The organism is Kitasatospora nipponensis (assembly GCF_039528135.1).
Taxonomy (GTDB): Bacteria; Actinomycetota; Actinomycetes; order Streptomycetales; family Streptomycetaceae; genus Kitasatospora; species Kitasatospora nipponensis.
On sequence record NZ_BAAALF010000035.1, the window covers coordinates 1 to 43,989 of the forward strand.

General features: G+C 72.8%; 36 protein-coding genes and 1 riboswitch. Of the genes, 21 read left to right on the forward strand and 15 right to left on the reverse strand.

The window, feature by feature from the left end:
- Positions 1 to 287 precede the first annotated feature (287 nt).
- Positions 288 to 1,325 carry a substrate-binding domain-containing protein gene (locus ABD323_RS12880; RefSeq protein WP_344441555.1) on the reverse strand — a complete coding sequence of 346 codons (1,038 nt, stop codon included), beginning with the start codon at positions 1,323 to 1,325 and terminating at the stop codon, positions 288 to 290.
- Between the two features lie 532 nt (positions 1,326 to 1,857).
- On the opposite strand from ABD323_RS12880, the gene ABD323_RS12885 reads away from it, so the two are divergent.
- Both ABD323_RS12885 and ABD323_RS12890 read left to right on the forward strand, forming a co-directional pair.
- A complete protein-coding gene (locus ABD323_RS12885; protein ID WP_344441557.1) occupies positions 1,858 to 3,612 on the forward strand; it encodes an alpha-galactosidase in 1,755 nt (584 codons plus the stop codon).
- Positions 3,613 to 3,791: 179 nt separating this feature from the next.
- Positions 3,792 to 6,620 carry an ATP-binding protein gene (locus tag ABD323_RS12890; RefSeq protein WP_344441559.1) on the forward strand — a complete coding sequence of 943 codons (2,829 nt, stop codon included), beginning with the start codon at positions 3,792 to 3,794 and terminating at the stop codon, positions 6,618 to 6,620.
- A gap of 53 nt (positions 6,621 to 6,673) precedes the next feature.
- On the opposite strand, the gene ABD323_RS12895 is transcribed toward ABD323_RS12890, so the two are convergent.
- The 5 genes from ABD323_RS12895 to ABD323_RS12915 all read right to left on the reverse strand — a co-directional run bounded on the left by ABD323_RS12895 (position 6,674) and on the right by ABD323_RS12915 (position 15,965).
- Entirely contained in the window at positions 6,674 to 8,743 is a 2,070-nt protein-coding gene (locus ABD323_RS12895; protein ID WP_425555976.1) for an NPCBM/NEW2 domain-containing protein, read from the reverse strand.
- A 499-nt stretch (positions 8,744 to 9,242) separates the two neighbouring features.
- Positions 9,243 to 13,493 carry a bifunctional nitrate reductase/sulfite reductase flavoprotein subunit alpha gene (locus ABD323_RS12900; RefSeq protein ID WP_344441561.1) on the reverse strand — a complete coding sequence of 1,417 codons (4,251 nt, stop codon included), beginning with the start codon at positions 13,491 to 13,493 and terminating at the stop codon, positions 9,243 to 9,245.
- A 161-nt stretch (positions 13,494 to 13,654) separates the two neighbouring features.
- Positions 13,655 to 14,875: an MAB_1171c family putative transporter gene (locus ABD323_RS12905; protein WP_344441562.1), complete on the reverse strand. Its 1,221-nt coding sequence runs from the start codon at positions 14,873 to 14,875 to the stop codon at positions 13,655 to 13,657.
- The gene (locus ABD323_RS12910; protein ID WP_344441564.1) at positions 14,872 to 15,459 is read right to left on the reverse strand and encodes a ParH-like protein; all 588 of its coding nucleotides are present in this window, start codon (positions 15,457 to 15,459) and stop codon (positions 14,872 to 14,874) included. The genes ABD323_RS12905 and ABD323_RS12910 overlap by 4 nt, the downstream gene beginning before the upstream one ends.
- Positions 15,456 to 15,965 (reverse strand): XRE family transcriptional regulator, encoded by a 510-nt coding sequence (locus tag ABD323_RS12915; RefSeq protein ID WP_344441565.1) that lies wholly within the window; start codon positions 15,963 to 15,965, stop codon positions 15,456 to 15,458. The genes ABD323_RS12910 and ABD323_RS12915 overlap by 4 nt, the downstream gene beginning before the upstream one ends.
- A gap of 227 nt (positions 15,966 to 16,192) precedes the next feature.
- Between ABD323_RS12915 and ABD323_RS12920 the strand changes: the two genes are divergently transcribed.
- The 4 genes from ABD323_RS12920 (at position 16,193) to ABD323_RS12935 (ending at position 20,041) form a co-directional block, all read left to right on the forward strand.
- Positions 16,193 to 17,083: a polysaccharide deacetylase family protein gene (locus ABD323_RS12920; protein WP_344441566.1), complete on the forward strand. Its 891-nt coding sequence runs from the start codon at positions 16,193 to 16,195 to the stop codon at positions 17,081 to 17,083.
- Between the two features lie 136 nt (positions 17,084 to 17,219).
- Positions 17,220 to 17,720 carry a universal stress protein gene (locus tag ABD323_RS12925; RefSeq protein WP_344441567.1) on the forward strand — a complete coding sequence of 167 codons (501 nt, stop codon included), beginning with the start codon at positions 17,220 to 17,222 and terminating at the stop codon, positions 17,718 to 17,720.
- Between the two features lie 147 nt (positions 17,721 to 17,867).
- A complete protein-coding gene (locus ABD323_RS12930; protein ID WP_344441568.1) occupies positions 17,868 to 19,052 on the forward strand; it encodes a S8 family peptidase in 1,185 nt (394 codons plus the stop codon).
- A 266-nt stretch (positions 19,053 to 19,318) separates the two neighbouring features.
- Positions 19,319 to 20,041: a hypothetical protein gene (locus ABD323_RS12935; RefSeq protein ID WP_344441571.1), complete on the forward strand. Its 723-nt coding sequence runs from the start codon at positions 19,319 to 19,321 to the stop codon at positions 20,039 to 20,041.
- A gap of 117 nt (positions 20,042 to 20,158) precedes the next feature.
- Here ABD323_RS12935 and ABD323_RS12940 read toward each other — a convergent pair whose 3' ends face one another.
- The 4 genes from ABD323_RS12940 to ABD323_RS12955 form a co-directional block, all read right to left on the reverse strand.
- Entirely contained in the window at positions 20,159 to 20,872 is a 714-nt protein-coding gene (locus tag ABD323_RS12940; RefSeq protein WP_344441608.1) for an amino acid ABC transporter ATP-binding protein, read from the reverse strand.
- Between the two features lie 88 nt (positions 20,873 to 20,960).
- On the reverse strand, positions 20,961 to 21,782 hold the full coding sequence (locus tag ABD323_RS12945; protein WP_344441572.1) for an amino acid ABC transporter permease: 822 nt from the start codon (positions 21,780 to 21,782) through the stop codon (positions 20,961 to 20,963).
- 40 nt (positions 21,783 to 21,822) lie between these two features.
- A complete protein-coding gene (locus ABD323_RS12950) occupies positions 21,823 to 22,686 on the reverse strand; it encodes an ABC transporter substrate-binding protein (protein WP_344441574.1) in 864 nt (287 codons plus the stop codon).
- Positions 22,687 to 23,067: 381 nt separating this feature from the next.
- Positions 23,068 to 23,793, reverse strand: a complete 726-nt coding sequence (locus ABD323_RS12955) for a GNAT family N-acetyltransferase (protein WP_344441575.1) — start codon at positions 23,791 to 23,793, stop codon at positions 23,068 to 23,070.
- A 482-nt stretch (positions 23,794 to 24,275) separates the two neighbouring features.
- Positions 24,276 to 24,390: riboswitch (SAM riboswitch) on the forward strand.
- Between the two features lie 36 nt (positions 24,391 to 24,426).
- Here ABD323_RS12955 and ABD323_RS12960 point away from each other — a divergent pair.
- From ABD323_RS12960 to ABD323_RS12995, 8 genes are all read left to right on the forward strand, one after another.
- The gene (locus ABD323_RS12960) at positions 24,427 to 24,549 is read left to right on the forward strand and encodes a putative leader peptide (protein ID WP_344441578.1); all 123 of its coding nucleotides are present in this window, start codon (positions 24,427 to 24,429) and stop codon (positions 24,547 to 24,549) included.
- A gap of 273 nt (positions 24,550 to 24,822) precedes the next feature.
- Positions 24,823 to 26,028 (forward strand): LLM class flavin-dependent oxidoreductase, encoded by a 1,206-nt coding sequence (locus tag ABD323_RS12965; RefSeq protein ID WP_344441579.1) that lies wholly within the window; start codon positions 24,823 to 24,825, stop codon positions 26,026 to 26,028.
- A gap of 21 nt (positions 26,029 to 26,049) precedes the next feature.
- Complete coding sequence (locus ABD323_RS12970; protein ID WP_344441580.1) at positions 26,050 to 27,450, forward strand: NtaA/DmoA family FMN-dependent monooxygenase; 1,401 nt, start codon at positions 26,050 to 26,052, stop codon at positions 27,448 to 27,450.
- 13 nt (positions 27,451 to 27,463) lie between these two features.
- Entirely contained in the window at positions 27,464 to 28,654 is a 1,191-nt protein-coding gene (locus ABD323_RS12975) for an LLM class flavin-dependent oxidoreductase (protein WP_344441581.1), read from the forward strand.
- Positions 28,655 to 28,748: 94 nt separating this feature from the next.
- Positions 28,749 to 29,546, forward strand: coding sequence for a class I SAM-dependent methyltransferase (locus tag ABD323_RS12980; RefSeq protein ID WP_344441582.1), 798 nt, complete (start codon positions 28,749 to 28,751; stop codon positions 29,544 to 29,546).
- 89 nt (positions 29,547 to 29,635) lie between these two features.
- Positions 29,636 to 30,862 (forward strand): serine hydrolase domain-containing protein, encoded by a 1,227-nt coding sequence (locus ABD323_RS12985; protein ID WP_344441583.1) that lies wholly within the window; start codon positions 29,636 to 29,638, stop codon positions 30,860 to 30,862.
- Between the two features lie 116 nt (positions 30,863 to 30,978).
- Complete coding sequence (locus ABD323_RS12990; RefSeq protein WP_344441584.1) at positions 30,979 to 31,476, forward strand: NUDIX domain-containing protein; 498 nt, start codon at positions 30,979 to 30,981, stop codon at positions 31,474 to 31,476.
- A 66-nt stretch (positions 31,477 to 31,542) separates the two neighbouring features.
- Complete coding sequence (locus ABD323_RS12995) at positions 31,543 to 32,643, forward strand: TetR family transcriptional regulator (RefSeq protein ID WP_344441585.1); 1,101 nt, start codon at positions 31,543 to 31,545, stop codon at positions 32,641 to 32,643.
- A gap of 15 nt (positions 32,644 to 32,658) precedes the next feature.
- On the opposite strand, the gene ABD323_RS13000 is transcribed toward ABD323_RS12995, so the two are convergent.
- Positions 32,659 to 34,362: a S1 RNA-binding domain-containing protein gene (locus ABD323_RS13000; RefSeq protein ID WP_344441586.1), complete on the reverse strand. Its 1,704-nt coding sequence runs from the start codon at positions 34,360 to 34,362 to the stop codon at positions 32,659 to 32,661.
- A 252-nt stretch (positions 34,363 to 34,614) separates the two neighbouring features.
- Between ABD323_RS13000 and ABD323_RS13005 the strand changes: the two genes are divergently transcribed.
- The 5 genes from ABD323_RS13005 to ABD323_RS13025 all read left to right on the forward strand — a co-directional run bounded on the left by ABD323_RS13005 (position 34,615) and on the right by ABD323_RS13025 (position 38,895).
- Complete coding sequence (locus ABD323_RS13005; RefSeq protein WP_344441587.1) at positions 34,615 to 36,087, forward strand: hypothetical protein; 1,473 nt, start codon at positions 34,615 to 34,617, stop codon at positions 36,085 to 36,087.
- Positions 36,088 to 36,278: 191 nt separating this feature from the next.
- On the forward strand, positions 36,279 to 36,719 hold the full coding sequence (locus tag ABD323_RS13010) for a DUF7144 family membrane protein (protein WP_344441588.1): 441 nt from the start codon (positions 36,279 to 36,281) through the stop codon (positions 36,717 to 36,719).
- Between the two features lie 18 nt (positions 36,720 to 36,737).
- On the forward strand, positions 36,738 to 37,067 hold the full coding sequence (locus ABD323_RS13015; protein WP_344441589.1) for a hypothetical protein: 330 nt from the start codon (positions 36,738 to 36,740) through the stop codon (positions 37,065 to 37,067).
- 389 nt (positions 37,068 to 37,456) lie between these two features.
- Complete coding sequence (locus ABD323_RS13020) at positions 37,457 to 38,005, forward strand: RICIN domain-containing protein (RefSeq protein ID WP_344441590.1); 549 nt, start codon at positions 37,457 to 37,459, stop codon at positions 38,003 to 38,005.
- Between the two features lie 75 nt (positions 38,006 to 38,080).
- Positions 38,081 to 38,895 (forward strand): IS5 family transposase gene (locus ABD323_RS13025; RefSeq protein WP_344441591.1). Its coding sequence is split into 2 segments (ribosomal slippage): positions 38,081 to 38,423 and positions 38,423 to 38,895, totalling 816 coding nucleotides; the frame shifts between segments, so codons are not numbered across the junction.
- On the opposite strand, the gene ABD323_RS13030 is transcribed toward ABD323_RS13025, so the two are convergent.
- A complete protein-coding gene (locus ABD323_RS13030) occupies positions 38,884 to 39,315 on the reverse strand; it encodes a DUF5959 family protein (RefSeq protein WP_344441592.1) in 432 nt (143 codons plus the stop codon). The genes ABD323_RS13025 and ABD323_RS13030 overlap by 12 nt on opposite strands.
- A 194-nt stretch (positions 39,316 to 39,509) precedes the next feature.
- Between ABD323_RS13030 and ABD323_RS13035 the strand changes: the two genes are divergently transcribed.
- Complete coding sequence (locus ABD323_RS13035) at positions 39,510 to 39,923, forward strand: hypothetical protein (RefSeq protein WP_344441593.1); 414 nt, start codon at positions 39,510 to 39,512, stop codon at positions 39,921 to 39,923.
- 212 nt (positions 39,924 to 40,135) lie between these two features.
- Here ABD323_RS13035 and ABD323_RS13040 read toward each other — a convergent pair whose 3' ends face one another.
- From ABD323_RS13040 to ABD323_RS13050, 3 genes are all read right to left on the reverse strand, one after another.
- Positions 40,136 to 40,684, reverse strand: coding sequence for an RICIN domain-containing protein (locus tag ABD323_RS13040; RefSeq protein WP_344441594.1), 549 nt, complete (start codon positions 40,682 to 40,684; stop codon positions 40,136 to 40,138).
- Positions 40,685 to 40,944: 260 nt separating this feature from the next.
- On the reverse strand, positions 40,945 to 41,208 hold the full coding sequence (locus tag ABD323_RS13045) for a hypothetical protein (protein WP_344441595.1): 264 nt from the start codon (positions 41,206 to 41,208) through the stop codon (positions 40,945 to 40,947).
- Positions 41,209 to 42,233: 1,025 nt separating this feature from the next.
- On the reverse strand, positions 42,234 to 43,220 hold the full coding sequence (locus ABD323_RS13050; protein WP_344441596.1) for a LuxR C-terminal-related transcriptional regulator: 987 nt from the start codon (positions 43,218 to 43,220) through the stop codon (positions 42,234 to 42,236).
- Positions 43,221 to 43,766: 546 nt separating this feature from the next.
- Between ABD323_RS13050 and ABD323_RS13055 the strand changes: the two genes are divergently transcribed.
- On the forward strand, positions 43,767 to 43,989 hold a 223-nt coding region (locus ABD323_RS13055), incomplete at its 3' end, for a helix-turn-helix domain-containing protein (RefSeq protein WP_344441597.1).

Below are 43,989 nucleotides of genomic sequence, written 5' to 3' on the forward strand. Positions count from 1 at the left end.
GGCCCGCCCCCGGGCGCCCGCCCCGGCGCTCGGCGAGCGGGGGTCCGGGTCCGAAGCGGCCCGCAAGAAGCGCGCATGGAACCGCCGGTGGCGTCCTGTCCTGGGGACGCCCCCGGCGGGGGGTGACGAGCGGCCGACCCTCAGCGGTCGCTCGCCGGTCTGTCAGGCGGTGCCCGGCCTGCGGGTCGCCTCGATGGGGTGCGCCGTCCCCGGCCCCGTCAGGGCAGGGGGCCGGGGACGGCGCCGGCCGGCTCGCTGCGGGCGGCGCGCCGACCGGCTCGGGTGCGTCAGCTGCAGCTGACGCCGGCCGACTTCCACGTGGTCGGGTCGACCATCGTGGTGGGCGCGAAGGCCTCCTTGGGGAAGTCCTTGCTGTTCTTGAGCTTGTCGTACATGGTCTGCACGGCCAGGGCGCCGACGTCCTTGCCGTTGATGAACAGGGCGGCCTTCATGCCCGACGGCTTGTCACCGCTCCAGTCCTTGCAGGCGAGGTAGGCACCGAGGCCGACGCCGATGACGTTGTCGGCGCTGATCCCGGCGTTCTGCATCGCGGTCACCCCGCCCTGGACGTTCTCGTCGTTGCAGCCCCAGATGACCCAGTGCTTGACGCCGGCGTTGGCGGTGATGGTCGCGGCGATCTTGTCCTGGGCGCCGGTGGGGGTGTTGTCGGTCGCCACGTCGATGTTCTGCACGCCGGGGACGGCGGCACCGAAGGTGTCCTTGGCGGCCTTCACCCGGTCACCGCAGACGGTGACGTCCTGCTTCCAGGCGGAGATGGTGCGCGTCTCGGCGGGGTTCCAGTTCACCTTCTGGTACTCCGCGGCGGCGCGCTTGCCGACCTCGGTCCCCATCTGCTGGCCGGAGAAGCCGATCCGGGCGACCAGGTCGTCCTTGCCGCAGGAGGCCGGGCTCGGTCCGGTGGCGCAGATCTGGTCGTCGGAGGTGAGCAGGGCCACCTTGGCGTCCCGGGCGGTCTGCACGACCTGCGGGCCCACGGCCGGGTCCGGCACCACGATGATGAGGCCCTGGCTCTTCTGCGCGATCGCGGACTGCACGTCGCTGATCGTCTGATTGGCGTCGTTGCCCAGGTTCACGACCTTGAGGTCGACACCGAGTTCGGCCGCCTTCGCCTTGGCGCCGGCCGCCTCGCCGACGAAGTACTCCTGGTCGCCCTGCTTCTGAAGGTACGTCATCGAGATCTTGCCGCTGACCGGGGCGACCGAGGCGTCGGCGGCCGGCTTCGAGCCGGTCGAACAGGCGGTGGTCAGACCCAGGGTGAGCAGCAGGCCCGTCGCGGCGACGACACGGCTGGTGGGACGGAACATGGACAGCTCCTTCGAGCGGGCACCGACAACGGCGCACGGCAAATTGGTCGCCTCGGGTCCCGACGGCCGACCGTGTGGGGAACGGGGAGAGGGATGGGGGAACGCTCGGCCCGCCGGCCGATCGACCACCCCAAGCCCTCTCAAGAACCAACATGTTCAAACGGTATGCAACATATGACATCCCTGTTGCGAACTGTCGTCAAGGGGCCGAAAGAGACGAGATCAGCTTGTGACCATCGTCAACGTCCAGGTCACGGCGGTGCCCCAACCGTTTCAACGGCCGGGTTCCGCCCACTGTCGCTGCCCGGGGAACGGACACAACCCGGCCGTTAAAACGGGTTGGGAAGCCCCTTGACCTGGGGACCTCGTGATGGGTCTCATGAGGTGCCCACAGGGGGCACCCCACCTGAACGTCGATCGAACAGCCGGCGCCGCAGGAGCGACCACGCCCAGCGCGACGTCAACCACCGGCGTCCCAACGTTCATTCCTCCCCCTGTAGTTGGCCCCCTCCACCCCCACCCGGGAGTCCTGATGAGCCGCCACCCGCTCCACCCGCATGCCCTCGCAGGCCGCGGACGCGTCACCGCCGTCGCCGCCACGGCCGCGCTGCTCTGCTCCGCGGCCGCCGTCCAGCTCGGCGCCGCCCCCACGGCCCACGCCCTGGCCAACACGGTGGCCCTCACCCCGCCGATGGGCTGGAACACCTGGAACTCCTTCGGGTGCAACCCGAGCGAGGCGCTGATCGAGAGCAGCGCGGACCGCATCGTCTCCTCGGGGATGAAGGCGGCCGGCTACCAGTACGTCACCGTCGACGACTGCTGGATGAGCCCCGACCGCGACGCGAACGGCAACCTCCAGGCCGACCCGGCGAAGTTCCCCCACGGCATGAAGGCGGTGGCCGACTACGTCCACACCCTGGGCCTCAAGTTCGGCATCTACGAGGTCCCCACCGACCGGACCTGCGCGCAGCGCAACAACGTCCTGCCCCTCGGCAAGAACGGCCTGGGCACCGGCAGCCTGGGCCACGAGCAGCAGGACGCCACCACCTTCGCCGCCTGGGGCGTGGACCTCCTCAAGTACGACTGGTGCAGCGCGGACGGCGACCTCGCCTACCAGCAGCAGCAGTTCAGCCTCATGCGCGACGCCCTGGCCGCCACCGGGCGACCCATCGTCTACAGCATCAACCCCAACTCCTTCCACGCGGACAAGACCGGCGCCACCTTCGACTGGAGCGGCATCGCCAACATGTGGCGCACCACGGAGGACATCACCACCTCGTGGAACACCGGCCACACCAACAGCTACGCCATGGGCATCAGCAACATCCTCAACATCAACGGCACCGCCACGATCGCCGACCAGTCCGGGCCGGGACACTGGAACGACCCCGACATGCTGGAGGTCGGCAACGGCGGCCTGAGCGCCGACGAGCAGCGCTCCCACCTGGCCATGTGGGCCCTGATGTCCGCCCCGCTGATGGCCGGCAACAAGCTCGCCTCCGCGACCCCCGCGGACTTCGCGCTGCTGTCCAACCCCGACGTCATCGCGGTCGACCAGGACCCGCAGGGGGCGGGCGGGCGCCTGATCAACGACACGAACGGCCTGCAGACCTGGAGCAAGCGGCTCGGTGACGGCTCACTGGCCGTCGTCCTGCTCAACCAGAGCTCCGCCACGGCGACCGTCTCGACCACCACCGGCCGGCTGGGCCTGCCGTCCACCGCGTCCTACGCGCTCAAGGACCTCTGGACGGGCCAGAGCGGCACGATCACCACGGACCTCTCGGCCTCGCTCGCCCCGCACGCGAGCGCGATGTACCGGATCACCCCGACCGGCCCGGCCGCCACCCCGGCCCCGCCCGCCGACGGGACGTACGAACTCGCCTCCACCGGCAGCAGCCAGGTCATGGACGACCCCGGCTCCAGCACCGTCGCCAACACCCAGCTGATCGGCTACGGCCGCAAGAACGTCACCAACCAGCACTGGATCCTGACCGCCAACGGCGACGGCACCTACAGCGTGCGGAACCAGGCCTCCAACCTGTGCGTCGACATCCGCGGCGCCTCCACCAGCGCCGGCGCGGCCGTCATCCAGTACGGCTGCTCCGGCAGCGCCAACCAGCGCTTCACCCCCCAGCCGCTGCCGGCCGGCGGCTTCGCGCTGGTCGCCAGGAACAGCGGCCTGGCCATCACCGCCGCCGGCACCACCAACGGTTCCGGCCTCACCCAGCAGCCCATCGGCGCCAGCCGGGCCGACACCCAGTCCTGGGCGCTGAACCCGACCGGCTGACCAGGGCCCCGCGCACCGGGGGGCCGACCGGCAGCCGCCTTGGGCGCACTGCTGGTCGGCCCCCGGGCATGGTGGAACAATGAGGTGCGTGGCTGTCTGACCAGCCCGTTTGGAGATGCTCCATGCCAGGTGCGCGATCTGGTAGACCCGGGGCCGGTCGCCGTGCCGGCTTCGCGTTCGTGGGGCGGGAGAACGAACTCCGCTCGCTGCTGGCGGCGCTGCGCGAGGGACCGTCCGTCGTCTTCGTGGAGGGCGAGGCGGGGATCGGCAAGTCCCGGCTGCTCCGTGAGGCCGAGGACCGGCTGCGGGCCGGCGGCACGCCGGTCCTGCGGGGCGCCTGCCATCCACTGCGCGAGCCACTCCCGTTCGGGCCGGCCGTCGACGCGCTGCGCGGCGGCTGGACGCTCTTCGCGAGCAGCGCGCGGTTCGGCCCCGCGACGGCCGTCCTCGCCCCCTACCTGCCCGAGCTCGCCGACCGGCTCCCGCCCGTGCCGACGGAGCCCGTGGACGGCACCCGCGGCCAGCGGCTGATGCGCGCGGTGCACGAGGCGCTGGGGGCGCTGGGCCCGGCCGTGCTGCTGGTGGAGGACCTGCACTGGGCGGACGCCGCGTCCCGCGACCTGCTGCTCCTGCTGGCCCGCAACCCTCCCCCGCGACTGCGGCTGGTGCTCACCTACCGCTCCCGCGACCTGCCCGGTAGCGGGAACGTCCTCGGCTCGCCCTACCGGCGGCCGGTCGGTGTCGGCGGCACCGAGATCGCGCTGGGCCCCCTCACCGAGGCACAGGTCCGGGAGCTGGCCGTCTCGGTCATCGGCCCCGCGGCGACCCGGCCGCTCTGCCGGGAGCTGTTCGAACGCAGCGGCGGTCTTCCGCTCGTCGCGGAGGAGGACCTGCTCGTGCTGGCCGACCGCATCGCCCGGTCCCGGGACGGCGGCCCGCCGGTGGCACTCGACGGCGCGGGCGTACCGCGCGCGCTCCAGGAGGCGGTGGACAGCCGGCTCGCGCCGCTCGGCGAGGACGCCGCGGCCGTGGTGCAGGCCGCCGCCGTCCTGGCGGTGCCGGTCAGCGAGGAGCTGCTGGCCGAGGTGGCGGCGCTGGGCGAGGATCGGGCCGAGGCCGCGCTGACCGCGGTGCTCGAGGCCGACGTGCTGGCCGAGAAGGGTCCCGGGCGCTACGGCTTCCGCCACGTGCTGGCCCGCCGCGCCGTGTACGACAAGATCCCCGGTCCGCGCCGCCGCCGGTTGCACGCCCAGGCCGTCGAGGTCCTCTCCGGGCAGGACGTGCCCGCCCTGGTGCAGATCGCCCACCACACCCGTCGGCTCGGCGACGTGGCGGCCTGGCTGCCCAGGGCGCTGGCCGCCGCCGACCACGCGATCGCCATCGTCGACGACGGCGACCCCGCCGAGCTCCTCCAGCAGCTGCTGGCCGAACCCGCGCTCTCCCCCGACGACCGCGCCCGCACCGCGCTCGCCCTCAGCACCATCGCCGTCTTCCGCGCCGATCCCGCGGCCAGCGTGGCGATCCTGCGCCGGATCGTCGCCGACCCGGCCCTGACCACCCCGGTCCGCGGCGAGATCCGCTTCAACCTCGGCCGGACGCTGGCGAACACCGATCCCCACCAGGACAACCTGGAGGAGCTGGAACAGGCGATCGTCGAGCTGGCGAGCAGGCCCGGGCCGGCGGCGGCCGCCACCGCGTGCCTCAGCTTCTGCTCCGGCGTCAGTGCGCGCGGCGGTACCGTCGCCGAGAACCTGGCGCTGATGGAACGGGCGACCGAGCTGGCCGCCCGCAGCCACGACCCGCTCACGCAGGCGGACGTCCTCGCCAACCGGATCACCCTGCTGGAACACGTCGGTGACCCGCGTGGGCGCGAACTGCTGGCGGAGCTGCCGCTGGCGACCACGGACCGCCGCATCCTGCGCCAGTGCGCCCGCGCCGTGCACAACGCGGCCTGCCACGAGCTGGACCGCGGCTGCGACGACCAGGCGCGCGCCCTGGTCGCCGAGGCCGAGGAGCTCTGCCACCGCACCGGCTCGCAGATCCTCCAGGACGGCTGCCAGCTGATCCGGCTGCAACTCGACCTCGCCGACGGGCAGTGGGCGGAGCTGGACCAGCGGATCGAGGCGATGCTGCAGGAGCGCGCCGACGGCAGCCCGCACCGCTTCGAACTCGCGCTGGCGCGGGCCACGCTGGACACCGCGCGCGGCCACTGGGCCCGGGCCCGCGAGAGCCTGGTGCCGCTCGCCACCGGCTTCAACGAGAACTTCGGGCGGGAGGCGGTCACCCTGTTGGCCCGCCTCGACCTGCTGGAGGACGACGCGCCCGCGGCCTGGCAGCGGATGGAGCAGCCGGTGGCGGCGATCCGCCGCAAGGGCCTGTGGGCGCGGCCCGTGGACCTGGTGCCCACCGCCGTGCAGGCCGCGCTGGCCTGCGGACGGCCCGACGAGGCCCGCCGGCTGACCGACGACGCCGAGCGCGGGATCGAGGGTCTGCACGCACCCGGGGTCGCGGCGGGCGTGCGGTGGTGCCGCGGCCTGCTCGCCGCCGACAGCGACCCCGAAGCCGCCCTCGGCCACCTGGCGGACGCCCACGCCCGGTACGAGGCCATCGGCCGCGTCCACACCTCGGCGCGGGTGACCGAACAGATCGGGCGCCTGCGGCTCGCCCACAGCCCCGAGCGACCCGCCGAAGCCGCCCGCGACCTCCAGCACGCCTTCGACGTCTTCACCCGCCTGGGCGCCACCGCCGACGCCGCACGGTGCCAGCAGGTCCTGCGCGACAGCGGCCAGCTGCGCCCCGGGCCGCGCGGGCGCCGCAGCTACGGCGGCGACCTGTCCCCCCGTGAGCAGCAGGTCGCCGAGCTCCTGGCTACCGGCTCGACCAACCAGGACATCGCCCGCGCGCTGGCGCTCTCCCCGCGCACGGCCGAGCACCACGTCGCCAACACGCTGCGCAAGCTCGGCGTCACCCGTGACCGGGTGGCGGAGGCCCTGCCCGCCGGCACCTGAAGCGGCCCTGCGGCCCGGTGGGGCCGCCGGGCCGGTCCGCGGGGCTCGGTGAATCAGACGCAGGTCAGCTGGGGTGCGGCCCAGTCGGCGTGGTCGTAGGAGGTGCCGTCGCCGCCGTCGGTGACCTGGAGGGTGAGCTCGTAGGCGCCGGCGAGGGCGGCGCTCAGGTGGGCGGGACCGTCGTTGCCGGTGCGCAGGCCGCTGTCGGCGACCTTCCTGCCGTCGGCGTAGAGCTGGAAGTCGACCGAGCCCTTGGCGCCGACCTCGTCGTCGACGCCGACGTCCGTGGTCAGCGCGGTGCAGGTGCCGCCGAGGTAGTAGCTGACGGTCGACGACGCGTTGACGCCCAGGCCCTTGGCGTAGCCGGTGCCGCCGATGGTCAGCGGGTGGCCGTCGCCGCTGCCCTTCTCGCCGTTGCTCCCGTCGCGCTCGACCGGGCCCCAGCCGCTGGCGGCGGAGGTCCAGGTCAGGTCGCTCAGGGCGTGGGTGCCGGCGGCCGGTCCGTCGCCGCAGGCGAGTCGGGGGTTGCCCCAGTCGCCGTGGTCGTTGCCGTCCTCGCCGGTGGCGGAGGTCGTCACGATCCGCAGGTCGTCGCCGCCGGTCAGGTCGGCGGACAGGTGCAGTGCGGGTTGGGCGGCGGTGCGCACGCCGCTGTCGGCGACCAGGGTCTCGTCGCGGTAGATGCGGAAGATCACCGATCCGGTGGCCACCTCGTCGTCGACGCCGACGTCGACGGTGAGGTTCTTGCAGGTGCCGCCGAGGTGGTAGTAGATGTCGGAGTCCGCTCGCACGCCCAGGCCCTTGCGGTAGACGACGCCGTTGACGGTCAGCGGGCGGCCGTCGCCGGCGGCCTTGCCGCCGTTGCTGTGGTCGCGCTCGACCGGGCCCCGGCCGTTGTCGGCGTCCGTCCAGGCCAGGTCGCCGAGCGGGAAGACGCCGGTGGGCATCGCGGTGGGCGAGTCGGGGGTGAGGCGGTACATCGCGGTGCCGTGCGCGGGCACCACCGCGCTGATCGTCCCGTGGATGCGGCTGGTCTGCCCGGACCAGAGGTCCTTGAGCCGGTAGGAGTCGGCGCCACCGATGCCGGCGGCAGCGGCGGTGGTGGAGATGGTCTGGGTGGTGGCGCTCTCGTTGGTGAGGGTCAGGGCGCGACCGCCGTCGGCGAGCGGCTTGCTCATCACCACCAGGCCGCCGGTGTCGGCGATGACCGTGCCCTGGCGACCCAGCGGGTCCTGGTCGACCGCGATGACGTCGGTGTTCTTGATGATGTCCATGGTGGCCGGGGTCGCCACCCGCAGGTCGCTGCCGATCAGCAGCGGGGCGGCCATCTCGGACCAGAGGCTGAAGTGGGTGCGGTACTCGGTGTCGGTCATGCCGCCGTTGCCGACCTCCAGCATGTCCGGGTCGTTGAAGGCGCCCGGCGACGCGTACGGGGCCAGGGCCTGGTTGGCGTGCGCGATGGAGATCATGCTCGACCAGGTGTCGCTGATGTCCCCGGTGGTGCGCCAGGAGTTGCCGACCTCCTGGGCCCAGGTCCAGGGCTGGCTGGAGCCCCACTCGCAGATGCTGTAGAGGATCGGACGGCCGGTCAGGGCGTCGCCCATCGCCGTGTACCGCTTCTGGGCGTCGACGCCCTGGTTGTTGCAGTTGTCGTACTTGAGGTAGTCCACGCCCCAGGAGGCCCACAGGTTGGCGTCCTGCTGCTCGTGACCCAGGCCGCCCGGGAAGCCCTGCCGGTCGCAGGTTCTGCTGCCGGCGCTGGAGTAGAGCCCGAACTTGAGGCCCTTGGCGTGCACGTAGTCGGCCACGGCCTTGATGCCGTGCGGGAAGCGCACCGGGTCGGCGACGAGGTCGCCGTTCGCGTCGCGGTCGGGCAGCGCCCAGCAGTCGTCGAGGTTGACGTAGGTGTAGCCGGCGGCTTTCAGGCCCTGCGCGACGAACAGGTCCGCGATGCCTTCCACCATGGACTCGTTGAACTCCGCCCGGCAGTGCGTGGAGTTCCAGTTGTTGAAGCCCATCTGCGGGACGCGGCCCTGGGAGTTCTGTAACGCGGCGGCGGGGGTGGCGGCCGCCAGGTCCAGACCGACGACGGCGGTGGCGCTCAGGGCGCCGCCGCCGGCCATCAGAGCCAGGGCGGACACGAAGCCCAGGGCTCTGGTGCGACGCGTGCGACTCGTGCGGGGGATCCGAGTCAAGGGGAACCTCCAAGAGGTGATCGGCACAGAAAGGCACCGAATCAAACGAAACCAACCAGATGAGAGCGTCGGGCCACCCGGAGCGGTTGTCAAGGGAGCCGACGGTTCCCCAGCCCCGCTCCGCCGGCATAACAAGATCGGCCATGTACCCGCACCCGCGCTATTATTGACGCATCGTCACAGGTCAGTCCAGTCGCGCCAGGCAACCACTGTGCCCCTTCGGCCGCGACCAGGGCGGAACCAAGTTCCCTTCACCCGGAATCGCGACTACCGCCGACCCTGCACGAGGTCTTGACGGGGCATCAGTCGGCGCGGTCTCATGGCTCCCACGCCGTTTGCATCTGTTTGATTCTGGTGTTTATCGCCCGACGGTTCGGCCTGCCGCGGACCGTACCCGCCCCGCCCGCAGCAGCGAGGGAGGAGCAGCTCAGTAGACGTCCCGCAGGTAGCGCCCCTCGCTCGCCAGCTGCCGCACGTAGCCGGCCGCGGCCTCCTCGTCCATCGCGCCGTGGGTGGCGACGATCTCCCGCAGGGCCTGGTCGACGTCCTTGGCCATCCGCCCGGCGTCGCCGCAGACGTAGAAGTGGGCGCCGTCCTGGAGCCACCGCCACAGGCGCGGGCCGTGCTCGCGCATCCGGTCCTGGACGTAGACCTTGTTGCGCTGGTCGCGCGAGAAGGCGACGTCGAGGCGGGCCAGGTGGCCGCCGGCGAGGAAGGCCTCCAGCTCCTGGCGGTAGTAGAAGTCGGTGGCCTCGCGCTGCTCACCGAAGAACAGCCAGTTGGGTCCGGTGTGGCCGCGTGCCTGCCGGTCCTCCAGGAAGCCGATGAACGGCGCGACACCGGTGCCGGGACCCACCATGATCATCGGCGTGGCGGAGCCGGCCGGCGGCCGGAAGTGCGCGGTGCGCTGGACGAAGACGGGCACCGGGCCGTCGTCCGCGCAGTCCGCGAGGTAGGTGGAGCAGACGCCCTTGCGGTCCCGGCCGAGGTCGTTGGAGTAGCGCACGACGGAGACGGTCAGGCGCACCTCGCCGGGGTGCGCCAGCGGGCTGGAGGAGATGGAGTACAGGCGCGGCTGGAGCCGCCTGAGCACCCCCGCCCACTCGGCGGCCGAGGCCCGCACCGGGAAGGCGCCGACCACGTCGGTCGCCTGCCGGCCCCAACTCCACTTCGCCAGCTCACCCTTGTTGTCCGGCCGCAGCAGCCGTCGCAGATCGCGGTCACCGGTGCGCGCGGCGACGAACTTCAGCAACTCCGGGGTGACGCGCGCGATGTCCAGGCGGGTCCGCAGGGCCTCCCCGAGGGCGAGCTCGCCGCCTCCGGGCAGGGCGATGCCCTCCTCGGGGTCCAGGCCCGTCAGGGCCAGCCATTCGGCGACCAGTTCGGAGCCGTTGGCCGGCCGGACGCCGAGGGCGTCGCCCGCCTGGTAGGCCAGTTCACCCTCGCGGGTGTCGAAGGCGAACTGCCGCACCTCCTTCTGCGATCCGGGCAGGCTGAGCAGCCGGTTGCCGACCAGCAGGGTCGGGAAGGGGGACGCCTTCGAGGAGCCCGCCGGCGCGGTGGGGCGGGGCGCGGGAGCGGCGCTCGCGGGGGCTGGAGCAAGGGCGGCGGCAGCGGCGGGGGCGGGCTTCGGGTCGGCGGCCCGATGCTCTGCGGCCTGCTGCCCGGCGGCCTCGGTGAGGGTGGTGAGCAGCCGGTCCAGCCACCGCTCGGCGGCCTCGTCGTAGTCGGGTTCGCACTCGGTGCGCGGCTGCAGGCGGGTGGCACCGAGCTCGGCCAGGCGCTCGTCCAGCCGGCGGCCGTGACCGCAGAAGTCCGCGTAGTTCGAGTCCCCGAAGGCGAGCACGGCGTACCGCACGCCGTCCAGCCGGGCGGCGCCGTCGCCGGACAGTGCCTGCCAGAAACCTGCGCCGTTGTCGGGCGCCTCCCCGTCACCGAACGTGCTGGTGACGATCAGCAGGTCGGTGTCGGCGGTGAGCCGCTCGGGGGTGGTGTCGGCCATCGCGAGCAGGGTCGGGGGATGGCCGGCCTCGGCGAGGCGGGCCACGACGCCGGCTGCGAACTCCTCGGCGTTGCCGGTCTGCGAGGCCCACAGGACGAGCAGTTCCCGGGCTGGGGCCCCCTGCGGATCGGCGGGGACGGGAGCGGGGGTGGGAGCGGGAGCGGCGGCGGTCCCGGGGGCGGTGGGCGTGGCCGTCCGGGAGAACATGCCGGCCAGCACGCCGTCGACCCACAGCGCCGTCCCGGCGTCGAAGGGCGCGTCGCCGGGGAGCACCGTCAGCCCGCCGGGCGGCGCCAGCGCGAGGCCCGAGAGGTATCCGGCCAGGTAGCGCCGCTCCGGCTCGGCGAGCACCGGCGGCGTGAGGTCGGCGACGCCGAACAGCGCGGCCAGCGCCGGGAAGCCGCCGGGGACGGCGAGCGGAGCGGGGACGGCGGGGACGGCCGTGGGAACGGTGGCGGACACGGACGCGGCCTCCTTCGGCGGCGGGGCCGGCACCACGCGCAGCGCCACCGCGCAGGCCTTGAACTCGGGCTGGAACGAGATCGGGTCGATCGCGTCGTTGGTGACGGCGTTGATGCTGAGGTACTCGCCGAAGAGGTCGTTCCAGTGGAACGGCGCGAAGCAGTTCCCCGGGCGGACCCGGTCGGTGACGACGGCGGGCAGCACCGCGCGCCCGCGGCGGGACGCCACCTCGATGTGGTCACCGTCCTCGGCGGCCAGGGCGGCGGCGTCCTCGGGGTGCAGTTCGACGAACGGGCCCGGGTTGAGCCGGTTGAGCTTGGCGACCGTACCGGTCTTGGTCAGGGTGTGCCACTGGTGTTGCAGGCGGCCGGTGTTGAGGACGAAGGGGTAGTCGTCGTCGGGCAGTTCGGCGGCCGGCAGGTGGGGCCGGGCGAAGAACCGGGCACGGCCGGTGGCGGTGGGGAACGCCAGCCGGGGTCTGCTGCCGTCCGCGCGCTCCAGCAGGGTCTGGCTGACGCCGTCGTTGAGGTAGCGGATCGGGTTGCGGTCGCTGCCGTCCGTGGTCGGGGCCGGCCACTGCACCGGCGTCTCGCGCAGCCGTTGGTAGCTGACGCCGCGCAGGTCCCAGCCGGTCGCCGGGTTCCAGGCCCGCTTGAGTTCCTCGAAGACGTCCTCGGCGCCGGCGTAGTCGAAGGCGTCGGCGAAGCCCATCGCGCGGGCGACGCGGGCGATCAACTGCCAGTCCGGCAGGGCCTGCCCGGGCGGGTCGACGACGCCCTGGACGAGCGAGAGGTTCCGCTCCGAGTTGACCATGACGCCCTCGGACTCGGCCCACAGCGTGGCGGGCAGCAGCACGTCGGCGTACGCGTTGGTCTCGGTGTCCGCGAACACGTCCTGGACGATGACCAGTTCGGCGGCCTCCAGGGCGGCGATGACGGTCCTGCGGTTGGCGACGGAGGCGACCGGGTTGGTGCAGATGATCCAGCACGCCTTGATGTCGCCCGCGGCCATCCGCTCGAACATCTCCACCGTGCCGCGCCCGACCTCGGTACGCAGCGTGCCCGCCTCGACGCCCCAGAGTTCCTCGACGAAGGCGCGGTCCGCGTCCACGAGGACCGACCGCTGCCCGGGCAGGCCCGGACCCATGTAGCCCATCTCGCGCCCGCCCATCGCGTTGGGCTGGCCGGTCAGCGAGAACGGTCCGGAGCCGGGGCGGCAGATCGCCCCGGTGGCGAGGTGCAGGTTGACCAGGGCGTTGGTGTTCCAGGTGCCGTGGGTGGACTGGTTGAGCCCCATCGTCCAGCAGCTCATCCACTCGCCGGCCTCGCCGATCCACTGCGCGGCGGTGCGGATGTCGGCCTCCGGTATCCCGGTGGTCTCGGCGACCTTCGCGGGCGGGTAGTCCGCGAGGAAGTCGGGCATCTCCTGCCAGCCGTCGGTGAACTCCGCGATGAACGCCTCGTCGGTGTGGCCGTTCTCGACCAGCAGGTGCAGCAGGCCGTTCAGCAGGGCCAGGTCGGTGCCGGGCCTGATCTGCAGGAAGAGGTCGGCCTTGTCCGCGGTGGCGGTGCGCCGCGGGTCGACGACGATGAGCTTCGCGCCGGCCGTCCTGATCCGGTCCGTCATCCGCAGGAAGAGGATCGGGTGGCAGTCGGCCATGTTGGCGCCGATGACGAGGAACGCGTCCGCGTGGTCGAAGTCCCGGTAGGAGCCGGGCGGGCCGTCCGCGCCCAGCGACAGCTTGTAGCCGGTGCCGGCGCTGGCCATGCACAGGCGCGAGTTGGACTCGATCTGGTTGGTCCGCACGAAGCCCTTGGCCAGCTTGTTGGCCAGGTACTGCGCCTCCAGCGACATCTGTCCCGAGACGTAGAAGGACAGCGCGTCGGGGCCGTGCTCGTCCAGGATCGCCCGCAGCCGCCCGGCGACGGCGGTGACCGCCGCGTCCACGTCCGCCTCGGCCGGCTCGGCGCCGCGCTCGGTGCGGATCAGCGCCTTGGTGGCCCGGCCGGGGGCGGCCATCATGTCGGCGCTGGTCGAGCCCTTCGTGCAGAGCCGCCCGGAGTTCGTCGGGTGGCTCCGGTCGCCGGAACTCCTGCGGGCGGTGCGCCGGCCGGTGGCGGGGTCCCGGGCGATGTCGAGCACGATGCCGCAGCCGACGCCGCAGTACGAGCAGACCGTCCGCACGCTGTCCGTCTTCGAGCCTGGCGTGGTCACCGCGACTCCCCTCCCCGGAGATCGAACCGTGGGAAGGTCCCACGATCATCACCCTAGGCAGGGCGCGTTTCCGCCTTGTGACAGCTCCTGTCCACGGGGGGTTAACCGGATCGCACAGCCCGCTCGGGGCGACTGTGAGCGCGCCGGCGGCGAAGCCGCAGCTACGCGGCCTCGCCGGCCCCGTCCCGCAGGGCCAGCTCCGCGCGGACCCGCCGGCGGACCGCGGCGACCACCCGGGAACCGGTGAAGGCCTCGGAGACCAGCACCAGCCAGGCCGTCTCGGTCTCCAGGTCGGTCAGCAGCTCGGGCGGCGGCACGTAGCCCTCGGCGAGCGCGCACGGGTAGTGGTGGCCCACCGGGTCGGCCTCCAGCGCGGCCGCGAGCACGGCCGCCTCGACCGCCGCGGCCCGCCGGCGCTCGTCCGGCTCGCCGGCGCAGGCCTCGGCGGCCCACTGCGGGACCCGCGGGTGCAGGTGGGCCCGCAGTGACAGCTGTGCGTCGCGGATCTCGATCACCCGCCGGTAGAGCGCGAACTCCCTCCTGCCGCGCAGCCCCATCCCGGCGACCGGCTCCTCCAGCGCGATCTCGGGCCGGATCGCGTGCAGCGCCGACCAGAGCGGTCCGATCCGCCGGTAGCTGCGCCGCGCCCGCAGCCGGCGGACCGGACCGGTCAGCCGCTCCTCCAGCGCGGCCAGGCCGGCCCCGCCGATGCCCAGGGCGAGCGCGAGCACGGCGACGGGCGCGGAGAGCGCGTCCTCGCCGCCTTCCTGGCGTCCGGTGCGCAGCCCGGCGACCAGCGGCACCAGGCTCAACGCGACCCAGACCATGGCGCACACCCCGCCGGCGACCACCAGCCGCAGGCCGGTGCGCAGCCGGCCGGGGCCCAGCCGGCGCGCCGCCCGGTGCACCACGGCGGTGAACAGGCCCACGCACCAGGCGCCGTGCGCGGTGAAGAGCACGTTGAACGCCGCCAGCGCGGCCCGCCCGTCGTCCGGCACGGTCAGGGTGGCGCCGACCGGAGTCACGCCGGCCGCGAGGTAGAGCGCGGCGTCGGCGAACATCACCAGCGCGGACCCGACGACCTGCCGGCGGACCCGCCGGGCGCGGCGCTCGGGCGCGCCGAGCGCGAAGGCCATCAGGACCAGGCAGCACCCGGCCGCGAGCTTGAGTTCGGTGCTCAGCAGCAGCAGCGCGGAGTCCAGGCCGGGCGCGAGGTGGGATCCGGCGACCGACAGCAGCGCCAGGGCGAGTCCGATGCCGACCGAGAAGGCGATCATCGAGGAACCGCCCGCGTGGGGACCGCGCCGGCGCCGGATCCGGATCCGGTGGCCGGCGCCCACCAGGGCGATCGCGCCGGCCAGCCATTCGAGCAGGCCGATCACGGGCCGGCCGGCCCCGGGCCAGGGCGGTCCTGCGGGGAGCCGAACACCGCGCTGAGCCGCGAGGTCAGCTCGCTGGGCGGCCCCGCCTGCGGTCGGCCCGGACCGCGACCGGCCGTCCCCGGACCCGGCCGCCAGCCGGCCTGCCGGTGCAGCACGAGGGAGGCGAACAGCTCGGCCTCCCGCTCCTGGACGTCGCTGTACTCGTCCCGCCCCAGCATGCGGTGGATCAGCTCCGTGGACAGGTGCGGCGCCAGCCGGCCGAGCGCGGCCGAACCGGCGGGGGCCGCCAGGGCCTCGTTCAGGTGCCCGCAGAGCAGGTGCCCCACCTCGTGCAGCACGATGTGCTGCTGGTGCAGGACGGTGGTGCCGGTGGGGTAACCGATGTACTCGGCGCGGTCGGTGCTCACCAGCACGCCGCAGGTGCCCAGGGAGCCGGCCGGCATCGGCAGGAACTCGACCGGACGGCCGAGCCGTTCGGCGAGCGCGTCGGCCAGCGCCGGTAACCCCAGCGGGTCCGGCAGCGGCAGCGTGCGGACGAGCCGCTGACAGCGGCGCCAGAGCCTGCGCCGCTCCGCGCCCGTCACCGCCGCCGCCGGGGTCCGGGTTGCCGACCCTCGTCCTCCCGAGGTCTGTCAGGGTCGGCCGCCACGGCGGGCTCTGACGGTTCGTCGCCGACCGGCGGGTGCACGCCCCGGGGCGCCGCCCCCTGCTCGGCCTCGCGGCGCGCGATCGCCTCGATCAGGTCGGCGATCGTGGTGAGCCCCTGCGGTGAGAGCGTGGCGGCGCGCAGCGCCACGTTGCGCACGCCCGCGTCCCGCAGCGCGCCGACCAGCTTCAGCTCGTCCCCGATCTGGGTGCCCGACTCGTCCTCGAAGAAGTAGGTGGCCGGCACCTGGAAGAAGTCCGCGAGCGCCTCCAGGTGACGCTTCGTCGGGTTCGTCCGCTTCCCGGTGCGCAACTGCCAGAGGTAGACGGAGGAGAAGCTCTCCCCGGTCGCCTCCCGGCAGGCCCGGGCGACCTCCTCGTTGCTGTACGGCTCGCGGTTGGGCTTGCGGACGGCCTGGAAGAGCCGCTCGATCCGGTCGGCCACGGTTGGCGCTCCCGAAGTGCCTGCCGTCACTGTGCCCTCCCCGGCATCCGGTGGCCAGGCCACCCTTGTGCAATCTCGCAGGTCATCGTAGACGGACGCCGCTTGACTGCACAGTGCCGCGGTGCCGCGGGTGCGCCCCGGGCCCTGTTCGGCGGTGCGCCCGGCGGGTGGCCCCCCGTCCGGCGAGCCGCCCACCCCGACGGGCCGCCGCGGCTCACACTCCACGCATGGCCAGCGACCCCTTCCGCATCCCCCGCCGCCTGCTGCTCACCACCGGCGGCGTCGCCCTGCTGATCTCCCGGCCGGTCGGTGCCGCCGGCCACCCGCACCAGGGCTCCGGCCCGCCATCACCGGGCGCCGCGCCGAGCGCTCCCCCGCCGTCCGCATCGCCCACTCCCGCTCCCACCCCCACGCCCGTGCCGAGCCCCACGCCGGTGCCGAGCCCCACCCCCACCCCGGTGCCGGCCCCCGCACCGGTGCCGGCGCCCCCTCCCACGCCGGTGCGCGAGGTGAGCGCCGGTCCCATGACCGCGGCCCTCACCTTCGACGACGGCCCCAGCCCCCGGTACACCCCCCAGATCCTCGCCCTGCTGCGCCGCTTCGTCGACAGCGCGACGTTCTTCATGATCGGCGCCAACGTCGAGAAGTACCCCGACGTCGCCCGCCAGGTCGCCGACGAGGGCCACCGCCTGGGCAACCACACCTACTCCCACCCCGACCTGGGCAAGCTGTCCGCGGCCCGGGTCCGCGACGAGATCCAGCGCACCGGCGACCTGATCGCCCGTGCCACCGGCACCCCACCCCCCACTCTCTTCCGCGCGCCGGGCGGCTACTTCACCCCGGCGTCCCTGGCCGTCTGCGCCGACCTCCGGCTGCGCCCGGTCTCCTGGTCCGTCGACCCGCAGGACTGGTCCAACCCCGGCACTGACGCGATCGTGCGCCACGTCGTCGCGCACACCCGCACCGGCTCCATCGTGCTGGAGCACGACGGCTGCCTCACCGACCGGCCCATCGCCCCCGGCGGACCCGCCGACCGGTCCCAGACGGTCGCCGCCCTCGCCGCCTACCTCCCCCGCCTGATCGACGCCGGCCTCCACTTCGCCACCGTCGCCCCCTGACCCCGCCCCGGGCCCGGGGCCGGGTCGCCTGCGCCTGCGCCCGGGTGGGGGTCTCGCTCGCGCCCGCCGACGGACGGGGGCAGGCTGGAAGGTGGCCCGGTGACGGACGACCGCACAGGACGCTTGGAGGTCTCCCATGACCGAACCCCCTCCCCCCGCCGGGTTCCCGGCCGGCCCGGTCGTGGTCGGCACGGACGGCTCGACCACCGCCCGGCACGCCCTGACCTTCGCCCTGCGCGAGGCCCAGCTGCGCGGCACCGGCCTGCGGGCGGTCTGCGCCTACGAGTACACGCCGACCCAGCACTCGGGCTTCGAACGGGCGGTCAGCGCCGGCCCCGGCGCCACGCCCATCCCGCAGCAGCGCGATCTCGTCCTGCAGGCCGTAGCCGACTCGGTCAGCGAACTGCAGGAGCAACTCGGCGGCCCGGCCGTGGAGGTGGAGGTCGTCTGCGAGCGGGGACGGCCGGCCCAGGTGCTGCTCGACGCGAGCGGCGACGCCGCTCTGCTCGTGGTCGGCAGCCGGGGATCGGGGGCCTGGGGGCGCCTGACCCTCGGGTCGACCAGCACCGAAGTGGTCCACCACGCCCACCTCCCGGTGGTGGTCGTCCCGGCCGAGCACGACACCGCGGGGTCCTGAGCCCGGACCCCCGACCTCCGCCGCCGTGCGCCAGGCGGGTGGCGGAGGTCAAGACGGGTGCACCGACGGCCGATGACCTGGGTGTTCGCCCACCCGCCGCCCGTTCGAGCGGCGGGTCTCTGTCGTGTCCCCCGAACGGAGTAATGAATGCGCACGCCCCTGCGGTTCGTGACCGGCGCCCTCCTCCTCGCCCTCCCCCTCGGCGCCACCCCCGGCGCGATGGCCGACCCCGATCCCGCCGCCTCACCCACGGCCGTGGCGGTGCACCACTCGGCCAACGCCGTCCCCGGCCAGTACATCGTCACCCTCGACCCGGCCCTGGACCCGGTCCGCACGGCCCGCTCCGCGGGGGTCACGCCGCTGTTCACCTACACCACCGCACTGCACGGCTTCGCCGCCGAACTCACCCCCGTCCAGTTGGAGACGGTCCGCCGGCTTCCCGGCGTCAGGGCGGTCGAGGAGGACGGTCAGGTCTCCGTCCCCGCGCCGGGGGCGACGGGCACCCGGGTCGCCGCCACCTCCTGGGGCCTGGACCGGATCGACCAGCAGGCCCTGCCGCTCGACGGCCAGTTCACCGTGCACGGCACCGGCCAGGGCGTCAACGCCTACATCGTCGACACCGGGATCGACTTCCCCCACGACGAGTTCGGCGGGCGCGCGGTCCCCGGCTACGACGCCGTCGGCGACGGGCGGAACGGCCAGGACTGCTCGGGCCACGGCACCCACGTGGCGGGCACGGTCGGCGGGAGGACCTACGGCGTGGCGAGCGAGGTGTCACTGGTCAGCGTGCGGGTCCTGGACTGCCACGGCAAGGGCACCTACGCCGGGATGATCGCCGGCTTCGACTGGATCGCCCGCAACGGCAGGCAGCCCGCCGTCGTCAACGGCTCCCTCGGCGGCCCGCAGTCCGACGCCCTCAATTCGGCGGCCGACGCGCTCTCCGACGCTGGCTTCCTGCCCGTGGTCGCCGCCGGCAACGACGCGACAGACGCCTGCGGCGTCTCCCCGGCCAGTGCCAAGGGTGTGGTGACCGTCGGCGCCACGGACCCGTACGACCAGGAGTCCGACTTCAGCAACTACGGCAGCTGTCTGTCGCTCTACGCCCCCGGCACCGACATCGTCTCCGCCAAGCTCGGCGGTGGCAGCCGCACCGAGAGCGGTACCTCGATGGCCGCCCCGCACGTGACCGGAGTCGTCGCCCTCTACAAGGCCGCCCACCCCGACGCCGCCCCGACGGACCTGGCCCTGTGGCTCTCCACCGAGACCACCAAGGACGCCCTCAGCGTGACCAAGAGCTCCCCCGACGCGCTGCTCTACACCGGCGGTCTCTGACCGCCCGGCCCGGCTCCCCGCCGCGACCGACACCCGGCCGGCGGGGCGCCGCGCCCCAGAACCGCTGCGGCGATCCGCACCCTGATCCCGCCACCCCCCGGCTGAGCGTCGGCGCGAGGCGGAAAACCGTTCGCCAACCCGGCTTCCGCGGACGGAGACTGGTGGGCGCTCACCTGAACCCCCTCAGCTGAACCCCTCAGCGCAGACGGAAGAAGCGGCCGACACTGACGTACGACCGGGACACCCTCCCCTTCCCCGAGGACCTCGTGCCTCCCGCCGCCGTCTCGGGACTGGAGCGCTGGGACGACGTCGACCCGGCCCGCCACCCGTTCGACTGGGACCAGGACGAGGCGACCCGCCTTCGCGCACTGGTCAGCCCCTGGGTGCCGCCCGTGCTCTCCGGCCAGGCGGGCGGGTGGGCGGGCGAACGCTGGTGCGAGCGCCAGATCGACGCGATCGTCCGGGTCCGGTACGGGAACTGGGCCCTGGGATGGAACTGGTCCTACCGGTACGGCGGGCCCGTCGGCAGCTGGGTCGCCGCGGCGGGCTCGGTGACGACACCCGACGAGACCGCGACCCGCGTGGTGGGCGCACTGTTGGAGTGGCGGGAGTGGTTGGAGCGGACCGCCCAGCGCTTCACGGAGCTGGCGCCGCCGCCGCAGGCCTCGCCCGAGGACCGCAGCTGGCACCTGGAGCGGGCCTGCGTGCGCCTGGTGACGCACGCGCTGGACTCGGGCGCGGAGGGCGGCTGGCACCGGCAGGCCGAGCGGGTCCTGCGCTGGTTCCTCGGCACCACCGGCATGGGCGAGGCCGAGGCCGAGCAGGCGGTGGAGCGGGCCGTCGGCGGCCGGTTCAGGAGCTGGGTCACCCCTGAGCGGACCCTGATCGAATCGGTCGGCGAGGACCTCGCCGTCGGTCTCACCGGCTTCGCCCCCTATCAGGACCACCGTGAGCGAGCCGCCCTGGAGGAGCTCCACGACCGCGCGTGACGACCCCGCGGGACCGTTTCCCCGGTGGGAACGGCCAGCCGCCACGACCGCCGCCGCCCGCCCCTGAGGTCCAGGAGCGGACGGCGGAGTCCCGCGGTGGCGGCGGCCGCGCGGTGCCTACAGCACGTCGGTGAGGAACTGCCGCAGGCGTGGGCTGCGCGGGTCGTCGAACAGCGCCTGCGGGGAGCCGGACTCCACCACCACGCCGTGGTCCATGAAGGCCACCCGGTCCGCGACCTCGCGGGCGAAGCCCATCTCGTGGGTGACCACCACCATGGTCATGCCCGCGCGGCCGAGCTCCGCCATCAGGCCCAGCACACCCTTCACCAGTTCGGGGTCCAGGGCGGAGGTGGCCTCGTCGAAGAGCATCACCTGCGGCGCCATCACCAGGGCCCGGGCGATGGCCACCCGCTGCTGCTGGCCGCCGGAGAGCCGTCCGGGCCGGGTCTGCGCCTTGTGCCGCAGGCCGACCAGGTCGAGCTGGCGCAGTGCGGTCTCGTCCGCCTCCTCGCGGGAGAGGCCGCGCAGCCTGCGCAGCGGGAGGGTGAGGTTGCGCAGGACGCTCAGGTGCGGGAACAGGTTGAACTGCTGGAACACCATGCCGACCTGCTGGCGCAACAGGTTCGGGTCACGCTGCAGCACGCTCCCACCGTCGAGCAGCACGTCCCCGCGGTCGGGCTCCAGCAGCCGGTTGACGGTCCGCAGCAGGGTCGACTTGCCGGAGCCGGACGGGCCGATGACGCAGAGGGTGTCGCCGCGCGGTACGTCGAGGTCCACGCCGCGCAGGACCGGGTTGCCGCCGAGCGACAGGTGCAGGTCGCGGGTGGCCAGGCTGACCGGGGAGAACGGCGCGACGGCGGTGGCGGGTGCGGCGACGGCGGGGACGGCCGCGACGGACGCAGTAGCAGAGGTTCGCTGGTCAGGCACGGGAGACCCCCTCGGCAGCGGAAGCGGCAGCAGCAGCGATGTCGGCGGCACGGTCGGACCCGGCCGTACCGGGTGTCGCTCCCGGACCGTCGGCGGGCTCCTCGACGACCCGCCGCCCGTGCCGCAGCCGCCGGTCGACCAGGTTGACCAGGTGGGTCAGCGGCACCGTGAGCAACAGGTAGAACAGCCCGGCCAGCACCAGCGCGGACTCGTTGCCGGTGTTGGCCGCCGCGTCCTGGCCGATCCGGAACAGGTCCCGCTGACCGGCCGTCAGTCCCAGGAAGTAGATCAGGCTGGAGTCCTTGATCAGCCCGATCAGCCGGTTGACCCAGGCCGGCAGCACCCGCCGGACACCCAGCGGGATGATCACCAGCCACATCGCCGCGGGGTAGGAGAACCCGAGGGCGCGCGCAGCCTCCAACTGGCCCGCCTCCACGCTCTGGATGCCGGAGCGGAAGATCTCGCCGAAGTACGCGGCGGCGATCAGCGAGAGCGCCAGAATGCCGAGCGGGTACGGGTCCGGCCCCCAGATCGCCAGCCCTTCGGGCGCCAGACCGACGCCGATCAGCAGGATGGTGACCACCGCCGGCAGGCCGCGGAACACGTCGGTGTACAGCCGGGCCGGCCAGCGCAGCCAGCGGGCCCGGGCCGTCCCCGCGACCGCCAGCGGCAGGCCCAGCAGGGTGCCGGCGGCCGCGGCGGACACCGAGAGGATCAGCGTGTTCGGCACGCCGGTCGTGAGCAGGTCGGAGATCGCGGCACGCATCGATCCCCAGTCGAAGAACGTCTGCGCCAGCACGCCGAGCTGGTCCACGTCGTCCCCCTTTCAGTGGGTCGCGGGAACGGAGGGTCGGTCAGGGGGTCGAGGTCGGCGAGGCGCCGGCCCCGGTGACCGGCGGGAAGGTGACCGACCCGTTGCCGGGCTTGAAGTCGGCCGGCACCGGGCGTCCCGGGTAGTACTGCTCCTGCAGCCTGGTCCAGGTGCCGTCGGCGATCACCTCGTCGAGGCCCTTGTTGAGCGCCTCCAGCAGCTTGGGGCGGTCGTGCGCCACCGCGAAGGCGGTCGGCGCGGGGCTGAGCCGCTTCTGCGCGAGGACCACCTTGCCACCGCTGTCCGCGGCGCTCTTCTCGCCGATCTCGGCGGGCGAGATCCAGGCCTCCGCCATGCCGGCCTTCAGCTGGTTGATGGCGCTGTTGTAGTCGGGCACCCGCACCGGGTTCAGGTTGTTCTTGGTCGCGTAGTCGTCCTGCACTGTGCCCTGGACGACCACCACCCGCTTGCCCGCGAGCTGGTCGAAGTCGGCGAGCGGGGAGCCGGCGGGGACGTCGAGGCCGAAGTAGCCGAAGTCGTAGCCGTTGCTGAAGTCGACCGTCTTCTTCCGGGCCTCGGTGATGGTGATGGACGAACTGCCCACGTCGAACTTGTGGTTGGCGACCTGGGAGAGCAGCGCCGAGAAGTCGGTCGAGGCGAACTGCACCTTGAGCCCGACCTTGGCGGCGACCGCGGTGAACAGGTCGTTGTCGAAGCCGGTGAACTTGCCGTCCTTGAGGTAGACGTTCGGCGGGGCGTCGGAGAGCGTGCCGACGTGGATCGTGCCGGCCTCGGTGAGCTGGTACGGGTTGCCGGCCGAGCTCGTGGACGAGCTGCTGCCGCAGGCGGCGACCGACAGCAGCGAGGCGACGGCGGTGAGGGTGGCGAGGACGGTGCGGGAACGCACGGGAGCTCCTGAGGACAGGGTGGCGCGCGGCCGGGCGCATGCCGGACCCGCCCGGGCGTCGACGGACCGGTCGAGGGAGCGGTCAGCGGAGCACGGGCACGGCGGCAGGGGCGAACGGCCCTACGCGGCAGGGTGATGGGTGAAGGGTGGGCCGAGCGGGCGGCCGAGGGGCGGGACGGTCGCAGGCGGCGTCAGCGCACGCCCGCGGATGGGGTCAGCGACCGGCGCGACAGCTCGTCGCCGTCACGCGGCGCAGGTCGATGTGCCTGCGAGTCACCAGAAATCCAGCCATGCGGGCACTATGCGTGGTGATCGGCCCGCGCGTCAAATCCCTGTTCGAACCGCTGCGCCGGCGGCTGCCCGCCGCCGTGAAGCCGCCCGTCAGCACGGCCCGTTCGGGGTGCGGACCAGCAGGAAGGCGGTGCGCCGCCGCAGGGTGAATCCGATCGACTCGTAGAGCCGGATGGCGCGGGCGTTCGCGGCCGCGGTGTGCAGGAACGGGGTGTCCCCGCGGTCCCTGATGCCCGCCGCCACCGCGCGGACCAGCCGGGTGGCCAGCCCCCGGCCACGGTGGTCCGGGTCGGTGCAGACCGCGCTGATCTCCGTCCAGCCCGGCGGCCGCAACCGCTCGCCGGCCATGGCGACGAGCCGCCCATCGTGCCGCAGGCCCAGGTACCGGCCGAGCTCGATGGTGCGCGGCAGGAACGGGCCCGGCTGGGTACGGGCGATCAGGTCGAGGATCTCGGGCACGTCGTCGGGGCCCAGGTGCACCGCCTCCGGCGCCGGCTCGGCCCGCAGTGCGGTGTCGACCAGTTGGACACCGGCGATCAGGTCCACGACCTGCCACGCGTGCGGTGGCGTGGTCGTCCCACTGACCGGGGTGAGCGTTCCCGGTCCGACCAGGGCGGCGAGGTCCTCCCAGGCGCGGGGGTCCTGCGGATCGGCGAGGGCGGTGAACGGGGAGACGTCCGTCGGGTAGCGGGCGGCCCGGCCGACGCGCTCGGCGAACCGGGCGTGCGGGCCGGTGAGCGCGGCCCAGGAGGGGTTGTCCAGGAGGTGCGGCGCGAGCGGGCACGCCGACTGCGGAGGGCGGGTACTGGTAGGCATGCTGACGCTCCGTCAGGAGTTGGTGCTCGGCAGGCCGGGCGAGTTGACCTGCGAGGCGACGGGGGCGAAGTCACCCGGGGCGTTCCGGGGCACGCCACGACGCGGGTGGCCATGGACGGGGAGAGCACGCCGCGGAAGGCGTGCGTCAGGAGGCCGTCAGCCCCGACAGAGGGCGCTGCTGACCCGGAGCAGGTCGATGTGGCGACTCAGGAACGCCGCGGCGCGACCGTGGCGGCGCCATGCGGCCATCCCCGGACCTGCGTACATCGCCGTCACCGTCGCCGTTCCGCCCGCAGCGGGGCCTCGCACTCACCGAACCGAATCTCCTTCGGTCGCTGGTCGGTCAAGGTAGGCGCACCGCGCGAGGAATGTCAACGCCCCGACGGTCGTGGCCCAAGTGCCTTGACCGGCAGGCCTGCTGAATCGCTGTTCGGCCTGTTCAGGATTGTGCCGAACGCCGGTGTCGGGTTACGGTGCAGCCAGGTCATGAGTGTCAGCGTCAAGCCCTGGCTTGCTGCACGGCAACCCTCCTCCAAGCGGCGGGGTGCTCCAGGTGACGACCAGGCGGTGCCGAGGACGGTGCCGCAAGCGCGGGCTCGCGGTGGCGAGCGGATCGGGACGGAGGTGACGGCGGTGCGGCAGACCCCTGAGCGGTTCGCGGTCATCACGGTCGACGCCCGGTGCCGGGTCACCACCAGGTACTCGCGGCGTCACATCGATCTGCAGCGGGTCGCCACCGCGCTCTGTCCGGCGTAGGCGTACGCCCTGGTGCGGCCCGTCGGCACGTCCCGGCCCGCCGCCTAGCCCGCACCCCTGCCTACACCCGCACCCCCGCCCCGCCCGGCCTCAACCCGCCGTGCCAACTACCCGTGGCAGCGGCTTCGTTCGCGGTGCCACGTCGCCGGCCGAGCCGGCGGCGCGGGCCGGCGCGGGGACCACGCACGGGCAGCGCCGCGGCAGCGCGCGGGCCGTGCCGAAGCAGCCCGCGACAGCGCGGCGACAGCCCCCCGAACAGGAAGCGGAACACCCGTGCCCGACACCCCATCACCCCTGCACCTGGCCGTGGCCCTGGACGGCGCCGGCTGGCATCCCGCGGCCTGGCGCGAGCCCGAGGCGCGGCCCGACGAGCTGTTCACCGCCCGCTACTGGGCCGACCTGGTCACCGAGGCCGAGCGCGGCCTGCTGGACCTGGTGACCATCGAGGACTCGCTGGGACTGCAGTCCGCCCTCCCCCTCGAGCCCGACGAGCGGACCGACCAGGTGCGCGGCCGGCTGGACGCGGTCCTGATCGCCGCCCGGGTCGCACCGCTGACCCGGCGGATCGGCCTGATCCCGGCCGCCGTGGTCACCCACACCGAGCCGTTCCACCTCTCCAAGGCGATCGCCACCCTCGACCATGTGAGCTCCGGGCGCGCCGGGGTCCAGGTCAGGGTCTCCGGCCGCCCCGACGAGGCCGCGCACTTCGGACGCCGTTCGCTGCCACCCCTGCGGATCGAGGACCTCGACTCGCCGGCGCAGCGGGACCTGGTCCGGGACCTCTTCGCCGAGGCGGCCGACTACGTCGAGGTCCTGCGACGGCTCTGGGACAGCTGGGAGGACGACGCCGAGATCCGCGACGTGGCCACCGGCCGCTTCGTCGACCGCGCCAAGCTGCACTACATCGACTTCGAGGGCAGCAGGTTCAGCGTCCGCGGGCCCTCGATCACCCCGCGCCCGCCGCAGGGCCAGCCCGTCGTCGCCGCGCTGGCGCACCGCGACGAGCCCTTCCGGCTGGTCGGCCGCTCGGCCGACCTGGGCTTCGTCACCCCGCAGGACGCCGGGCAGGCCCGGTCGATCGTCGCCGACATCCGCGAGGCCCAGGCCGCCGCGGGCCGGGCCGACGAGACGGTGCACGTCTTCGGCGACCTGGTGGTCCTCCTCGACGACACGCCCGGCGCCGCCGCCGACCGCAAGGCCCGCCTGGACGAGCGGGCCGGCGCCGACCACCCCGGCGACGCGCTGTTCTTCACCGGCACCGCCGTCGAACTCGCGGACCTCCTGGAGGAGTTGCAGCGCAGCGGCCTCACCGGCTTCCGCCTGCGGCCGGCCGTCCTGCCGCACGACCTGGAGCAGATCACCCGCCGTCTGGTGCCCGAGCTGCAGCGCCGCGGCGCCTTCCGCACCGCCTACGAGGCGCCCACCCTGCGCGGGCTGCTCGGCCTGCCGCGCCCCGCCAACCGCTACACCTCCGTCTGAGCCGGAAGGACCGCACGCGCCATGAGCAAGCCCGTCAAGCAGATCCATCTCGCCGCGCACTTCCCGGGCGTGAACAACACCACCGTGTGGAGCGACCCGGCCGCCGGCAGCCAGATCGACTTCAGCTCCTTCGTCCACCTCGCCCGGACCGCCGAACGCGCCAGGTTCGACTTCCTCTTCCTGGCCGAGGGGTTGCGGCTGCGCGAGCAGAACGGGGAGATCTACGACCTGGACGTGGTGGGACGGCCGGACACCTTCACCGTGCTGGCCGCGCTGGCCGCCGTCACCGACCGGCTCGGCCTGGCCGGGACCATCAACTCCACCTTCAACGAACCCTACGAGGTGGCCCGCCAGTTCGCCTCCCTGGACCACCTGTCGGCCGGGCGCGCGGCCTGGAACGTCGTCACCTCCTGGGACGAGTTCACCGGCGAGAACTTCCGCCGCGGCGGGTTCCTGGCGGAGCGGGACCGCTACCAGCGGGCCCGCCAGTTCCTGGCCGCGACCTGGGAGTTGTTCGACTCCTGGCGGGGCGACGAGATCGTCGCGGACAAGGCCTCCGGCGTCTTCCTGGGCGACCCGCGGGCCGGCCGGTTCGAGCACCACGACAGCCAGTTCGACATCACCGGCCGGTTCACCGTGCCGCGCAGCCCGCAGGGGCGACCGGTGGTCTTCCAGGCGGGCGACTCCGAGCAGGGCCGGGAGTTCGCCGCCTCGTCCGCCGACGCCATCTTCAGTCGGCACGGCACGCTGGAGGCGGGCCAGGCCTTCTACGCCGACGTCAAGGCACGCCTCGCCCGCTACGGCCGCTCCCCCGACGCCCTGAAGATCCTGCCCGCCGTCACCTTCGTCCTGGGCGACACCGACGCCGAGGCACAGCAGAAGGCCGAGCTGATCCGCCGTCAGCAGGTGAGCGGCCAGAGCGCGATCAAGCTCCTGGAGCAGCTCTGGAACCGTGACCTCAGCGGCTACGACCCCGACGGTCCGCTGCCGACCGTGGACCCGCTGCTCGGCGAGCACACCGTCGCCCGCGGCCGGGCCTCGGTGCGGATGCACCGCGACCCGCTCGCCGTCGCCGACCAGTGGCGCGCGCTGGCCGAGGCCAAGAGCCTCTCGATCCGGGAGCTGGTCATCGAGGTCACCGGACGGCAGTCCTTCGTCGGCACCCCGGCGCACGTCGCCGAGGCGCTCAACGCGTTCGTGCAGGCCGACGGCAGCGACGGGTTCATCCTCGCCCCGCACCTGACGCCCGGCGGCCTGGACGAGTTCGCCGACACCGTCGTCCCGCTGCTCCAGGAGCGGGGGGTGTTCCGCACCGAGTACCAGGGCGACACCCTGCGCGACCACCTCGGGCTCGGCGAGCCTGCCCGGGCCCACACCGGCCCGGCCACCGCGTCGAACCCGCCCGCGTCCGTGCCCCACTGACAGGAACCCCGCCATGACCGACACCCCGCTCACGGTTCTCGACCTCGTGCCGATCTCCTCCGGTTCCACCGCGCCACAGGCGCTGCGCAACAGCATCGACCTGGCCCGGCAGGCCGAACAACTGGGCTACGCGCGCTACTGGTTCGCCGAGCACCACCTCAACCCCGGGGTGGCGGGCACCTCCCCCGCCGTCGTCCTCGCGCTCACCGCGGCCGCGACCTCGACCATCCGGCTGGGGGCCGGGGCGGTCCAACTCGGGCACCGCACCGCGCTGTCCACCGTCGAGGAGTTCGGGCTGCTCGACGCGCTGCACCCCGGCCGCTTCGACCTGGGCCTGGGCCGCTCCGGCGGCCGGCCCGCGCCGGCCGATCCTCAGGCACCGGCCGATCCGCAGGCACCGGCGGACCCGCGGCAGGCACCCGCCGACCGGGAACCCGCGCTGGTGGGCGCGGCGACCGCCCGGGACGGCGGCCGCACCCTGGGCGGCCTGCGGATCCCGGCCCGGTTCTCCTTCGCGCACCTGCTGGACTCCCCGCGCTTCGCCCTGCACCGCACCCTGCTCCAGCAGCCGGGGGCGGAGTCCCAGCCCTACGACGAGCAGATCGCCGACATCCTGGCCCTGCTGGCCGGCAGCTACGTCTCCGCCGACGGGGTCGAGGCGCACGTCGTGCCCGGCGAGGGGGCCGACCTCCAGGTCTGGATCCTCGGCAGCAGCGGCGGGATCAGCGCCGAGATCGCCGGCGCGGGCGGCCTGCGCTTCGCCGCGAACTACCACGTCAGCCCGGCCACCGTGCTGGAGGCCGCCGAGAGCTACCGTGCGGCGTTCACCCCCTCCGCCGACCGGGACCGCCCCTACCTCAGCGTCTCCGCCGACGTGGTCGTCGCCGAGGACGAGGCCACCGCACGGGAGTTGGCCACCGGGTACGGCCTGTGGGTGCGCAGCATCCGCAGCGGCGAGGGCGCCATCCGCTTCCCCACCCCCGACGAGGCCCGCGCACACGCCTGGACCGAGGAGGACCGGGCCCTGGTCGCGGACCGCACGGAGACCCAGTTCGTCGGCTCGCCCCGGCAGGTCGCCGACCAGCTGGAGACTCTGCGCGACGCCACCGGTGCCGATGAGCTGATCATCACCACCATCACCCATCAGCACCGGGACCGGGTCCGCTCCTACGCCCTGCTGGCCGAGGAGTGGGCCCGGCGATGACCACGCGCGGCCCCTGGCGCCACCCGGGCCGCTCCGCCACCGGGCCGGAAATGCAGTGGTGACGGCTCGTCAGCCCGACTACTCTCCCTGATCCATGACCGAGACCAGCCGCGAGCGACTCCGCGCCACCTTCACCGAGGACGCGGAGCTCTACGACCGGGCGCGCCCCGGCTATCCCCGCCGGCTGTACGAGGACCTGGCGGCCCGCACCACGCTCGGTCCGGGCCGCCGGGTCCTGGAGATCGGGTGCGGCACCGGCCAGGCGACGGTGCCGCTGGCGGCGTCCGGCTGCCGGATCACCGCCGTGGAACTCGGCCCGCAGATGGCGCGGGTGGCGCGGCGGAACCTGGCGCCGTACCCGAACGCGGAGGTCGTGGTCCGCGCCTTCGAGCAGTGGCCGCTGCCGCCGGAGCCCTTCGACCTGGTGTTCGCGGCGACGGCCCTGCACTGGGTCGACCCCGCGGTGCGCCTGGTGAAGGCGGCCGACGCGCTGCGCCCCTCGGGCACCCTGGCCGTCGTCTCCACCCACCACGTCAAGGGCGGCAGCGAGAACTTCTTCGCCCGGACCCAGCCCCTCTACGAGCACTTCGACCCGGCGACGCCGCCCGGCCTGCGGCTGTCCCCGGCAGCGGACATCGCCACGGGGGAGGCCGAGCTGGTCGCCTCCGGCCGCTTCGGCCCGGCGCGGATCCGCCGCTACGAGTGGGACCTGACCTACTCCACCCAGGCGTACCTGGAGGTGCTCCGCACCTACTCGGGGCACCGCGCCCTGCCCGCGCCGGCCCGCGAGGGGCTGCTGGCCGCCATCGCCGACCTGATCGACACCCGCCACGGCGGCCGCATCACCAAGCGCTACCTGACAGAACTCATGACCGCCGAACGCACCACCTGACGCCCGGGGCCCGGCCGGAGTCGGCCGAACGGAGGACCGCGCCGAGTGTCCTGCCCGGTTTGGCCCAGTCCGTCCGACGATAGTGCGGCATGACACGCACCAGAGCGGCCCTCGCCCTCGCCGCCGCCACCATGATCGTCAGCAGCCTTCCGGCCACCGCGGGCGCCACCGCCCTCACCGACGCCGGCCACAGCCGGCACGCCTGCGTCCGTTCGGCGCAGCCGCCCTCCGGGCCGGGCCGGACCGTGCTCGACATCGCCCGCCAGGGCAAGGAGCAGAACGACCTCAACTCGGTGACCCTCAAGGTCACCGAAGGCGGCCAGGACCTCCTCACCGACGCGCTCGGCGAGTCCATGACGGGCGTACCGGCCGAGCCGGGCATGCACTTCCGGTCCGGCTCGGTGGGCATCGCCTACATGGGCACGGTGCTGCTGCAACTGGTGGACGAGCACGTGGTGGGCCTGGACGACCCGATCTCGCGCTGGCTGCCGAACGTGCCGCACGCCGACCGGATCACCCTGCGGATGCTCGGCTCCAGCACCTCGGGCCTGCACGACTACGTCACCGACCCGGACTTCCTCGCCGAGCTCACGACCCACCCGTTCCGCCAGTGGACCGACGCCGACGTGCTCGCCTACCCCTTCAGCCACTCGCTCTGGTACGACCCGGGCACCAACTGGAGCTACTCGCACGCCAACTTCGTGCTGCTCGGCGAGGCCCTGGAGCGGATCACCGGCACCCCGCTGGACAAGCTGCTGGAGCAGCGCGTGATGAGCCCGCTGGGGCTGCACAACACGCAGAACAACTTCACGCCCGAGATCCCGTCCCCGGTGCTGCACGCCTTCACCTCGGAGCGCGGCACCTACGAGGAGTCCACCTTCTGGAACCCGTCGTGGACGACCGCGCGCGGCGCCGTGCTCACCACCGACATCTGCGACCTGGCCCGCTCCGCGCAGGCCATCGGCACCGGCGAACTGCTCTCGGCGGCCGGCTTCCGCACCCAGCTCGACCCGGGCACGGTCGGCCTCGGCGGCCCCACCGACACCTGCCCGGACACGGTCTGCCGGCACAACACCGAGGCGCTGCACTACGGCTTCACCGTCCTGGTGGAGAACGGCTGGATCATCCAGAACCCGTCCTTCTCCGGGTACGCGGCGATCCAGGCCTACCTGCCGTGCAAGGACCTGGCCATCGCCGTCTCCACCACCAAGGGCCCGAACTCGCCGGACGGCAACACCGCCGAGGTGATCGCCTCGCAGATCGCCGCCGCCCTGGCACCGGGCAACCCGATCCCCGGGCCCGTCACCGCGAGCTGACCGGCCGGCGGAGCCCCCGTCGAAGCCGACCCCATCGGTGGGCCACCGCGCTGACGCACCGTCACCACGGTGGCCCACCGGGCCGTATCGGCGCGCCGGCCCGCTAGCATGCCCGCATGGCTTCGGTACACCTGCGTCACGCGGTCCGCGCGATCGTTCTCGACGAGGACGACCGCGTCCTGCTCTGTCGCTTCGTCATTCCCCAGCCGACCGGCACCATCGTGGTGTGGGCGGCGCCCGGCGGGGGCGTCGAGCCCGGCGAGGGCGAACTCGCCGCCCTGCGCCGGGAACTGGCCGAGGAGACCGGACTCGTCATCGACTCCGACCCGCCCCACGTCTGGCACCAGGAGGTCATCGACCCCGACCACACGGTGGGCTACGACGGGGTGATCAACGACTACTTCCTGGTCCGCGCCGCCTCGTTCCAGCCCCGCGGCACGATGTCCGACGCCGAGCTAGCCGCCGAGAACGTCGAGGGCTTCCGCTGGTGGCGACTGTCGGAGATCGCCGGCCACCGCGGCCCCGACCTCTTCTCCCCGCGCGACCTGGCCACCCCGCTGGCGGCCCTGATCGCCGGCCAGGTCACGGCCGAACCGGTGCCGCTCGGCCCGTGAACCCACATGACCGGCCCATCGGGATGGTCCGTGTATCTTGATCCCCAGGCATGGGAGGTCGTCACGATGGCGCGGTTGACTCGGGCCCAGCAGCAGGAGCGCACCCGCGCGGCTGTGCTGGCGTCGGCGAGGGCGGAGTTCACCCAGCGCGGGTACGTCGAGGCCAAGGTCGACCGGATCGCCGAGCGGGCCGAACTGACCCGCGGTGCGGTGTACTCGAACTTCCCGACCAAGCGCGCGCTCTACCTGGCGGTGCTCCTCGACCTGGTCGAGCACCGCGCCACCGCCGAGACCCCGCCCGGTCCGCCGGTACCGTCGGCGGCCACAGCCTCCGCGGCCGAGGCGCTGGGCGCCTTCGCGCGGGCCTGGCTCGAACAGCTGCCCCTCTCCGGCGACGTGGCCGCACTCCAGCAGGTGCGACTGCGCGAGCTGGCCGGCGTCTTCGACGACGAGCCGGCCCACACCGCGCTCACCCAGGTCACCCGGCTGGAGGCCCTGCTGCTCGCGCTCGCCCTGGAGTCAGGCGGACGGGCCGGGGCGCGCCAGGTCCGGCGGGCCGAGCTGGTCCTGCGCCTGCTCAACGGCCCGGGCCCGCTCGCCGACCCCGCCCTCGAGCTCGGCGACCCCTTCGACGTGGCCCACGCCTGCGCGCACCTGGACGCACTCGCGCTCGCCGACACCTGGGACCCGCCTCACCTGCCCTACGTCGACCCCGCCCACCCCTGCCGCGACGCGTGGACCGCGCCCGAGGAGCTGCCGGACCTGATCACCGGCCGCCCGGTCGGGTTCGCCGAGGACGGCGTGATCGCGGTGCTCGGCACCAGCCGGCTGGGCGCCGCCGAGGAGATCGTCCGCGCCGCCCGCCCGGGCGACCGGGTCACCGTGGCCGTGGTGACGGGCGACCCCGTCGAGACCGGCCGCCTGGTCCGCCTCAGGATCGGCGACTTCACCCACTGCCTGCGCCGCGCCTTCCCCCCGGACGCCTGGCCCCGCCTGCGCCTCGTCCTCGACGACCGCGCCCAACTCGCCACAGCCCTCGGCATCCCGGCCCCCGACGACACCACCGAGTACGCGGTCCGCGTCAGCGCGGGCACCCTCGTCGCCCGAGCCCAAGGCCGAGGCGCCGCCCACGCCGCCGCCATCACCACCACGGCCACCACCCCCTGACCCGGCCCGACGCGGCTACCGAGCGCGGGCGCGGATGACGTGGCGGCGGTGGGCTTCGAAGCGGGACTCGGCCTCGGCGTAGCGACGTTCCCACGCCTCGCGCTGCGGGTCGTACCCGGCGGGGTGGACGTAGGCGCCGGTGTCGTCGTGCTCGTCGGACAGGCCGTACCGGGCCGGGTGGAACTCGGCGTCGGCCGGGTTCGGGCCGAAGAGCTCGTCGGCCTGCCTGATCGAGACGCTGATCCGCCGGCGCTCGAGGTCGACGCCGAGCAGCAGGACGTGCACCTCGTCGCCCACCTGGACGACCTCCTCGGCGGCGGCCACCTCGTGGGGTGCCAGCTCGGTGAGGTGGACCAGGCCCTCGATGCCCTCGGCCACGCGGACGAACGCGCCGAACGGCACCAGCGCGGTCACCGTGGCGGGGACGACCTGGCCGACGAGGACGGTGTCGGCCCACAGGCGCCAGGGGTCCTCGCCCCGGGCCGAGCGCAGGGAGAGGGCGACCTGCTCGCGTTCCAGGTCGACGGCGAGCACCTCGACGCGGACCTCCTGCCCGACCGTCACGACGTCGGAGACGGCGTCGATGTGCGTCCACGACAGTTCGGGGATGTTGATGAAGCCGGCCGCGCGCCCCAGATCGTCGTCGAAGTCGACGAAGACGCCGAAGGTGGGCGTCGCGGAGACCACGCCGCTGACGATCTCGCCGCGGCGCAGGGTGTGCAGGTAGGCGCGGCGGTCGTCGGCGCGGGTGCTGTCGTTCCGCCAGCGGGCCCGCACGACGCCGTCGTCGTCGGGCAGCACCGCGGCGAGCAGCGGGTCGCGGTCGGCCGGCAGCAGCGGGACCAGGGTCACCAGGTCACCGCGGTACCAGGTCCGGCCCCCGGCGTCCGGTTCGATCATCCACGGCTCGGCGATGCGGCTGAAGAACTCGCCACCGGGCTGCTGGACGACGAGGAGTTCGAGCCGGCCGGGCCGGCTCAGGGCGGCGCGTGACCCGCCGGTGTCGGGGGTCAGGTCCGGCCACACCGCCAGGCGGGCACGCGGGCCCATCCCCGTCCGGACCGTCTCGACGTCGGCGACAGTGGTCAGGCGGTGCCAGCGCGAGGCGTTGCGGAGCGGGAGCTCCTCCAGGAGCACGCCGCCGCGTGCGGCGACCAGGTCCGCCAGTTCGGTCCAGAACGACCGGTCGGCGGGCCGCGCCACGTCGACCTCGTCCGCGGCCGGGTCGTACGGGGAGGCCTCGATCCGCTCGACGATGAGCCCCAGCGCGCGGGTGCGGGCCAGGGCGTCCTCGCAGGGGCGGGCGCTGCCGACGTACACGTCCAGCTCGTGGCCGACGTGGACGAAGAAGCCGCCCTCGGCGTGCAGCCGGCACCAGGCGCCCCGCAGCCGCAGCATCGTCGCCACCAGGCCCAGCGCGACGCCGAGCGGGACCCGCGCGCCGTCGTGGTAGCCCTGGCGGCCGGGCGGGAAGAGGCCGGCGAGACCGTGGTCGTCGGGCCCCGGGTGCGGGTGGAAGTGCGCGAACCCGTGGAGCATGGGGTTGTCGATCGTCAGCCACTGGACGGCGTCGTCCCGCGCGAACGCGGCGACGGCCTGCCGGCAGGCTTCCTCTGCGGCGTCGAAGTCGTCGAAGTCGTCGAAGTCGTCGAGCAGGCGGCTCCGGCCGCCGCGCCGGGCCGGGTCGTACGGGGTGATCCGGTGGACGGTGGGGCGCATCTCAGCGCCCGGAGTGGCTCGAAGTCGCCCCGAGGGCCGGTTGCGGGTGGACAGTTGGTGTGATCATCCGCCGAGCCTACGGCAATCCGTCGCCCCTCAGAGAGGCGATTCTCCGACCGACCGGGCTCGGGACGGGTCACCCGCGTGGGCACTCCCGGTGGCGGTCCCGACACGTCGCGCATTCCCTGAAGGTGGCGTGCCGATCATCACCGGCGACCGAACCTTCAGGACAGCCGACCCAGGGAGCGTGCGATGCCTGCCGATGCGTCCGAACCGGATCCGGAACGATCAGGGCAGGGGAAGCCTCCCGACGGCCCGAACGACAACCCGACCGGCGGCCCGCCCAGCGGCCCGAGCAGCGGCCCGAGCAGCGGCCCGAGCAACGGCCCCAACAACGGCCCGACCGGCGGCCCGACCGCCGGCCCGCCCGGGGGCGACGAGCTCTCGGCGAGCGAGCGCAGCGAGCTGGACGAGCTGCGGCACCGGCTGACGGCGCTGGAGGTCAGCACGGCGCCGCGCCGGGAGCACCACCGCCTGCGGACGTCGGGCTCGGTCGTCCTGATCGTGATCGCCTCGCTCCTCGCGATGCTCTCGGTCATCGCCGTCTGGACCAACTCGATCATCGGTGACACCAACCGCTACGTCGCCACCGTCGCGCCGCTGGCGAGCAATCCGGACGTCCAGGCCGCGATCACCAGCCGGGTCACCTCCGAGGTCCTGGCCCAGATCGACGTGAAGGCCGTGGTGAACCAGCTCTCCCAGGCCGCCGTCGAGCAGGGCGCCCCGCCGCAGCTCGGCACGCTCATCGGCGGCCTGAGCGGACCGATCACCAGCGGCCTGACCCAGCTGGTCAGCACCACCGTCAGCAAGGTGGTCACCAGCGACCAGTTCGCCAGCCTCTGGGTCGACGCCAACCGGGCGATCCACTCCACCCTCGACAAGGCCCTGACCGGCCAGGGCGGTGGCGCGGTCTCGCTGGAGAACAACCAGGTCACCATCGACATCGGGCCGTTCGTGGCCAAGGTCAAGGACCAGCTGGTGAGCTCCGGGTTCGGACCCGCCGCCAAGATCCCCGAGGTGCACACCAGCTTCGTGGTGTTCGCCTCGAACGACATCGGCAAGATCAAGGGGTACCTCCGGCTGCTGGAGATCATGGGCACCTGGCTGCCCGTCATCACCGTGCTGATCGCCGCCGCCGGCGTGTTCACCGCCGTGAACCGGCGCCGCGGCCTGATCGGCGCGGCGGTCGGGGTGGCCCTCGCCATGCTCCTGCTGGGGGTCGTGCTGACGATCTTCCGGTCCTTCTACCTCGACCACCTGCCGCCGGGCAGCTCCCAGGCCGCCGCCGGAGCGATCTACGACGCGCTGATCCGCTTCCTGCGCGCGGGTGTCCGCGCCGTCGGGACGGTCGCCGTGGTCACGGCTGCCGGCGCCTTCCTGATCGGCCCCTCCCGGGTCGCCGTGGTGACCCGCACCGCCTGCACCTCGACCATCGGCGCGCTGCGCGGCGTGGCCACCGGACACGGCATGCGGCTCGGGGCGGTCGGCCGGTTCGTGCACCGCTACAAGCGCTGGATCGGGGTGGCCATCCTCGCGGTGGCGGCCGTCATCCTCGCGACCTGGACCTACCCGACGGCGGCCGTGGTGATCTGGATCGTCGTCGTGGTGCTGGCCGTGTTCGCGATCCGCGAGTTCCTGGACCCGGGCCCGGGAGAGCCGGCCTGAACCGACCGGATCCGGCCGGGAGCCCACCCCGGCCGGGTCCGGTCCGCGTTCGACGGCCCGGGGGCACCGAGATGCACCCGGGCCCGAGTGTCCCTAGGGTCGATACTGCGCACGTGTACGCCGCGCACCGACCGGCGTCCTCGCGCTCGGGCCTCCGGAACGAACTCGGGCTCAGGAATCGAGGTAGCACGATGTCCTCACCGTCCTCACCGTCCTCAGCGACGAACACACGCGACGACACGTCGAACACCCTGGCCGGCGGCCTGGTCGTCTTCGCCGCCGTCATGCTCATGCTCGGTGGCCTGCTGAGCATCTTCCGCGGGATCATGGCCATCGCCCAGGACGACATCTTCGTCAGGACCCCGAACTACGTCTTCAAGTTCAACCTGACCAGCTGGGGATGGATCCACCTGGTCCTCGGCGTGCTCGCGATCGGCGTGGGCATCGGACTCTTCCGGCTCGCCCTGTGGGCCAGGATCCTCGGCGTGGCCGTGGCAGCGCTGCTGCTCATCGCCAACTTCCTGTCCATCCCCTACTACCCGCTCTGGTCCATCGTCGTCGCGGCCATCTGCGGCTTCGTCATCTGGGGCCTGTGCGTGATCCGTCGCGAGGACGGCACCGGGACCGGCTGACGCGATCGGAGGACGGTCATGGGCCGCGACTACCACTTCCACTGCGAACACGCCGGCTGTTCGGTCACCGCCGAGGTGTACCTGGGCGGGACCCGGGAGGTCGATGTCCTGGTCGACGGCAAGGAGGTGTCGACCCTGCGCGTCCAGGGCCACGGCGCCCAGGTGCGGTCGCTGACCGCGGTCCTGCCGACCGACCCTCCCCGTCCCGTCGAGATCGAGGTGACCCTGCCCGGCCGCATCAGTGGGGAGCCGGCGAGCGTCCTGGTCCGGGACGGCGAGCGGTTCGCGATGCCCGGCAGGGAGGTCCAGCACCGGTCACGGCCGACCGAGGCCTCCTGGTACGGCTGATCCCACTCGGACGGCGGACGAGCGGGGGCCGGGCCCGTGACGAGGAACCGGGTGCCCAGGGCCCGGCAAGCGGCCATCACCTCGCTCGCCTGTTGGGCGGGGTCAGCCCGCAGCACCAGGCAGCCAGCCAGCCGCGCAGCGCAGGCTCGTACTGTGCGGCAGACCGAGGATCCGGCGGTTCGGGGTGACCAGGGAAGGCACCCCGTGCCGCCGGACCATGTCCGGGATCGTCCAGAACCGTCCAAACCCCTGGTTGGACAGGCATCGGACACGTCAACGTCACCCCAGGCCGCAACCCGCGCCCGTCCCGGACAGCCCAGGAGACACCCATGCCCACGATCGGACGCACGCCTTCCCCCACCCGAATGCTTCACCGCCCGGTCGCCTGGATGGGCACACTCGCGCTGGGCGCCGCCACCGCCCTTCTCGCCGCACCGCCGGCGCACGCGGACACCTACCAGCTCAACGTCCAGATCATCAACCACCACACCAACCAGTGCCTGGACAGCAACTACGGCGGCTCCGTCTACCTGGGCACGTGCAACGGCGGCAACTACCAGCGGTGGAACGTCACCTCGTGGTGGCCGGACACCAACAACTACTACAGCAACGTCCAACTCCAGGACGTTCAGACCAAGCGCTGTCTCTCGGTGTACGAGAACTTCGACGGCTACCACTTCCCTGCGACCACAACGGTCAGCTGTGACGACATGGACAACAAGCAGCAGTGGGACATGACCTGGGTGGGCAACACGTCTCCCAACCCGCAGAACAGCTTCCAGTTCATGAACAACTACGACGTTGCGGGTACCTACGAGACCTGCCTGGATGCCGGGCAGACCTTCGACCAGAAATGGCTCTACAACTACGGGCAGGCGCAGTTCAACACCTGCCCGTGGCACACCGATGACTGGCAGATCTGGAGCATGCAGCACTAAGAACACCTAACAAAATGATCAACCGCATGGTTGGATCCCACTGGGCGTCAGGTTGATCATGCTGTGGGGGCCAGGATGGCGCGGCTGAAGCCGTGGGAAGTCAGTGACGAGCTCTGGGCGGTGATCGAGCCTCTGCTGCCGAAGGTGGAGCGTCGGACGCGCTACCCGGGGCGGAAGCGCCTGGACGACCGCCGGGTGCTCCAGGGGGTCCTGTTCGTCCTGCATACCGGGATCTCCTGGGGGCACCTGCCGCAGGAGCTGGGGTTCGGCTCGGGCATGACCTGCTGGCGTCGCCTGGCGCAGTGGCATGAGGCCGGGGTCTGGCAGCGGCTGCACGAGGTCTTGCTGGCCAGGCTCCGAGCCGCCGATGCCCTCGACTTCTCTCGGGCGGCGGTGGACTCGTCGCACGTCAGGGCCTTAAAAGGGGCCCCAAGACGGGACGAAGCCCAGTTGACCGGGGCAGAGCGGGCAGCAAGCACCATCTGATCACCGACGCCAACGGCGTCCCGCTCGCGTTCACACTCACCGGTGGCAACCGCAACGACATCACCCAGCTCATTCCGCTCTTGGAGGCTGTCCCGCCGGTGCGCGGCAAGCGGGGCAGGCCCCGTCAGCGCCCGGACGTGGTTCTTGCGGGCCGGGGCTACGACCATGACAAGTACCGGCGTCTGGTGCGCGACCTCGGCATCCGGCCCGTGATCGCGCGTAGGAACACCGGACACGGCTCCGGCCTGGGTGTCCATCGGTGGGTAGTCGAGCGCGCGTTCGCGCTTCTGCACCAGTTCCGGCGCCTGCGGATCCGCTGGGAGATCCGTGACGACATTCACGAGGCCCTGCTCAGCCTCGGGTGCTCCCTGATCTGCTGGCGCAGGCTGAGCTCATTCCTGTGACAGGTGCCCGTCCCAGGCCTCGAGGACGGCGGCCAGCAGTTCCCGATGGGTTGCGATCCAGGCGTCGGGCAGGTCGATGGGTACCCGCACGGTCGTCATCGAGACGAGATCGTCTTCAACGACCACCTCGGGGCAGCCACGCTCGCCGTTCAGGTGGATGTAGAGGGACGGCCCGCGCTGGACGTGTAGCCAGGCGATGTCCTCGCCGGCCTCCAGGCGGTCCAGGGCCTCGGCCCACGAGTTGAGCCGAGACCGCCACAACGAGAGGGCCACGCGGCCTGCCACGAACGGTGTGTCGACGACAATCTCCGCGGAGAGCCCACCGGCCACCCCCTGCAAGGGGCCGAGCACGGTGATGCGCACACTGTTGCCTTCGTCATCGCACAGCAGGGTCAGATCCAGCCGCTCAGCCGTCACCATGCCGCCTCCCTCGAAGTTGAGGCGATCTTGACTCACCTCCGCCTCAGTTGGCCAACGACTTCCGACCTCAGTACGCCATTTTGTTAGGAGTTCTAAGGCCGGAACCCCGTCGCCCACGCAGGGCTTGCGGCGCATCACCGTGGGTACCGTTCCCGCCGATTGCTCGATCACAGATCACAGGGAACGAGATCGCGATGAGGTGGAGCCCGACGGGCTGGTCGGCGGAGATCACCGGCGGGGACACGACCTACATGGGCGTGGTGGAGCTGTGGAGCGACAAGGGCGAGGCCCTGGTCGGCGACGAGAGCGGCCGACTCGTCCCGGCGGTCAAGCTGCCGGGCTTCAAGCAGCTGGTGGAGAACCATCGGGTGGTGTCGGTGCTGCCCGCCAATCCGGGCTGGAGCGTGCGGACCGAGCGGTCCGGGCTGTTCGAGCCGTTCACCACGCCGATCGCCGCCTGGGTGATGGACGGCGAGGGCTGCTTCTGGCCCGTCATCGGGGTGAGTGAACCGGAGGACGGGGGCCCGCACCGCCCGAACCCGGAGGGCGAGTACACCCTGCGCCCCCACCTGAGCAGCGGTCACAAGATCGTGCCGCCCAAGGACTGACCCCACACGACGAGCGGCCCGCACCAGTTGCTGGTGCGGGCCGCTCGTCTCATCGGTGCGAGTCCGCCGGCGGCGCCGGGGCGGTTCCGCAGGTGCTCACTGCTCGGCCCCGTAGTCCTACCTCTGACCCCAGCCGCAAGGTAGCGCGCCGCTTGACCACCGGGGTCTCGCGGTGAGCGCAGATCATGCTGCTGAATCCCGCTGCCGGGTCACTAGAAGACAGGGAAATCGAACTGGCTCCAGGTGGCGGTGGGTTCGGAGCAGTCCCACAGCTCCACGGTGGCACCGGGAGCGCCCGACTGGTGGTCGAGGTCCGCGCACATGTTGGTAAGCGGTTGCTTGAGCTGGCCGTTGACGTACTGCCACTGTTCCGCCTGACTGTCGTCACACTTCCAGAGATCGAGCTGGGCGCCCGCACTCAGGCTCCCGCCGTTGGTGTCGAGGCACAGGCGGCTGTCATCCTTCGGGGAGATGGTGCCCGTGCCCTTGCCCGTAGGGTTGCTGATCGTCCAGTACTGCCCGGAGTCGCGGGTGTTGCAGTTCCACGAATTCAGGCTCACGCCCAGGCCGAGGCCGCCGCCATTCGTGTCGATGCACAGGCCCGTGTACCCGTTGAACAAGTGGTGGGGGTTGCTGTCCAGCGTGGCGGCCGAGGCCGGGACCGCGGGCATCGCGGTGGCGAGGACTGCGGCGATGCCGGCGACGGCGAGGCTGCCCTGCAGGCAGCGCCGACCACGAGAAACCCACTCAGATCGTGCCATGAGAAACACTCCTTCTTGTTGTGACAGGGATATGCGACCGGCAGGGCTGGGTTTCGCCCTGCTTCTGCCGTACCGGGAGGCCGTCGAGCGCATCGAACACGGCTTACTGCTCTGTGCGCGGATGACGGGTCGGCCGGCCGGCAGCGGATGAAGATCTGCCGTGCTTTGCAGCGTCGGGAGCCGCGAAGTGGCGCCGACTTGTGTGCCGGTGGCTGGAGGCTGGTTTGGCGGGCCACCGGGATGACCATGGGCAGTTCGGCTTACGGCGGGATTTTCGGCTCCCACTCCGGGATCCGGGCAAGGAGATGTGCTATTGCGGTGGAGGAGTGCGTCGCCGCATCCGTTCCGCTGCCGCGGAAGAAGAGCCCGAGATTGATTCCGGCCGGGCCGGCACGGACTCGTATGTGCTCGATTCCGAACCGGGGCTGGAGGTGCGCCCAGAGGACATCGAGAATCCTCTCGGCGTCCGTGCGGCTGGGCTGTGGCAGTTCCGGGTTGGCCAGCTCCAGGCGGACGAGGTACACGGCCTCAGTCCCAGCCGATGCCGTCTGCCGGTCCCGGCGTCGGCGTGTCGCCGGAACCGGCCGCTGCCACTGCTGAGGCCGTGGGCTGGTTCGATCCGGCACCAGTGGCGAACGCGGTCGACACAACCGATCCGGCGGTGAAAGCCGGGCCGAAGAGCAGTAGGGCAACGATGGCGGTACGGACAGACTTCGACATGACAGCCCCGGTCTTTTCGTTGAATCTTGCGTGTGGATTCCTGACTCAGTTGCCTGGCCGGATTTCCGTTGTCCGGTCGGCGCCTTGAGAAAAGAATGCCCGACACGCACGCTGTCTGGAACGGTTTCGATGTGGCACCAGAATGCCCGGCAGCTTGGTGCCACTCTGCGCTCTCATGCCTTCTTCGGAGCATGTGGGCGGCCCCGTCGACGAGCACCGCTCACGGCCTCGATCGTTCGCGGTGGCGGCCTCGGAAGATCCTGTGCCTGTGATGCGAAGAGCCCAGCCGCGCGCGCCGCCTTCGTTCCCGCTCACCTGACCGCGGGCGCGGCTTTTGAAGGCACCGGGTCAGGGGGTTCCGGCCACCTTGATCAACGGAAGGCTCTCGGGGTGGGGCACATGCCCCACGCCCGGCAGCGCGGGCTCGGCGATCCGCCGCTGCCGCAGCTCGCGACCCCGTCGAGGCCCTCGCCCACTGACGGAGGGGGCGACCGGGCCGATCGTCTGACGGCGGGGGCGACCGGGCCGATCGTCGCGCGCTGGTGCTCCAGCACCGCGATGTCACCGATCGCGACCGTCCTCAGCGCGATCGCGCGGGCCGGTTCGGTCGGCACCCGGCCGCGCGGATGCAACGGGTGGATTCCCGGCCGACGCATCGCGCGGGTGAGCTCCTTGGCCGATCCCCCTTTGCTTCGGGCGGCTTCGCCGGCCTGTCAGCGCCGACGACCAGGCCGAGAGAGCGCAACCCAGTGCGGAGAAGCGGTCGCAGGGATCCTCGTGACGCTGCGGCAGAACGTGTCCGGCACCCACGTCGGCGGCGACTGCGAGGTCACAGCCAGCCTCTTTGCGCGGCTTTGATCCCGGCTTCGAAGCGGCTGCCGGCATCCAGGCGTTCCATGATGCCGGCCATGTGTCGGCGTACGGTGCGCAGCCCGATGCCCAGTCGCTTGGCGGCGGCTTCATCGGTCATGCCGCCGGCAAGGAGGGCGAGAAGCTCGGTTTCTCCCTGGGCGAGTCCGGTGTTGGTGTCGCGGGTCGCCGCTGCGCCGAGGGGGACGGCCGTGTCCCAGGCCTGGTCGTAGATGCTGGCCAGGGAGGCCACGATGCCCGGCTCACGGGTGCACAGTGCCCCTGCTCTGGTATTGCCGGGGTCGATGGGGACCAGGGCGACTTCGCGGTCGAAGAGCAGCATGCGAGGTGGCAGGACGGGTGCAGTGCGAACCTCGCCGCCGGAGTCGGTCAGCCACTTCGCGTAGGCGTAGGTCGCCGGGTCGTTGCGGACGCTGTTCTGGTAGAGCGTGAGGATCGCCATGCCGCGGCCGAGGGCGTTGGCGTCGAGTGGGCGTGAGGCGTCAAGGCTGGCCTGGGACTGTGCTCCGCCCGGCATGACCGACAGGCACTCCCGCTTCATCTCGGTGGCGAGGATCTCGAGCCTGGCCTCGATCGTGTCCATGTCGACCAGGCGCTCTGTTCCGTTCACGGGGACGTTGGGGGTGAGGTGGCCGTAGGAGGCCATCGCCTCGGCGGCGGCTGCCCGGTTGGCGGCCAGCTTCTGGCTGCGGCGTGCCAGATCGGCTTCCTGCCGACGGATGATCATGTCCAAGGCGACCTGTGGGCTGACGGCCCGGAGCCTGTCCGGGTTGTCCCGGGATGGTCGCGCGAACGAGCGATCGACCAGGTGGTCCAGTGCTGCTCGGACGACCGGTTCCGTCAGTTGTGTGATCGCCAGCAGATCCGACAGGTCCGCCTGCGGACAGCCCAGCAGGGCCGCGTACACGGCCTCGGTTTCAGGTTCCAGGCCCAGGACACTGAGCACCCTGATCACCGCCCCCTCGGTGCGCGTGCAGACAGGTGTTCGGGCAAGGGCCGGCAGGCGTTGAGGAGCCGCAGCGGATGCCCGTTGTTTGTCGCGTTCAAGCAGAACACCAGGCCCGAGATCGGCGCCAGGAAGAAGACAGGACGGACTGTCGGACGTTTGGCCGGACGAACCGCGCGGCGGTGGCCGTCCGGCCTGGACCGGGGCGTGGGTGGCGGGTCGGGTTCCGGTGACGCCGGGCACCACGGCGTCCAGGGTGTGGCGCGGGCGCCATCTCACCCGGCTGCTGGTGTGGCCGCGGCTGTATGGGGAAGTTGACGCTGCCTCTGCTGCCAAGGTCAGCGTGCCCGTCACGGCGACGGAGGGGCACGGTCCGGCGGCCGCCGGTAGGCTCGCCCACCGTTCTACCGGAGGGTAGGGTTCGGGGGCTCAACACTCCCGCGCCCCCGGGTGCGGGACTTGTTGTGATGTCCGGACACCAGGGGAGGGTGTGTTGGTCGAACAACGGAGTTCGCTCCGGATGAGTACGAGTGCGGCGGTGGACTGTTGAGGGGGTTCGGCGAGCTGCTGCGGGAGCTCCGCCGGGCAGCCGGGCTGACCCAGGAGGAGCTCGCCGAGGCGGCCGGCGTGTCCGCCCGGTCGGTCAGGGAGTTGGAGCGGGGCCGACGCGGGCGACCGCAGCGCCGCACGGTGGAGCAACTGGTGTCGGCGCTGGGTCTGACGGGGACCGGCGCCGCCGCCCTGGTGGGGGGCGGCGGCGGCGGGCTGG

Coding starts and splice junctions, on each gene's coding strand:
- ABD323_RS12880 (WP_344441555.1), bottom strand. CDS start 1,325: ATGTTCCGTCCCACCAGCCGTGTCGTCGCCGCGACGGGCCTGCTGCTC.
- ABD323_RS12885 (WP_344441557.1), top strand. CDS start 1,858: ATGAGCCGCCACCCGCTCCACCCGCATGCCCTCGCAGGCCGCGGACGC.
- ABD323_RS12895 (WP_425555976.1), bottom strand. CDS start 8,743: ATGGCCGGCGGCGGCGCCCTGAGCGCCACCGCCGTCGTCGGTCTGGAC.
- ABD323_RS12920 (WP_344441566.1), top strand. CDS start 16,193: ATGGCCAGCGACCCCTTCCGCATCCCCCGCCGCCTGCTGCTCACCACC.
- ABD323_RS12925 (WP_344441567.1), top strand. CDS start 17,220: ATGACCGAACCCCCTCCCCCCGCCGGGTTCCCGGCCGGCCCGGTCGTG.
- ABD323_RS12930 (WP_344441568.1), top strand. CDS start 17,868: ATGCGCACGCCCCTGCGGTTCGTGACCGGCGCCCTCCTCCTCGCCCTC.
- ABD323_RS12955 (WP_344441575.1), bottom strand. CDS start 23,793: ATGCCTACCAGTACCCGCCCTCCGCAGTCGGCGTGCCCGCTCGCGCCG.
- ABD323_RS12970 (WP_344441580.1), top strand. CDS start 26,050: ATGAGCAAGCCCGTCAAGCAGATCCATCTCGCCGCGCACTTCCCGGGC.
- ABD323_RS12975 (WP_344441581.1), top strand. CDS start 27,464: ATGACCGACACCCCGCTCACGGTTCTCGACCTCGTGCCGATCTCCTCC.
- ABD323_RS12980 (WP_344441582.1), top strand. CDS start 28,749: ATGACCGAGACCAGCCGCGAGCGACTCCGCGCCACCTTCACCGAGGAC.
- ABD323_RS12985 (WP_344441583.1), top strand. CDS start 29,636: ATGACACGCACCAGAGCGGCCCTCGCCCTCGCCGCCGCCACCATGATC.
- ABD323_RS12990 (WP_344441584.1), top strand. CDS start 30,979: ATGGCTTCGGTACACCTGCGTCACGCGGTCCGCGCGATCGTTCTCGAC.
- ABD323_RS12995 (WP_344441585.1), top strand. CDS start 31,543: ATGGCGCGGTTGACTCGGGCCCAGCAGCAGGAGCGCACCCGCGCGGCT.
- ABD323_RS13000 (WP_344441586.1), bottom strand. CDS start 34,362: ATGCGCCCCACCGTCCACCGGATCACCCCGTACGACCCGGCCCGGCGC.
- ABD323_RS13005 (WP_344441587.1), top strand. CDS start 34,615: ATGCCTGCCGATGCGTCCGAACCGGATCCGGAACGATCAGGGCAGGGG.
- ABD323_RS13010 (WP_344441588.1), top strand. CDS start 36,279: ATGTCCTCACCGTCCTCACCGTCCTCAGCGACGAACACACGCGACGAC.
- ABD323_RS13015 (WP_344441589.1), top strand. CDS start 36,738: ATGGGCCGCGACTACCACTTCCACTGCGAACACGCCGGCTGTTCGGTC.
- ABD323_RS13020 (WP_344441590.1), top strand. CDS start 37,457: ATGGGCACACTCGCGCTGGGCGCCGCCACCGCCCTTCTCGCCGCACCG.
- ABD323_RS13030 (WP_344441592.1), bottom strand. CDS start 39,315: ATGGTGACGGCTGAGCGGCTGGATCTGACCCTGCTGTGCGATGACGAA.
- ABD323_RS13035 (WP_344441593.1), top strand. CDS start 39,510: ATGAGGTGGAGCCCGACGGGCTGGTCGGCGGAGATCACCGGCGGGGAC.
- ABD323_RS13040 (WP_344441594.1), bottom strand. CDS start 40,684: ATGGCACGATCTGAGTGGGTTTCTCGTGGTCGGCGCTGCCTGCAGGGC.